Here is a 56841-nt window from a genome sequence, read left to right on the forward strand (position 1 = left end):
ACTACTCGATGAGCGTGAGCCCCGAAAGCGTTTCGGGGCGGGCCTGACCCGTCAGCCGGCCGCCTCGAGTTGCGATCGCAGGGTGGTGGCCTGCAGCAACAGCCCCCGCAGGACCACCATCAGCAGCCAGAGCACGGTGATGACGGCGGTGATGAGGATCAGCAGCATCGGCATCCCGGGATCGTCGGCGTTCACTCCGACGACGACCAGCATGCCGACCACCACCAACCAGGCGGCGGCGATGGCAACGACGATCGCATCGACCCACTTCACCGAGGAATGGGTGAAGATCCGGTCCCGGCTGATCAGCGCCAGCAGTTGCCAGGTCGCGACCAGTGCCACCTGGGCGCACAGCACCAGGAAGACCGCGATGGCGGTCAGCGGCCAGCGCAGCTTCGCATCGTTCGGGTTCTGCGAGGTCTGGTATGCGATCCCGCCGGGCAGGGAGAAGAACTGGAAGACGAGCAGGATCGCGAACAGCACGACCAGGCACACCCGGAGCGCGGCGATGGCATACCTCGGCGACAACATGCCTCGACTATCGACCATCCGCCGGCCCGGGACAATCGGCCGCTGGTCTCTGACCGTGGCTACCGCAGTTCGAGGATCCGCCCGTCGAGATCGGCGGTACCGGTGAGGCGTGGCCCGTCGTCGCTGCCGGCGTAGATCTCCAGCACCGGGGTGCCGTTGCGGGATACGGCGTCGACACTGGTGGAAACCTCTCGACCGCTGCGGCGGAGAAGTTCGTCGGAGACTCGGAGCAGGCCCCGGCTGTTCACCACGGCTGGATCGAAACTCTCGGGGAAGGGTTCACCGCCCAGACGTGAACCCACCAGCGGACGATACTGATCCCGGCCCCAGATCCGGTCCTGGTCGGCCATCCGGCCCCTCAGGCCCATCGATGCCTCTTGCCGGGACAGTCGAAACAACCCGATCGAATAGGTGGCCTGTGGTCGCAAGGCCGATAGTTCGGCGAGTCCGTCGGCGACGCCCTGCTCGGTCCAGAAGTCGTATGCGGGTATCTCTCGCCCCGGTGCGACCGCGCACCGAATCCTTCTCTGGTTGGGAAAATCGCCCTGCATGATGTCAAGGATGAGCTGACCGTAGGGTTGGCCGATGGTGCCCAGGCTGCCCCCGGTGCTTTGCAACAACTCGCGCGCTCGACCGACGAGGAATGCGTCCGCCGGAAACGGCGCTGCTCGGATCGATCGAAACATGTCGGGAACGGGCGCGTCGGGTGCGATCGCGAACGGCCCACCACTGCTCACCAGGTTGCGACGATCGACGGTGGTCACATAGACCCGATCGGGATAGACCGTCAGCTGCAGGACGTCGTTGCCGATCTCGGTGAGGATGCGGTTGGTATCGGGGTCCTCGGAGGTACGCCGTTGCAGCGGGGTGGCCGAGACCGGGGCCGGATCCACCCGGAGCCGACTCGTCGGCGTACACCCCGCAGCCGCCAGACCGAGCCCCAGCCCGATCCCGCACACCGCGCGTCGCCCCACCATGACCGAACCTACTGCGTCCTGGTGATCCGCCCGCTGAGGTCGGCATCGCCGACCAGGCTGAGGCCGTCCTCGTCGGTCGCGGTGAACTCGATCCTCGGTTTCCCGTTGCGGGACAGCACGAGCAGCTCCATCCCGTTGAGTTCGCCAGTTCCGCTGCGATCGACGAGGGAACCGGCGAGGCGCATCAGGCTCTGGGTCGTCACCATGGCCGGATCGAGTGGCTCGGTGCTGCGGGGGGTGAAGAGTTCCCCGCGGGTCAACGGGCGGAACTGGTCACGCAACCACTCCTGATCCTGTTGCTCGGATCGCCCGTGCAGCACGACCGCCGTGCCCTCCTTGGCGTCGTGGCGCAGGCCGAGCGCATAGGTCTCCGTGCGCTGCACCGCACGCAGTTCGGCGAGCCCATCGGTCAGCCCCTGTTCCTCCTGGTAGCCGTAGGCGGGGACCTCCTTGTCCGGCGGGAGTGCGCAACGCACGGTCTCGTCCATGGGAAACATGCCCTGCTTCACCTCCAGCAGCACCTGGTCCTCGGAGCGGAAGACTGCACCGAAATCGCCCCCGTTGGCATCCACGATCCGGCGTACGGCCGCGACCAGGAAGGCATCGGCCGAGAGGGGATCCTGGGACAGCGGCGGAATCTGCGGATCCTTGACGGGGGCGAAGGCTCCACCGCTGCTCAGCAGCTCACGCCCATCCTCTGTGGTCACATAGATCCGGTCCGAATAGATGGTGAGCTGGGCGATCGTCCCGCCGATCTCGGTCAGGATGCGATTGGTGTCGGGATCCGACGAGGTGCGCCGCGCGGGCGTCGGGGCGGCGGCGCGGAGCTGCTCCCTGGCGGCCGGTGCCTTCGGAGTGCAGCCCGCGGCCGCCAGCCCGGCACCCAATCCGATCGCGCATACGGTGCGCCTGCCCACCATGAACCCAACCTAGGACCGGTCGGGTGAAAACTGCACCGGGACACGTCCGTCGTTGCCGGAATGTGTCCAGCGCCTGCGGCACACTGAGGTCATGAGAGGGCTGCTCGAAGTGCTCGCCCTGCACCCGGCCGACGCCCAACGGGCGGAGGAGGGCGGGGCCGACCGGGTCGTCGTGGTGGGGTCGCTGGACGACGACGGGTACGCCCCGGAGCCTGCGCTGATCGAGAAGGTGCGCGACGCCACCAGCATCCAGCTGCGGGTGCTGCTCCGGCTGCGCGCCGGCTTCGGCACCGACGGCGGGGAGTTCACCCGGTTGCGTGGTCTGGCCGCCGCCTATGTCGATGCCGGTGCCGACGGGCTGGTACTCGGATTTCTCAACGGACACAGCGAAGTGGACACCGAGGTGCTCGGCGCGCTGCTCGAGGAGGGGGACTGGCCCTGGACCTTCGACCGCGCCATCGACCAGGCCCTGGACACCGACCGCGCCTGGCGCGCACTGCGCGGACTGCCGCGGCTCGACCAGGTGCTCACCGCCGGCTCCGCCCGCGACATCGAGCACGGCCTGGACGAGGTGATCACCCGCGCCGGGGCCGACCCGCAGGTGGCCCGGCTGATCCTCGCCGGCGGCGGACTGCAACCCGAACACGTGCCATGGCTGGCGCGCGCCGGCGTACGCGCCTTCCACATCGACACCGCGGTCCGCCCGCAGTCCTCGCTCAAGGCCTACGTCGACGCCGACCTGGTGCACGGCTGGCGCAGCCTGATCGACTCCGTGATCACCCGCCAGGAGCACCGTGCCTGAACTGTGGCAGCGCGGCGCGGCCGACCTGGCTGGGGCGTACAGCGCGGGGGAGACCGACCCGAGCGAGGTCGCCGAGGCCGTGCTGGCCCGGATCGCCGAACGCGAACCGGTGCTGAACGCGTTCTGGATCCACGACACCGACCGGGTACGCGCCGAGGCCGCCGCGGCCACCGCACGCCGCCGCGCGGGCCGGCCGCTGTCCCGCTGGGACGGGGTACCGGTCACGATCAAGGAGAACATCGCCCGCGCCGGTTGGCTGATCCCCTCGGGCACCGCGTTGCCCGACCCGCCGACCGCCGCCGCGAACGCGCCGATCACCGACCGGCTCGAGGAGGCCGGCTGTGTCATCCTCGGTGCCACCGTGATGCCGGACTGGGGGATGCTCAGCTCCGGGGTTTCCAGCCGGCACGGGATTTCCCGCAATGCCTGGGATCCGGCGCTGACCACCGGTGGTTCCAGTGCCGGGGCCGGCACCGCGGCCGCGGCCGGGTTCGGGCCCTGGCACGTCGGCACCGACATCGGAGGTTCGGTACGCCTGCCCGCGACCTGGCACGGGCTCGCCTCGCTGAAACCGAGCGAAGGCCTGATCCCGCTGGACGTGCCGTATCTGGGGCGGGCCGCCGGTCCGCTCGGTCGTCGGGTCGATGACATCGCGACCCTGATGTCGGTGCTCGCCGTGCCCGATGCCCGTGACTACAGCACCCGCGGCTATCCGGGGATGGACTGGCGACTCGTCGTGGATCCGGCCGGGCTGCGCGTCGGGGTGCAGCTCGATCCGGGTTACGGGCTGCCGGTGGATCCCGTGATCACCGCTGCGGTGGAGAATGCGGCGGATGTGTTGCGCGCGGCCGGAGCCAGGGTGGAGCGGGTGGAGCCGTTCGTCACCGAGGAGATGGTGGCGGGGATCGACGGGTTCTGGCGGGCCCGCTCGCTGGCCGACCTGCGGGACCGCAGCGAGGCCGAGCAGGAGCTGGTGCTGCCCTACATTCGGGCCTGGTGTGCCGGCGGGGATCGCTTCGACGGACCGGTGACGGTGCGCAACTATCAGCAGTTCGCGGCCCTGGCCCGGGCCACCCGCGCGACCTCCGGGGCGTACGACGTGGTGCTGTCACCGGTCGCCCCGGTGCTCGCCTTCGGTGCCGAGCAGCCGATGCCGCAGGCCGACCCCGAGCTGCCGATGCAGCACGTCTCCTTCACCGTTCCCTACAACATGTCCGGCCAGCCCGCCGGCACGATCAACGCGGGCCGGGCCGACGACGGCCGGTGGATCGGCCTCCAGGTCGCCGCCGGGATCGCCCGCGACGATCTGGTCGTCGGCCTGCTGCGCTGGCTGGAGGAGCGGCTGCCACAGCCCGACTGGACCGCCGATCAGGAATGATCATGGAATATCCGCACTTATATTCGGATACTTCAGATGAGGGGTCGAATATTCCATGATCATTCCTGCGGGTCGCTGTCCACAGCCCCAGCACCGACGGCGGGTTGTCCACAGGTCGCCGGGTGCGAGCGCACGATTCCGGGCCAGCCGCCCCATGGTGCCGGCATGGACATCCATCGCCTGCTGGCCGCCAACCACGGCATCGTCTCGGTCCACCAGCTCCGCCAGCTCGGTATCGGCTTCCCCGACAGCCAGGACCTGGTCCGCCGGGGCGTGCTCAGCCCGGTCCGCCGCGGCTGGTACCGCACACCCCACTGGGTGGACCAACGGATGCTCCGGGCGGTCACGGCCGGCGGTGCCCTGACCTGCGTCAGCGCCCTCGACCTGCACGGCCTGTGGACCCCGCCGACCGCCGAGGTGCACTGCCGCCGGACGACTGCGATCACCGAGCCGCTGCCCACGGGCCTCGTCGACTGCTGGCCGACCGGTCCGCGGCCCTTGGTGCAGCGGTCGGTCGACAACCTGGGCATGGCCCTGCGCTGCGCCGCCCGCTGCCGGAGCGAGGAAGAGCTGATCGTGCTGCTCGACTCGGCGCTCAACCTGCGGCGCGCCACCCGGGCCGAGCTCGAGCAGCTGCTCGCCAACGAACCGCGGCGGGTCCGCCGCGCCCTGAGTCGGCTCGCCCCCGCCGAATCCGGCACCGAGACCATGGTCCGGCTCCGCCTGCGCGCGCGACGGATCGAGGTGCGCCCCCAGGTCCGGATCGGGTTGATCGGCCGAGTGGACTTCCTGATCGGGGAGCGGTTGATCATCGAGGTGGACAGCTACGAGCACCACTCCCGGGGCGCCGGATACGAGCGCGACCGGGAACGCGACCAGCAGCTGATCGCGCTCGGCTATCTGGTGATCCGGATCAGCTACCAGCAGGTGCTGCACCGCTGGCACGAGCCGGAGGCCGCCATCCTCGCCGCGATCCGCCGGGGTGACCACTATTGGCGCAGCTGTCGCCAGCAGGGGTGAGCGGGGTCTACTCTCCCGGCATGAGCGAACTCCTCGACTCCCTGCCCGCGGGATTGCCGATCGGTGACGAGTGGGTCGCCACCGCTGAGACGGCGACGGTGGTCTTCCCCTACGACGGCAGCACCGTGACCGAGGCACCGGTGGGCGCGGTGGCCCAGGCCGAGCAGGCACTCACCGCCGCCGAGGGCGTACGCCGGGCGATGGAGTCGGCGACCGTCGGCCAGCGCCGCGCCGTGCTGCTCGGCGTCGCGAATGCGATCCGGGAGCACGCCGAGGAGCTGGAATCCCTGCTGGTGCTGGAGACCGGCAAGCCGCTGATCGACTGCAGGGTCGAGGTCGCTCGCACCCTGTCCACCTGGGAGGCCGCCGCCGAGGAGGTCGGCCATCTGGTCGGCGAGACCGTGCCGCTGGATCTGCAACCCCCCGGTGCGGGGATGATCGGCTACTTCCAACGCAGACCGGCCGGGGTCGTCGTCGGGATCGCGGGCTTCAACTACCCGCTGCTGCTGGCCTCGCACAAGGTCGCGCCCGCGGTCGGCGCCGGCTGCCCGGTGATCTGCAAGCCGGCGCCGCAGACCCCGCTGGCGACCCTCTGGCTGGTCCAGCAGACCCGGGAACAGCTGGCCGCCAACGGATTGCCGGAGGCCGCCTGCCAGCTGGTCACCGGCGGCGTCGAGGTGGGTGACGCGCTGGTCACCGATCCCCGGGCCGCCGTCGTCTCCTTCACCGGCTCCGCCGCCGTCGGGCACCTGATCGCCAGGAACGCCGCCCCGCGCAAGGCGCTGCTCGAACTGGGCTCGAACACCGCACTGATCGTGGCCGCCGATGCCGACCTGGATCGCGCCGTCGATGCGGTGATCCGGGGTGGCTTCTATGCCAATGGGCAGGCCTGCATCTCGGTGCAGCGGCTGCTCGTGCACCGCGAGGTGGCCGAGGATTTCCTGTCCCGATTGCAGAAACGGCTTCCCGAGGTGGTCGTCGGCGACCCCCGGGACGCCGCCACCCGGGTCGCGCCGGTGATCGATCAGCGCAGCCGGGACCGGATCGCCGGCTGGTTGCGCGACGCGGTCGACCGGGGTGCCCGGGTGCTCGCCGGCGAGGACGGTACGCCCGGTGACGGTGCCTTCCGCCCCACCCTGGTCGCCGACGTACCGCGCGATGCCGACCTGTGGCGGGAGGAGGTGTTCGGCCCGGTGGTCTGCGTCACCGAGGTCGCCGACATCGACGAGGCCATCGAGATCGCCAACGACTCCCGCTACGGCCTGCAGGGATCGGTCTACACCGCCTCGTTGGCGACCGCCTTCGACGTGCTGGACCGGTTGCAGGTCGGCGGGGTGGTGGTCAACGAGATCCCCGGCTTCCGCTCCGACGTGATGCCCTACGGCGGGGTCAAGGATTCCGGCATCGGCCGGGAGGGGCCGCGCTGGGCGATGGAGGAGTTCACCGTCACGAAGATGGCGATGATCCGGCCATGACCGGTGCCGTGCCGAGTTCGGTGGGCAGATCCTCGGCGTGCAGCACGATCAGCGAGGTGACCGCGCGGGTCAGGCAGACGTAGAGCCGTCGCAACCCGGTGCGGCGATCGGCCTCCCCGGCGACGATGCCGGCCGGCTCCAGCAGCACCACGTGGTCGAACTCCAGACCCTTCGCCAGGCTCGCCGGGGCAAGCTGCACATGGGAGACGAAGCCGTCGTCGGCGCCGAGCAGCTGGTAGGTGATGCCGGCGTCCTCCAGCACCCGACGAGCATCCCGAACCAGCACATCGGGCAGGATCACCCCGATCGTGCCCTCGCGCTCGTCCAGCTCGCCGACCGCGCCCGGCAGTCCGCCCAGCGGATCCACTGCCCGCAGCTCCAGCTCGCCGCGGCCGCGGCGAACCGAGTGCGGGGGAGTGAGCCCCGGTGCGATCGTCGGCAGCAACCGCGCGGCATAGTCGATCACCGCACCGGGCACCCGGAAGCCGGCGACCAGCTCGGTCAGCTCGGCATCGGCCTTGCCCAGATGGCGCAGGGATTCCGGCCAGGAGCGGCTCGCCCACGGCGTGGTCGCCTGGGCCAGGTCACCGAGCACGGTCACCGACCCGGTGCTCACCCGTCGGCCGACCGCGCGGAGCTGCATCGGCGACAGGTCCTGGGCCTCGTCGACGATCACATGGCCGAGGCTGCCGGTGCGCTCCAGCAGGTCCCGGGCCTCGTCGATGAGCACCAGATCCGCCAGCGAGAACTTCGCCGATTTCGGGGTCCGGGCCGGTTTCCCCAACCGCAGCAGGGATTGCTCGTCCTCGGTGAGGATCCCGGTGCAGGCCTCGGCCCGGAACTCCGCATCGGTGAGCAGCCGCAGCACCAGCTGATCGGCCTTCACCTCCGGCCAGATCTCCGCGCAGTACGCCTTCACCGGCCGGCTCTTCGCCACCGCGTTCTGCACCCGGTCGTCGGGGGAGTCGCCGGCCGCCTCCATCCGCAGCAGCACCTGATGCGCCAACCGGATCGGCAGCAGTTCCCGACCCGCCTGGTACCGGACCCCGCGGGCCCGCAGTGCGGCCATGGCCTCCTCCGCCCGGTACGCCGGCACCCGCCACTGGTGCGCCCCACGCGGCACCACCAGGGTGCTGGTCGGCTCCCGGAGCTGGCCCCAGATCGCCCGGTGCAGCACCTCGGCCAGCCGCGGATCACCCTTGAGGATCGCGACCTCGGCCGGGTCCTCGGCCCGCACCGGATGCCCGGTCTCCTTCTCCAGCAGCGATTCCAGGGTTTCGGAGCGGGCATCGATCTCACCGAGCGCGGGCAGCACGTCACCGATGTAACCCAGGAAGGAGTCGTTCGGCCCGACCACCAGCACCCCGGAGCGGGACAGCTGGTTGCGGAACGAATAGAGCAGGTACGCCGCCCGGTGCAGGCCGACCGCGGTCTTCCCGGTCCCCGGGGCGCCCTGGATGCACAACGAGCGGCCGAGCTCGGTCCGCACCAGCACATCCTGCTCCGGTTGGATGGTGGCGACGATGTCGCGCATCGGCCCGGTACGGGGCCGCTCGATCTCCGACTCCAGGATCCCGCTGTGCTCATCCCCGTGCGGTGTCGTCAGCTCCTCGTCCTCGAGTGCGGTCAGCTCACCGTGGTCGAAACCGAAGCGGCGCCGCAGGCGTACCCCCATCGGTTCACCGGGCCGCGCCCGATAGAAGGGCAGGGCCATCACCGCGCGCCAGTCGATCACCAACGGCTCCCCACCGGCCTCGCCGACGACATGCCGGCGGCCCACGTAGAGCCGCTCGTCCAGCTCCGCGCCGAGCGTCCGGTCGTAGTCGAGCCGGCCGAAGAACAGCGGCACCTCCGGGTCGTCCTCCAGGGACCGCATCCGACGCCACAGGGACTCCGCAAGGATCTGGCTGGACACCTCATTGCCGCCCTGGATCCTCTTGTTGTGCAGGGATTCGGCGGCTTCCCGCATCCGGTGCAGGGTGGCCCGGGAGTGCGCCAGGTGGTCCCGCTCGGCGGTCAGCTCGGGGTCGGGAGAGTGGGGATCGGGCATCGCTGCTGCTTCCATCCGTTCGGCACGTGGCAGCGTGCCGACATCGCGGTGGGCGATGGGAGCGGGATCGGGATCCGGGGAAGACGCAGCACTCTAGACCTGCCCGGCTGCCGGTGTCGAATCCTTCGCCGTCGTAGTCTGAGGCGGGTGAGCGACCCGCAGCCCGCCGAGCAGGCCACCCGCTATCAGCCACTCCCGCCCGAACAGCGCCCGCACAAGCAACGCAGCGCCGTCCGGGTGGTGGTGCAGGCCGGGGACGAGGTGCTGCTCTTCGAGGACTCCGATCCGGGTTATCCCGGCATCACCTGGTGGGTGGTGCCCGGTGGCGGCATCGATCCCGGTGAGACCGCCGCCCGGGCCGCGGTCCGCGAGGTCGCCGAGGAGACCGGGTTGCAGATCACCGAGCACCAGCTGATCGGGCCGATCAGCCGCCGATTGGCGGTGCACGGCTATTCGGATCAGGTGCTGGAGCAGACCGAGGACTTCTATCTGGTCCGGGTGCCGCGGTTCGTGGTGGACACCGCCGGCTTCACCGAGGACGAGAAGATCACCCTGCAGTCGCACCGCTGGTGGCCGCTCGCCGAGCTGCGTACCACCACCGCCTGGATCTGGCCGCGCTACCTGCTGGAGCTGATCGGCTGGGCCGACGAACCCGAGGGCTGGGTGCACGAACTCGGCCGGGAGACCGACGAGTCGACGCTGGCGGTGTGAACCGGAGACAGACCGCGGGTGAGGCGCTAGCGTTACCGCCAAACCGTTACGCGACAGGAAGTGAGCCACACGATGTCCACCGCACGCGAACTGATGACCAGCCCCGCCCAGACCCTCGCCCCGACCGATTCGGTGGTGACCGCCGCCCAGGCGCTGGCGAAGAACGATGTCGGCTCGATGCCGGTGGTGGACGACAACGGCATCCTCGCCGGTGTCCTCACCGACCGCGATCTGGTGGTACGCGGGCTCGCCGAGGGCGTTGACCCCGAGCGCGGCACCGTCGCCGACGTGCTCACCGAGACCGTCGTGGTGGTCGAGGCCGACGACGACGAGGCCGCGGTGATCAACGCGCTCGCGCAGAACCAGGTCCGCCGCCTGCCGGTGATGGAGAACAACAAGGTGGTCGGCGTGATCAGCCAGGCCGATCTGGCCCGCGAGCTGAGCAACTCCCAGACCGGTGACGTGGTCGCGGAGATCTCCCGCAAGGAGTGACCTCAACCCCTGACGGAGCCGCCCCCTCACGAGATCGCTGTCACGAAAATCGGGGCGGCTCCGTCACAGGGGCATGACCAATCGGATCAACATCCACAAGACCAACAAGCTCGGCATCGCCGCCGTGCTCGGCATGGAGGCATACAACCGCCGCGGCATGGACGCCGGCCTCAAGGAGCTGGTGGTGCTGCGCGCCTCGCTGCTGAACGACTGCCGCTACTGCATCGCGATGCACCGCCGCGACGCGACGAAGCGCGGCGAGACCGCCGAACGCCTCGATGCGGTCGCCGACTGGCCGCAGCACCGCGAGCTGTTCACCCCGGCCGAGCAGCTGGCGCTGGAGTTCACCGACGCGGTGACCCGCATCCACGGTGAGGAATCGGTGCCCGATGAGCTCTACGACCGGGTGCAGGCGACCTTCGGTGAGGCCGGCACTGGACACCTGCTGCTGACGATCGCCACCATCAACGTGTGGAATCGGCTCGCGATCAGCACCCGGATGGACCCGGCGACGCTCAAGCCGTGAGCGACGATCTTGAACACCTTGGCGAACGCCGCCGGCTGACCGGCCTGGCCTACCGGCTCACCGGCGTCTGGGCCGACGCCGAGGAAGCCGTCGCCGAGGCGTACGCCCGCCTGCTGGCCGCCGACCCGCCGCGCGAACCCGCCGCCTGGTTGACCACCGTGACCACCCGGCTGGCCATCGACCGGTTGCGGGCCCGGCAGCGCGAGGCCTATGTCGGGCCATGGCTGCCCGAGCCCATCGACACCGCCCTGCTGCCCGAGGAATCCGTTGTGCAGCAGCAGACCCTGCGTCTCGGGCTGCTGGCCCTCTGCGAACAGCTGAAGGGCGCCGAGCGCGCGGCCTTCGTGCTGCGCGAGGCGTACGCGATGTCCTATGCCGAGATCGGGCTGGTCCTCGGTGTCGCCGAGGCGACCGCCCGCCAGCACGTCAGCCGCGCCCGGCGGCGGCTCCAGGTGCCCGACCTGGAATCGAGCGTCGCTGCGGAGACCGAGGCGCTAACCCGGCTCGCCGAGGCGCTCGCATCCGGTGAGGTGGCACAGGTGGCCGCCCTGCTCACCGACGACGCCCAGGTGTGGACCGACGGCGGTGGCGTGGTGTCGGCGGCCCGCAACGTGATCCTCGGCCCCGAGAAGTGCGCCCGGTTCCTGGTCGGCACGTCGCTGGCCAGCATCGTCGCACCGCTGACGGTGAACGGCCGTCCGGGTGTGACCGCGAACAGCAAGGGGGTACGCCGGGTCGGCTGGCTGGTGCTGCGCGGCGACCGGATCGCCCGCGTCTGCATCATGTCCAACCCGGCGAAACTGGCCCGGATCTGAGTCAGTTCGGCAGTCCCAGCGTGGTCAGCGTCTGCGCATGCCGCTTCAACCCGGCCTCGATCATCTCCGGATGGTCGGCGTACCAGGCCCGCTGGGTCTCGGCGAGCTCCTCCTCGCTGACCTGGCGGCCGTCGATCGTCCACCCGGTCCGCGCCTCGCCGTTCAGCGACAGTTCGTCGACCACCCAGTCGGGGATCGGGGCCAGCAGGCCGCCCAGCAGTTCCCGGCCGGGGTCGGCGACCGAGCCCGACAGTCCCAGCTCCTCGGCGATCCGGCCGGCGAGTCCGATCAGCACCGGATTGCCCGGATGGTTGATCACATTGGTCGCCGCGGTATCGGCCTCGGTGAGCAGATCGTCGGCCAGCAGGGTCTCGTCCTTGTCCTGGCGGCGCTTCAGCTCCTCGCGCGACTCGTCGGCGATGGTACGCACCGCGCCCGCCGGCGGTCGGTGGTCCAGCGGCGCGCCGGTCAGCACCCGCAGATCGTGGTAGGGCACCCCGGGCGGGTCACCCGCCTCACCGCGGACCAGCACCTGGAACGGGTGCAGCGGCGCCCAGAACAGCGCCGGGATCCGGACCACCCGCGCATCGTTGGTGCGTTCGGCCACCTGCGCGCTGCCCAGCGGCAGGTCGCGGTAGTCATCGCGGACCGGCTGGGCGATCAGCGCGGTGGTCTTCGCCAGGGTGCGCTCCAGATGCGGCAGGTCGTCCTCGGTCAGCTCGTGCACCGCCGGGATCCGTACCGTGGACCACTGATCCCCGACGAGCGGATCCAGCAGTACGCGCAGGGCCTCGGCCTGGCAATTGCCCCAGACCATCAGGCAGGGGCCCGAGGTCTCCCGGTGCCCGTAGAACTCTCCGTAATGCCATTCCCGCGGATCGACTCCGTCCGGCACATCAGTCATGAAGGAAATATATATGTCGACATAAGACGTGAATAGGGGCCTGACGCGGTCCTGGGATGGCGTACGCCTCAGGGCTTGGGGATCTCGGTGACGATCAGCCCGTTGATCCCCTCATCGCTGATCACCAGCAGCGCCGGACCGGGCGGCATCTCCACCGAGACCCAGCCCTCCTTGGACTGGCCGGCCTTCAACTCGTTGTCACCGAGCGGGTCCTTGCCGGCACCGATCCCCGGCAGATACTCGTTCTTGCTGGTGTCGTAGACCGCGTAGTAGTTCGGCGAGGTGAGCATCGTGCCCTCGGTGCAGTCGTAGCGCAGCTTCAGATTCAGATACTGCTTGCCCTCACCCGGGGGCAGGTCGCCCTTGTCGGACCATTCGGCCGCGGCCACCATGATCGTGCCCTTGCCGTAGAGCCCCTCGACGGTCACCCGCTGCCCGACCGAGCCGTGCTGCAGCGGTGCCGGCGTCCCGGTACGCGGGGTGAGTGTCGGGGTCGGGGAGGCATCCACGTCACCCGTCGGCTGGGTCACCTGCATCCGGATGAAGAAGAACAGCACCACCAGCGCGGCGAGCAACACCCCCGCGCCGAGCACCAGGACCGGGGTCGGGAACTTCTTCACCCGCCCGGCGGGGGCCGGCGGCGGACCAGGGGTGTGCTCGGGCTCGGCGACGTAGTCATCGTCACCGGGCATCGGTCGGTGTCCCGGTTCGGGGAGCTCGGACTCGGGGTCGGGTTGCTGCCTGCTCACTCGGAGAAGGATATGTGGGTCGGCGCCAGCGTGCCTCCCGGTCAGTCCGAGCCCGGTTCCTAATCGACGGTGTCCAGTTCCTCGGCGTCGATGATCCGGTAGGCGTACCCCTGCTCGGCCAGGAAACGCTGCCGGTGCTGGGCGAAATCGGCGTCCACGGTGTCGCGGGCCACCACCGCGTAGAAGCGGGCGGTCACCCCGTCGGACTTCGGTCGCAGCAACCGGCCGAGCCGCTGCGCCTCCTCCTGCCGGGAGCCGAACGAACCGGAGACCTGGATCGCGACCTGTGCCGAGGGCAGGTCGACCGAGAAGTTCGCCACCTTGGAGACCACCAGCAGGTCGATCTCGCCGCTGCGGAACTGGTCGTAGAGCTGCTGGCGCTGCCGGGTGGTGGTCTCACCCTTGATCAGCGGGGCGCCCAGGCGTTCGGCCAGCTCGTCCAGCTGGTCCACGTACTGCCCGATCACCAGCCGCGGGACGCCCTGGTGGTGGCGTACCAGCTCCTCGACGATCTCGGTCTTCGCCTCCGCGGTCGCGGCCAGTCGATAGCGCGCCTCCGGATCGGCCATCGCGTACGCCAACCGGTCCGCCTCGGGCAGCGTGACCCGCACCTCGACGCAGTCGGCGGGCGCGATCCAGCCCTGCGCCTCGATGTCCTTCCACGGGGCGTCGAACCGCTTCGGCCCGATCAGGGAGAACACATCGCCCTCCCGGCCGTCCTCGCGGACCAGCGTCGCGGTCAGCCCGAGCCGGCGGCGGGCCTGCAGATCGGCGGTGCGCCGGAAGACCGGCGCCGGCAGCAGGTGCACCTCGTCATAGATCACCAGCCCCCAGTCGCGGGCATCGAACAGCTCCAGGTGCTGGTGCACGCCGCCGCGCTTGGTGGTGATCACCTGGTAGGTCGCGATGGTGACCGGCCGGATCTCCTTGCGGGCACCGGAATATTCGCCGATCTCGTCCTCGGTGAGATGGGTACGCCGCAGCAGCTCGTCCTTCCACTGCCGGGCGGACACGGTGTTGGTGACCAGGATCAGCGTGGTGCTGCCGGCCATCGCCATCGCGGCGGCACCGACGATCGTCTTGCCGGCCCCGCAGGGCAGCACCACGACCCCGGAACCGCCGTGCCAGAAGGATTCCGCGGCGAGCTGCTGATAGGGGCGCAGCTCCCAGTCGGCGTCCTCACCGGCGGAGAGTTCGATGGTGTGCCGCTCGCCGTCCACGTAACCGGCGAGATCCTCCGCGGGCCAGCCCAACTTGAGCAGCACCTGCTTGAGATGGCCGCGTTCGGAGGGGTGCACCACCACGGTGTCCTCGTCGATGCGGGCGCCGACCAGCCCCTTCACCTTGGCCGAGCGCAGCACCTCGGTGAGCACCGGGCGGTCGGTGGTGACCAGCACCAGGCCGTGGGTCGGATGCTTCTCGATCCGCAACCGGCCGTAGCGGCCCATCGTGTCGGCGACATCGACCAGCAGCGAGCTCGGCACCGGATACCGCGACCAGGTGATCAGGGTGTCCACGACCTGCTCGGCGTCATGGCCGGCCGCGCGCGCGTTCCACAGCCCGAGCGGGGTGAGCCGGTAGGTGTGGATGTGTTCGGGGGCGCGCTCCAACTCGGCGAAGGGCGCGATCGCGATCCGGCACGCCTCCGCGTCGGGGTGGTCCACCTCGAGCAGCAGGGTCCGATCGGACTGGACGACCAGTGGGCCCGGCATCAGTTGGTCGGGCTCGCCGACGGTGCGGGTGCCCGGTTCACCAGGTCCCGGGTGGGGCTGCTGGTCGGCGGGGCCGTCTCGTACCAACCGGGGGACGGTGTCGGGTCATCCAGCGGCTCGGGCTCGTGGTAGGTGACGGTCGGCGCGTTGGTGCCCTGCATCCGGTCGTTGTAGGCGATCACCGTGACCGTGAACGAACCGGCCCGGGTCGGGCAGGCCAGCGTGGTCGAGGTGCCGCCGACGATCACCGAGCCCTGGTTGCTGGCGTACACGGTGTAGCGGGTCGCGCCCTCGGAGCGGCTCCATGCGACGGTGAACAGATTGCCGCCGTTGCACTCGGAAAGGCTGGTGCTGCTGATGATCTCGAAATCTCCTGGTGGTCCGTCGGGTCCTGGTGCGGTGGTCTGGGTGCCCGGTCGCGGCCGGGCCGGCGGGGCGTCGCCACCCCGGGGCGGGGCCGCCACCGGGGAGGCGGCCGCGGTGGGCGGCGCGGCGACGGTGCGGTTCGGGTCCGGTGCCGGCGTCCGGTCGGTCCGATGGGTCCGGCTCGGCGCCGGGGTGGCCTCGCGGGCGGGGGCCGTGGTGACCGGGTCCGGTGCCGGGGTCTGGGCCGGTGTCGCCGCGGCGGTCGGGCTGGGCGTCGGGGACGGGGACTGGGTCTCCACCGGGCGGCTCGCACCGCTGACCGCCTCCGGTCCCTGGTGTCTGGGCACCAGGATCAGCGCCAGCACCCCGAGGGCAATGGCGTAGCCGGCAACGATCCGGCGGACGACTTCCGGACGCACGCGCCAAGCCTACCCGAGGGGGGTGGGCGTCCCGTGGGGATTTCACCCGTTTTCCGGGCCCCGATTCCCACCGTCACCGGGCACCCGGGCCGCGGTCACCCGGGCCAGCGGCAGGCTCACCCCGGTCCCGGCGCGATCGGCTCCGGGACCGACCAGCCGGACCATCCCCGAACCGAGGTCCAGCGGCAGCAGGGTACGGCTGGTCCGGGTGCCGTCGGCCGCCACGTAGTCGACCTCGACCGGGGTCCGGGTGGTCAGCGCGTGCCGCAGCACCTCGAGGGTCTGCTCGGTGCGCATCCCGCGCTCCCGGGCCGCGGCGGCACCGGAGAGCAGGTGCTCGGCGAGCGCGCGGGGATCACCACCGGTGGGTGGGGCGGGCCGGCGGGAGCCGGCGGCCCGGGCCCTGGGCGGCGAGGTCAGCACCGCGCCCTGGGCATCCTCCGCGGCCGGTGCCATCCCGACCGCGCGGAGCAGCTGCACCACCTCGTCGGGATCGGCGTCGGCGACCAGTGTCTGCGGTCCGACCTGGCGTACGCCGAGGGCGGCGGCCTCCGGATGGGCCAGCACCGCACCGATCCGGACCGGGTCGTCGATCCGGACGTACGCCCGGGCGGTGCCGACCCGGACCGTGCCGTGCCGACGGGCGACGTCACCGACCAGGTACGCCAGCGGTTGCGGTACCGCGGTGCTGCCGTGCCGGGCCAGCCAGTCCAGCACCTGTTCGCTGTCCCACCCGGCGTCGAAGGCGCGGCGCAACGACTCGGCGGTGAAGCGGTAGACCCCGCCGCCACCGCGGGACTCCTGCTCGGCCAGCAGCCGCAGCTCGGCCGCCACCTGGTGCTCCAGCGGGCCGGGTGCGACGGCGGTCAGATCGGCCTGCAGCAGCAGCTCGGTGACCGGTTCGGGGAACAGGGTGAGCAGCTCGGTCGGCAGGTCGGCGCCGCCGGCGACCGGCAGCAGGCCGCTGACCTGATCCAGCGCGGTCAACCCGAGCCAGGCGGCCTCGGTGAGCACGGCGGCGGCCAGCTCCGCTGCGCCGATCACCCGGGCCAGGCCCGGCCGGTCCCAGTCCAGCAACCCGGCCAGCGCCACCGGGTCCGGGGCGCAGCCGACCGGCAACCGGGCCAGCACCGCGGCGCGGGCACCGGGCGCCCAGCGGGCCTCGGCCTCCTCGCCGAGCGCATGGCCGCCCTCGGCGCGGGCTGCCGCGTACCAGCGGGGGGTCTGCAACCAGCGGCGCAGCAGCACGGTGACCCGCTCCGCGACCGGCAGCGTCAGCCAGCGATCGAACTCGGTGGTCACCCGGGCCGCGGGTGGGGCGGTGGAGATCAGGTCGGCGGCGTACGCCACCTCGAGTGCGAAACCGGCGCGGGCCGGGTCGAGGCCGAGCTCGCGGGCGATCTGGGTGAGCTCGCGGACGCCGATCCCGCCGGCCCGCAGCAGCGCCGGGGAGCGGCGCTCCACCGCGTCCACCACCGCCTCCACGTCGTGGCAGAACTCGTAGGCCGCGCCGACGGCGGCGTGCGCGACCACCCGCGCCGGCCGGGTCCCCGCCGGCAGCGGATCCGGTGCGGTGTGGCCGGGGGTGCGTTGGAATCCGCCCCGCCAGGTCAGCGCCACCTCGCGCGGCAGCAGCACGGTGTCCGGTCCGGCCGGGCGCAGCAGCCCGCGGGCCAGCAGGTGCTCGACCGGGGTTGCGGGGTGGGTGATCGGGCGGTCGGCGTTGCGCACCGCGCCGGTCGGTGGACCCCAGGCGAGCCGGTCCAGGACGGCGGCCGCCCCCGGTGGCAGATCGGCGGTGGCGGCGGCGATCGTCGCCTCCGTCAGCGGTCGCGGGCTGGGTGCCGCGAGCCCGCCGGGGTGGGGTTCGAACGCCTGCCGGGCGGCCCGCACCAGGTGCAGTTCGGCGCCCTGACCCCAGACCAGCGCGAGCTCACGCAGCCGGTCCAGTGCGGCGACCACCGGTTCGTCGGGCGACCCCAGCAGGGCCGCGAGGTCGGCGGTGGTGGTCGGGTCCGGCAGGGCGGCGAGGGCCTCGCAGCAGTCCAGCTGGAAGCGGTTCAACCCGTCCAGGGCCCGGTGCACCGAGGAGGTCGTGGTCGCCCGGGCGACCAGTTCGGTGAGGTCGGCCGGCGGGGGCAGCCGCAGGTCGTCCCGGGCGGCGAGCAGACCGCTCAGCTGCTCGGCGTCCAACGAGCGCAGGGCGTCGCTGAAGCTGCGCATCAGCCCCAGCCGGGGTCGGGGTCGCGGTCCGGCTGCTCGGGCTGTTCGCCGCGGGACTGTGCCTTGGCGACCAGGGCGATCAGCGCGATCAGCACCGCCCAGCAGACGATCGCGCTCAGCTGGCTGAGCAGGTCATAGGCGAGCAGCAGATTGTCCAGACTGGACAGCACGCCGACGACCAGTGTGACCACCAGGGCCGCGGTACCGGCCAGGAAGAGATAGCGCACCCAGGCGCGGCGGTATCCGATCCGGCCCGAGGTGAGGAAGGCGGTCAGGAAGGCGAGCGGGGAGAGCCAGCCGAACAGGTCGACCAGCACGCACAACCCGCCGATCAGCAGCGCCACCGCGGTCGGGAAGGTGACCCCCTCCAGCACGCCGCTCACGCTCACCCGTTGTTGCCGGGGTGCCGGTTGTGGGCCGGGGCCGAACCACTGGGGGCTGCCCGGTGCGGGATAGTCGCTGAGCTGTTCGGGGCCGGGTTGACCGGCCGGCGCACCCTCGGGCGGTGGGAAGTCCAGGCCCTGGCGCTGGCCACCGGTGAGATGGAACGCCTGGTGCGGATCGTGGACCGGTGGGCCCGCCACGTCGGCGGGGTGGGGTACGCCGGGTACCACGCTCGGCGTGGCCGGCAGCGGGTGCCCCCCGGCGGGCGTACCGGCCGGGGGGCCGCTCGGCGGGGCCCATCCGGGGTCGGGCTGGCTGGAGCCGGTGAACCCGCTGTGCGCCGCTCCCCAGGCCGAGGCGCTGGAATCGGTCATCACACTCGAGGTCACCTCGAAGGCCTGCTGCGGATCGCGCTGCGGACCGACCTCGGGGCGGTGCTCGGTGAGCGGGGAGACCTGGTGCCGCTGCTCGAAGACCGGCCGCTGCGCCGGTGCCCCGGCCGACAACTCCTGCCGGGGCGGGGCGATGTCCAGTGCGGCGACCTCGGGTGCGGCAAAACCGGCCGGGCGCTCGCGCGGCGCGTACTCCGGTCCATCCTCCCAGGTCGCCATACCGGTGATTCTAGTCGGCGATCGGATCGGGACCCGCGCCCGGAAAATCGGTTGCGGGTCGGACCCGGGCGGAGCAGGCTCGGACCGCACCGTCGAGATTCGTGTCGTGGGCCTGCCCGCGGCAGCGGGGGAGGAGGAGTGATGGCTGTCATTCGGCTGACGCCTGCCCGACCTCAACTCCGACTCCAGGAGCCCCCGCATGTCAGAACCGTTTCCCGGGACCGGTCCACGGTCCGAAGCTGACCAGCCCTTCCACTACATCGACCACGGCGACGAACTGCCCGCTGGTCAACGGTGGTCGAGCTGGACCACGACCCCGCCACTGAATCACGGTCCGCAACCGCGCCCGGACTGGGTGATCACCACCGAGGCGATCGACACCGACCTCGGCGGCCTCAAGAGCGGCAAGGAGGCGGATTGCTTCGTCTTCGAACGCGCGACCGCCACCGCTGATCCGACCGCAGACCGCTCGGTGATCCTGGTCGCGAAGCGCTACCGCGGATCCGAGCATCGACTCTTCCATCGCAACAGCGCCTACACCGAGGGCCGACGCGGTCGCAACAGCCGTGATGCCCGGGCGCTCGCCAGGCGCAGCGAGTACGGCAGGAAGGTGGACGCCCACCAGTGGGCGTACGCCGAATGGGACGCCTTGAAACGGCTGTGGCAGCTGGGCGTCCCGGTGCCCTATCCGGTGCAGATCGACGGCCTGGAGATCGTGATGGAGTTCATTTGTGACGACGACGGTGAGGCGGCCGATCGGCTGGCCGGTTACCGCGGAACCGCCGACGAGCTCGCCGGTCTCTGGCAGCAGCTCACCGAGGCCATGCGGATGATGACCCGCGCGGGCCTGGTGCACGGCGACCTGTCGGCCTACAACATCCTCATCGCCCGCGGTGAGCGGCCGCGGTTGGTGCTCATCGACGTGCCCCAGCTGGTCGACCTGATCGCCAATCCGAACGGCTTCGATCTGCTGCACCGCGACTGCATCAACGTGGCCGACTGGTTCGTCCGGCGCGGCCTCACCGTGTCCGCCGAGGACCTGTTCGCCGGCCTGCTCGGTGAGCTGTGAGCACACCGACCAGGCGGGCGGTCACCAGCGGGACGCGGGGACGATCTGGACCCGGGGCACCCGCGCCCGGCGGACCCGAAGCGTCAGGTGCGCCTCATAGGCCATCCGGATCGCGAAACCCGCGGCGAGCAGGACGATCATCGAACCGTTCAGCAGCAGCGCACCACGCGGGCCCCAGGCGTCGACCAGGGCGCCGGAGAGCAGACCGCCGAGGGCCTGGCCGCCGATCAGCACCAGCACGTAGACGCTGATCACCCGGCCGCGTACCCACTCCGGCGCGGTCAGCTGGACCAGGGCGTTCGCCGACTGCAGGAACTGCAGCTGGACGATGCCGAACGCGACCAGGGTGACCGCGAAGATGCCAAGGCTCGGGGTGGCCGAGGAGAGGGCGAGCAGGCCACCGAGCCCGGCGGTCAGTGCGGTGAGCTCACGCAGCCGCAGGATCCGGCGGCGGCGGGCGGCCAGCTGGGCGCCCAGCACGGCACCGATGGCGACCATGCCGGTGCACAGGCCGTAACCGGAGACGCCGGCATCGAAGGCCCGGCTGGCCATCGAGCTGAGCAGCACCGGCATGCTGGCGCCGAACACCCCGACCAGCCCGACCAGGGCGATGGTCCAACCGATCTCGGGGGTCTTCAGCACCGTCCGGATGCCGTCGGAGAGCCGGCCCCGGCGGGCACCGTCGGCGCCGCGGGGTCTGGTCCGGTCGGGCGTGCGGATCAGCAGCAGGCTGGTCACCACGATCAGGCAGGTCACCGCGTTCACCGCGAAGCACCAGCCCAGGCCGACCCCGTGGATCAGCCCGCCGGCGATCAGCGGACCGGCGATGCCGGCGGACTGGAAGGCGGTGGCGTTCAGCCCGAGCGCGCTGCGCAGCCCGTCCCGGCCGACGAGCCGGTTGACCAGCTCCAGGCGGCCGGGCTGTTCGACGACCGCGGCCAGGCCGAGGCCGAGGGAGAGGCCGTAACTGGCCCAGACGGTGGCTCGGTCGGTGAGCACCAGGACGGCGAGCACGGCGGCCATCGCGGCCACCATGGACTGGCTGAGCAGCAGCAGTCTGCGGGGGTCGAAGCGGTCGACGAGGGCACCGCCGAAGAGGCCGAGGACCAGCACCGGCGCGAACTGGAGCGACACCGACAGGCCGACGGCCGAGACGCTTCCGGTGAGTTGCAGGACCAGCCAGTCGACGGCGATCCGCTGCACCCACATACCGAGGCTGCCGATCAGGAAGGCGGCGACATAGATGCGGAACTGGCTGTTGTTGAGGGCGACCAGGCCCTGCGGGAGCCGGTCGGCGATCCCGGGTGCGGTGGGTCCGGCGGCGGTGCTGGACTCGGGTGCCGGTCGGCCGGCTATCTCGGGTTCGGGATCCGGCGTGGGGGCGACGGCGGTGGCGGAGGAGGTGCCGGTCGGGGAGGTTGTGCTGGCGCTGGTGCTACGGACTGCAGGGGGAGCTGCAGGTTCTGCGGGCATGACGAACAATCACCGTTTCTGGTGTCGAGGGTTTGAAGGGTTGGCGGGCCGCGCTGCCGGGTACGAGACTATGCCCGCCCCAGTCATTGATCCAAACAATGGAGCGTATATATTCCATAAGCAACGCTTCTGACTCCGAACGGGGGAGATCGACCCGTGCCCGAGACCACGCCCGCCACCCACTTCGATCCGGCACTGCTGCGCGGCTTCCTGGCGGTCGCCGACACCGGCAGCTTCACCCGCGCGGCCGAGCAGCTCGGCATCTCCCAGCCTGCGGTCTCCCAGCAGGTACGCCGCCTCGAGCAGGCCGCTGGTCGGCAGCTGGTGGTCCGCGACACCCGCTCGGTCGCGCTCACCGACAACGGTGAGGCGATGCGCGGTTTCGCCCGGCAGATCCTGGCCGCCCACGATCAGGCGAGCAGCTACTTCTCCGGGTCGGCGATGCGCGGCCGGTTGCGCTTCGGCGCCGCCGATGAGTTCGCGCTCTCGGACCTGCCACGGATCCTGCGCGAGTTCCGCCAGCACCACCCCGGGATCCAGCTGGAGCTGACCGTCGCCCAGTCCGGCGTACTGCAACGCCGACTCGACTCCAACCATCTGGACCTGATCCTGATCAACCAGCGCCCCGACTCCGACACCGGGCGGATGGTGCACCGCGACCAGATGGTCTGGGTGGGGCTGCCGAACACCGTGCTGGAACCGGGGGAGACCGTGCCGCTGGTCACCTATCACGCGCCGAGCTGGTCCCGGCAGGCCGGGATCGACGCGTTGAACGCGCACCAGATCCCCTGGCGGATCGTCTGCAACACCCGGCAGGTGCTCGGCATCATGGCCGCGGTCCGGGCCGGGCTCGGGCTGTGCATGCTGGCCCGCACCCGGGTGCCCGGTGATCTGCGGGTGCTCAGCGGCCGATTCGGGCTGCCCGAGCTGCCGATGCTGGAGCAGGCGCTGCAGGCCAATCCGCGTTCCCCGCGGGAACCGGTCGAGGCGCTGACCAACTCGATAATGAACCTGCCGCTGGCGGCGATCCAGCGATAGACTTGGGTACGCCCTCGGCCCAGCTGTCGGGGGTTCGTCCTGTTCTCTGCATGCCCGATGCGATCTAGTGAGGTTTCTCGTGCCGACTGGCAAGGTCCGCTTCTTCGACGCCGACAAGGGTTTCGGCTTCCTGACCAAGGATGGCGGGGGTGACGTCTACGTGCGCTCCAACGCCCTGCCGGCCGGGGTGACCACCTTGAAGCCCGGTCAGAAGGTCGAGTTCGGGGTGGTCGAGGGCCGCAAGGGTGAGCAGGCGCTGTCGCTCACCCTGGTCGAGGCCCCCACCTCGCTGTCCCGGGCGAGCCGCAAGAAGCCGGAGCAGATGGCGCTGCTCACCGAGGACCTGATCAAGCTGCTCGACGGCATCGGCACCGGATACCGGCACGGCCGGCATCCGGACGCCAAGCACGCCGCCAAGACCGCGGCGCTGCTGCGCGCGGTGGCGGACGAGTTGGAGCTGTGAGCCCCCTGCCGCGAGAATGGTCGAGATGAGCAGCACCCAGATCCCGCCCCGCAGCCGGGCGCCCAAGCTTGACCAGGCCTGTGCCGATGCCGTCGACCTGGCCCGGGAGGCCGCCGAGGCGGCCACCACGGTCGTGATGAGCGTCGGTGAGCACACCGAGGTACGCGCCGAGGCCGACCGGGTGGCGACCCACTACTTCGCCTGCACCCATCCCGGTTATCGGGGCTGGCAGTGGGCGGTCACGGTGGCCCGGGCGTCCCGCGCCCGCAAGGTGACCGTCGACGAGGTCGTGCTGCTGCCCGGTCCGGACGCGCTGCTGTCCCCGGCCTGGGTGCCGTGGGCCGATCGGATCTCCGACGGCGATGTGGGGCCCGGCATCCTGATGCCGACCCCGGACAACGACCCGCGCCTGGAGCCCGGTTACACCGGTGGCGAGCGGGCCGCCGACACCGACCCGGCCGAGGCCAGCCAGCTGCGCGCCGTGGTGGCCGAGCTCGGCCTGGGACGCGAACGGGTGCTCTCGGCGTACGGTCGCGAGGAGGCCGCCGAGCGCTGGCTGGACGGCGACGGCGGGCCGCGCAACGAGATGACCCGGCAGGCGCCGGGCAGCTGCGTCAGCTGTGCCTACTTCGTCCGCCTGCAGGGCGGCCTGGGGACCGTGTTCGGGGTGTGCGCGAACCAGTACGCCCCTTCCGACGCCCATGTGGTGAGCATCGACCACGGCTGCGGCGCGCACTCCGACGTCGTCGCTCCCGAGCGCGAGGGCGAACTGCCCAACCCGGTCTGGGACACCATCTCCCTGGACGACTCGCTCTTCGACTGAGCCCCGGGCGCTCGCGAACTCGCCCCGATCGCGATCCATCGAATCTTGCGTGCATCCCGCTGTCCCTGCAGGGGTAGCGGGATGCACTGAGGATTCGATGGATGGTCGTTGCGGGCGTACGCCTCAGCGGCGGTTCTGCTGCAACTGGCCGGTGCGGAAGTTGTAGCTCAGCCAGCCGCCCTGGAACTGCTGGGTGACCACATCACCGGAGCGCACCTCGGGGCCGGTGGGGTAGCGCAACCAGCCGTTCTCCCAGCCGCTGTCCCGCCACACCTGGAAGAACAGGCCGCCGACATCCCAGGCATCGGTGCCGGGGGTCCAGTAGATGGAGCCGTTCTGGAAGTGGGTGCCGCACCCGCCGTCGCGCAGGCCGCAGAACTCGTCGCTGATGGGATAGCCGAGTCGGCCGTTCTCCCAACCGGTGGCATTCCAGCGGTCCTTGATCCGGCCGCGGACCCAGTGGGTGCCGGTGTTCGGCGACCAGTAGACCGAGCCGCCGGTGGTGTGCACACCGCAACCGCCCTGGGCGAGACCGCAGAAGCTGTCGGTGACCGCGTGGCCGACCGGCATGGTGTTGTTCTGGAACCAGCCGAGATAGCGCTGGGCGAGCGGGTAGCGGATCGCGTGCCCCCAGCCGGTCGTATCCGCTGATGGCACCGAACTGCTGCTGACGACCACGATGCCGTTCTCGTGCCGACCCCAGCAGTAGGAGCCGCAGAGGGTGCCCCAACCGCCCGGGTCCTCATAGAGCTTGCCCTCCAGATATGCACCCAGCCACGGGTTGCGGTTCCGGGCTTCCGCGTAGTTCTGGGCGAGTGCCTTGTCGTAGTAGCGCGGATCGGTCCGCGGTTCCGCGGTCCGGGGGGCAACGGTTGCCGCGCCCTTGGGTGTCGGCGTCGGGGCGGCGTGCGCCGGCGCCTGGCTGGTGATCAGGATGGTGAGTGCGGCGATGACCGCCGCTGCCAGTCGATGGGGTGACATTGGAATCCTCCGATGAGAGAGATCTCTGGCTTCTGCGGTGAACGAGTCCGGTTGGCGCCGCAGAGTTCCAATAGCCTGACGCCATGTCCAGCAGCGCGACTCAATCGGCCATCCCCACCTCCCGCCTCGACCGCTGGTTCGAGATCTCCGCCCGTGGCTCCACGATCGGTCGCGAGGTCCGCGGCGGGCTGGTCACCTTCTTCACGATGGCGTACATCATCGCCCTCAATCCGCTGATCATCGGGACCGCGGCCGATGTCAACGGCAATCTGATCACCGGTCTGCCGAAGACCGCGGAGAACATCGGCGGTTCGATCGCCGCGGTGGCCGCCGCGACCGCGCTGATCGCCGGCATCATGACGATCGCGATGGGTGTCGTCGGCCGGTTCCCGCTCGGTCTGGCGACCGGCCTCGGCCTGAATGCCCTGCTGGCGTTCGGAATCGTGCGGACGATGACCTGGCCGCAGGCGATGGGGCTGGTCGTCTGGGAGGGCATTCTCATCGCGATTCTGGTGCTGACCGGTTTCCGGCAGGCGGTCTTCCGCGCGGTGCCGCGGCCGTTGCGGATCGGCATCGCCGTCGGGCTCGGCCTGTTCATCGCCTTCGTCGGGTTGTTCGACGCCGGCATCGTCCGCAAACCGCAGGGTACGCCGCCGGTCGAGTTCGGCATCAATGGATCGCTGCTCGGCTGGCCGATGCTGGTCTTCGTGATCGGGCTGGTACTGGTCGCGGTGCTGTATGCCAGGAAGGTCCGCGGTGCGCTGCTGATCTCGATCCTGGTCAGCACGGTGCTGGCGATCATCCTGGAGGCGGTCGTCGGCATCGGCTCGATGACCGATGCCTCGGGCAAGGTGGTGAACCCGACCGGTTGGATGCTCAACGTGCCCGCGATCACCGACCTGTTCACCCTGCCGGATCTGTCGCTGCTGGGTCGGGTGGACCTGTTCGGGATGTTCACCGCGGCCAACGGTTTCGGCGGCGTACTGCTGGTGCTGCTGACCATCTTCTCGCTGCTGCTCGCCGACTTCTTCGACACCATGGGCACCGTCGTCGCGGTCGGTGCCGAGGGGGGCCTGCTGGACGCCGAGGGCAACCCGCCGCACATCACCGGGATCCTGCTGGTCGACTCGCTCGGTGCGGTCGCCGGTGGTCTGGGCTCGGTCTCCTCGAACACCACCTACATCGAATCCGCCGCCGGTGTCGGTGAGGGCGCACGGACCGGGCTCGCGTCCGTGGTCACCGGAATCGCCTTCCTGGCCTCGGTTTTCCTGGCGCCGATCGTCGATGTGGTGCCCTCCGAGGCGGCGACGCCGGTGCTGGTGTTCGTCGGCTTCCTGATGATGGCCCAGGTCGGCGGGGTCGAGTGGGACGACGTCGAACAAGGGTTGCCGGCCTTCCTCACCCTGGCGCTGATGCCGTTCACCTATTCGATCAGCATCGGCATCGGTGCGGGCTTCATTACCTTCGTGCTGCTCAAGGTGGCCCGCGGCAAGGCCCGCCAGGTGCACCCGCTGATGTATCTGGTCGCGGCCCTGTTCGTCATCTATTTCGCCCAGGGGCTGATCGGCAAGCTGGTCGGCTGAGGCCCTACTATTAGTTGAGACTGTCAAGTTAACCCGTGGGAGCGCCGATGCACCGCAACGTGATCCTGATCTGCACCGACCAGTGGCGCGGTGATGCGCTGTCGATCGAGGGGCACCCGCGGGTGAAGACCCCCTATCTCGACGAACTCGCCGACCGCGGTGCGCGCGCCGAGCGGGCGTACTCGGCATCACCCACCTGCATCCCGGCCCGGATGAGCCTGCTCACCGGGTTGGCGGCCGAGAATCACGGACGGGTCGGTTACCAGGACGGCATCGCCTTCGACATCGCGACCACGATGGCGGGTGCGTTCTCGCAGGCGGGCTACCACACCCAGGCGATCGGCAAGATGCATCTGTGGCCGGAACGGGTGCGGGCCGGTTTCGACGACGTGCTGCTGCACGACGGTTATCTGCACCACTCGCGGCGCCGGGAGCGCGATCCGCGGACCTATGACGACTATCTGACCTGGCTGCGCCGCGAGGCCGGCGAGGATGCGGTCAGCGACTACCTGGACGACGGTCTGCACTGCAACTCGATGGTGGCCCGGCCCTGGCAGCGGGCCGAGCGGCTGCATCCGACCAACTGGATCGTCAGCAGCGCCATCGACTGGCTCTATCGCCGCGACCCCACGGTGCCGTTCTTCCTCTATCTGTCCTTCCACCGCCCGCACCCGCCCTACGACCCGCCGCAGTGGGCCTTCGACATGTACCTGAACCGGCCCCCGCACCAGCCGCCGGTGGGGGACTGGGTGGAGGTGTTCGAACCCTGGCGCAACGACCATCGGGCCGACTCGCACGTGGCCGACTATCCGATGGAGGACCAGCACCGCGCCCAGGCCGGTTACTACGGCAACATGTCCCACATCGACGCCCAGATCGAGCGTTTCCTGCAGGTATTGGGAGAATTCGGTCTGGCCCAGGACTCGTTCGTCGCCTTCACCTCCGACCACGGCGAGATGATGGGCGATCACCACCTGTGGCGGAAGGGCTATCCCTATGAGGGGTCGGCCCGGATTCCCTTCCTGCTCAGCGGTCCCGGCATTCCCGAGCAGAGCGTGATCCGCGAGGTGATCGAGCTGCGCGATGTGATGCCGACGCTGCTGGACTGCGCCGAGGTCGAGATCCCCGAGGGATTGGACGGTGCCTCGGTGCTGCCGCTGATCGCCGCGGCGACCGACGCGGACTGGCGGGACCACCTGCACGGTGAGCACGCGATGATGGGTGGCAGCTTCCAGTGGATCCGCAGTGGTGACTGGAAATACATCTGGATCTCGATGACCGGTGACGAGCAACTTTTCAATCTGGCTGAGGATCCCGACGAGGTGCACGACCTGTCGGGAGAGGAGGCGTACGCCGACCGGCTCGCCGCGCTGCGGGAGATCCTGGTACGCCGCCTCGCTGGCCGGGAGGAGGGTTTCGTCCGCGACGGCCGGCTGGTCGCCGGTGTCGAGGCCCCGACCGCCCGTCCGTTCGCCGGTCAGCAACCGGTCCGGGTCGAGCACCCGACCCCGCAGTCCGGCATCCCCGCCCCCTGACCGGCTCCCGTTCCTCGAGTAGGTCGCGCAGCGACCGTGTCGAGAGGAATCGGCTCCAGACCCAAGCGCCCGGTGATCTCTTGGGGCCGAGTGGCCGGTCCGGGCGCCCAGCACCGGCCATTGTTGCGGATGCGTTCGGGGGGTGGGGTTCATCTCGACACGCACCGACGGCTCCGCTCCGCTGCGCCGGCGGTGCTACTCGATGAACGTCCCTGAAACAGGTTGCGCTGTGCCGGCGGTGCTGCTCGATGAACGTGGGCGGTCCGTCAGCTGCGTACCCGGGCCAGGTTGCCCAGCGGGTCGGCGAGCAGGTCGTCGATGACGCAGGCGGCGGCGGCCCGGCCGACCGAGGCGGGACCGAAGGCGCCGGAGATGACCGTGGGCAGCGTGTCCGGATCGCCGAACCCGCCGGCGAGCCCGGCGGCGACATCGGCCAGCTGATCCTCGATGGCCACCACACCGGAGGAGGCGACGACCATCGGGGAACCGGTCACCGCCGCGAGCGGGGCGACCAGCTCACCGACCCGGCGGGCGCGGTCGGCCAGCAGGCCACGCGCCTCGCCGTCCGCCTCCTCGGCGCGGGCGAGCTGCACCAGATCATCGAAAGTTCCTGTGCTGGCCAGGATTCCGCGGTCCTGGGCGCTCGCGACCACGCACCCATCGGTGAGCGTGCTGCCGGCCGTCGCGCCGGGCCGGTCGGGCACCGGCCAGTCCCACAGGTCGGAGCCGAAACCGTCGGGGCGGGCCAGGATGGCGCCGTGGGCGACCACCGACGCCTCGACGATGTTGCCGACGAAGACGTGCAGGAAACTGTCCACGCTGCCGGTCAGCCCGAACATCAGATCCGCCAGGGCGTGCGCCTGGCTGGCGGCCTCGACGACCACCGGGATGCCCTGCGGCACAAGCAGTTCCTGGAACTCGGCGCGCAACGGCACATCGTGCCAGTCCAGCAACCGGTGCTCGCGTACCACGCCACTGCGCGAATCCACCCAGCCACCGGTGATCACCCCGACCCCGCGCAGCGGGGCCAGCCCGGTCGCCAACCGGCCGACCTCACCGACCCCCGCCTCGACGGCACGCCGCGGCGTACCGTCGAAACCCACCCGGCCGGTGGTCAGCGTGTCCCCGCCGAGGGTGCACAGCGCGACCGAGACGTGTTCGGCGCCGAGGTGCACTCCGGCGACGCAACCCTGCTCGGGATCGATGGTGATCGGCACCTGCCGCCGACCGCGTCGGCCGTCGGTGACCACCGCCTCGGTCTCGGTGAGCAGTCCGGCCTCGGTCAGCGGGGCGACGACTCGCGTCATCCCGGACTGGGAGAGCCCCAGGGCCCGCGCCAGATCCCGCCGCGACATCGGACCATGGGCGATCAGCCGACGCAGCACCGACTCGACGTTCGTCTCCCGGGCCTGACCGGGGCGTACGCCGTGACGATGCCGAACCGCGGTCATCATCCTCCTCATCTGGGGGGATGAATCAGTGTACGGATTCACCGGGTGATGGCGGTCTCTTCGTCGGTCGCCTCTTCCAAGGACTTGCCAGTGGTCGACAACCAGGGATTGGCGATGCAGATGACCATGCAGATCAGGTACGCCACCGAGTAGAGGGCGACGGTCCAGAAGCCGATCCCGGTGAGCAGCATCGGCACCAGGAAGACGTTCAGGGCGATCATCAATCGGGTGACACTCTGCGCGATGCCGCTGCCGAAACCACGCAGCTGGGTCGGCATCGCCTCGGAGGACCAGACCCAGGAGAGCACCCCGGGGCCGAACCAGGTGGTGAAGGAGAAGAGCACGTAGCAGATCACCAGGATCGCCGCCGAGGTGCCGCCGAAGGCGCCGATCAGCAGCCCCAGCAGGAAAAGGGTGCCGGTGGTGATGATGCCCAACCGGCGCCGGTCGACCTTGTCGATCAGCTGCGCACCGATGAGCACCGCGACCAGCCCGAGCACGAAACCGATCAGCGACCACTGCAGTGCCCATTCCTTCGGGAAACCGGTGGCCTGCAGCACCATCGGGCCGGACACCGTCGCGATGGCGCCCGCGAATGCCTGCAGGGCGAAGAATGCGGTGACCGCGATCAGCCGGCGCAGCACCGGTCCGCGCAGCTTCACCGGCTCCCGGCGCTGCTCACGTTCACGCTGCACCGCACGGCGGGCCGGTTCGGGATCCAGTTCCAGCATCGCGAAGACCTTCTCGGCCTCGGCCTCGCGGCCGTGCTCCATCAACCAGCGTGGCGATTCCGGCAGATAGCGACGGGCCAGCAGGACACCGAATGCGGGGATCGCCGCGACGCCGAACAACCACCGCCAGGTGGAATCCCCGGCCAGCGGGGCGATCGCGATGGCCAGGATCACCGAGATGATCGCACCCGAGAGCCACATGATGTTGGGCAGCGACCCGGCCGTCCGGCCGCGGCGGGCGTCGGGGGAGATCTCGGCGAGGAAGGCCTGGGACACCGGGATGTCCATGCCGACGGCGACACCGAGCACGAAGCGGGCCAGATAGAGCTGCCAGACCTCGGTGACGAAGGCCGAGGCGATCGAGGCGACCACGAAGAAGACCAGGTTGATCATGAAGACCGGCCGTCGCCCGAACCTGTCGGTGACCTTGCCGAAGATCAGCAACCCGACCGCGGTGCCCACGAAGGCGATCGCGGTCAGCGCGCCCTTGTGGGCGTTGTCGAGTTGGAAATAGCTCTGCAGGAAGAGGATCGCCGCCCCCATCACCAAGAGGTCGTAGCCGTCGATCAGCTCGCCGAAGGCGACGAGCCGCGGCGTCCACTTCTTGACCATCCGGACCCGCTGCGGGGTGTAGGAGTCGTAGTCGGGAGCGCGCAACAAGGACATCAGGGTCCCTTCCGATGAAGTTCCGCTCAAATACTTGAGAGCTTCATTTAAATACCTCGAGGAGGGGAGCGCAAGAGGCCCGATGGGTTTTCAGGAACGCGGGTCGCGCAGCCGGACGACCGTCAGCGGCAGGAAGAGCTGGATCAGCGGGCCGATCGCCAGGGCGTACAGCACCGTCCCGATGCCGACCTGGCCACCGAGGAGCCAGCCGAGGGCGAGCACCACGACCTCGATCCCGGTGCGCACCAGGCGCAGGCTGCGGCCGGTCACCCGATGCAGTCCGGTCATCAGGCCGTCGCGCGGCCCGGGGCCGAGCTGGGCGCCGACGTAGATCGCCCCGGCCAACCCGTTCAGCACCACCCCGGCGACCAGTAGGCCGGCCCGGGGGGCCAGCCCGTCCGGCTGGGGCAGCAGCCACAGCCCCAGATCGGCAGCGACCCCGACGATCAGCGCGTTCAGCACCGTGCCGAGGCCGGGCGCCTGGCGCAACGGGATCCACAGCAGCAGCACCACGAAGGAGATCGCGATCGTGATCATGCCGAAACTGAGCGGCAGGTGCCGGCTGATGCCCTGGGTGAGCACGTCCCACGGTGCCAGCCCGAGCGCGCCGCGGACCTGCATCGCCATCGAGAAGCCATAGAGCAGCAGTCCACCGATCAGCTGCGGCAACCGGCGGCCCATCCGCCCGGCGCGCAATTGCTCGACGGGATTCAGGGGCAGCAGCAGGCTGGGCTTGGTCACCAGAGCAAACTACTCCGGCATTGGACTGGTCGAACAGGTCCAATTCTGGAACGGTGGACGGGTGGACGAACGATGGCTCCCGGGGCCCGAGCTGGCGGCCCTGCTCGGCGAGGCCCCGCTGCGCCCGCCGCGGTACGCCGATCTGGCCGATCGGATCACCCGGTTGATCATCGATGGCCGGGTACCGGCGGGCGCGCGGCTGACCAGCGAACGCGAACTGGCGGGCGAGCTCGGCGTCAGCCGGACCACCGTCACCGAGGCCTACCGCAAGCTGGTCGGCACCGGGGTGGTGCGCCCGCGGCGCGGGTCGGGCCACTGGGTGCGCGGGCGCCCGCGGCCGGCCACCAGCGACCTGCTGCCGGTCGCCGGACCCGATGAGCAGGGCCGGATCGGGCTCACGGTCGCCGCCAATCCCGCACCCGCCGCCCTCGGTCCGGCGGTGCAGCGGGCCGCCGAGCGACTGCCCCGGTTGGCCGCCGGGATCGGCTACTTCCCCGACGGGCTGCCGGAACTGCGGGCGGCGATCGCGGACCGGTACGCCACCCGCGGGCTCGCGACCCGGCCCGAGCAGATCCTGATCACCCCCGGCAGCCTGGCCGGGCTGCACGTGGTCGCCCGCACGCTGCGCCGGGGCCGCCGGCCGTTCGCGGTCGAGGCGATCAGCCACTCCGCGAGCCTGCGGATGCTGGACCAGCTCGCCTCCCTGGCCCCGTTCGACATGGCCCCCGAGGGGTGGGGTGTCGAATCGCTGCGTCAGGTGCTGGGCCGCCGGCGCCCGGTGGCGATCTCGCTGGTACCGGAGTTCCACAACCCCACCGGCCGGCTGATGCCGGAGCAGACGCGGGTGGCGATCGCCCGGGTCGCCGCGGAGGCGGGCGTACGCCTGATCGCCGACGAGACCCTGGTCGACCTCGGCTTCACCGGGCAGGCGGAGCGACCGCTGGCGGCGTACGCCCCGGACGCGGTGCTGGTCGGTTCCGCCTCCAAGTCCTTCTGGGGCGGGCTGCGGCTCGGTTGGATCCGCAGCCCCGACGATCTGATCGACCCGCTGCTGCGGGTGCGGACCCTCGACGATCACGGTGCGGCCGCGCTGGAACAACTGATCCTGCTGGAACTGCTCGCCGTCGAGGACGAGGTGACAGCGGAGCACCGGCCGCGCAATCTGGCCCGAGCCGAGCACCTGATGGGCCTGCTCGCCGCCCGGTTGCCCGAATGGCACTGGGTGGCCCCCGAGGGCGGTCACACGCTGTGGCTGGAACTGCCGGCGCCACGATCCACCGCGCTCGTCGCGGCGGCCCGCCGGCAGGGGGTGCTGCTGGCGGCCGGTCCGCAGTTCCATGCCACCGGAGCGGGGGAGCGCTGGCTGCGGGTGCCGTGGACCGCGGAGCCGCACGTCCTGGACACCGCGATCGAGCGGCTGGCCCGGGCCTGGTCCGAGGTCGCCGATACCCCCGGCACCCCGGCCGCGGCTGCCGAACCGCTCTCCTGGTGAACCCGGCGGAAGTCGCCGCCTCCGGCTCCGGGGCCTGTCGCCGACCCGCACGGAGATCTAGGCTGAAACCAGCCGCTCCGGCACCCCGCGGGAGCGGTTCTTGGGGGAAGCAATGTCAGATCAGTGGCAGCCACAGCAGCAGTGGAATCCGTACGACTCCGGGCAGGGCCCCGGTCGACAGGACTCGGGACGGGGTGCGGGTGGCAATCTCCCCGCCGTCCCGGATTCCTTTCCCACACAGGGAAACCAGCCCGCCGTCGGTGGCCCGTACCAGCAGGGATATCCGGGCCAGCAGCCCTATCCGGGCCAGCAGTCCTATCCCGGCGGGCAGTCCTATCCGGGTCAGGGCCGACCCGGCCAGCCGCAGGGTCGTCCGGGACAGCAGGGTCAGCCCTACCCCGGATACACCCAGCAGCAACCGCCGCCCTACTACCAGCAACCGCCCCAGCAGATGATGGCCTCGACCGTGGTGGTGCAGAACAACGGCGCCCCGCCGAAGTCGGTCGGGGTGGCGATCCTGCTGGCGTTCTTCTTCGGGCCGATCGGGATGCTCTATCCGACGGTGCTCGGGGCGGTCGTGATGTTCGTGATCAACCTGATCCTGCTCTTCCTGACCGCCGGGCTCGGGCTGTTCCTCTCCATTCCCGCGGGTGTCGTCTGGGCGGCCGTCGCTGCACAGCAGCACAACCGCTCGAGCACCGTGGTCGCCACCACGAACCTGCGCTGACCGGCCGGACCGACGGCTCCGCTGTCCGCCGTCAGTGAAATATTCGAATATCCGTTGACATTTCAAATATCTGGGCGCACGATGGTCTTGTCGGCGACCGGAGTGCCGCTGACCCACCGGGCCGTTCCGGCCGGTGCGAGGATCAGCAAAGGAGCTATTCCGATGGCCGACAATCCCTATCAGGGCAAGCATTTCGTGGTGATCGGCGGAACACAGGGGTTGGGCCTGGCCATCGCCGAGGCGGCCACCCGGCGCGGCGCCACGGTCACCGTCTCCGGCCGCAATGAGGAACGGAACGCGGCCGCCGCCGAGCGGCTGGGGGAGGGTGCCTCGGGTCTGCACTGCGACCTCAACGACTTCGGCAGCCTCGACCGGCTCTTCGCCCAGATCGACCGGGTGGATCACCTGATCCTGGCCGCCCTGGACCGCGACCACAACAAGTTGTCCGACTTCCGCCGCCAGGATGCGGCCCGCACCCTGATGATGAAGAACCTCGGTTACGCCGTCGCGGTCGAGGCCGCCCAGCCGAAGTTCACCGACGACGCCTCGGTGGTGCTCTTCTCCGGCCTGTCGATGTGGGTGCCGATGCCCGGCTCGACGACCATCTCGATGGCGAACGCGGGGGTGATCGGGTTGATGAACACCCTGGCCACCCAGATCGCCCCGGTGCGGGTGAACGCGATCACCCCCGGGGTCGTCGTCGGCACCGACGCGGTCGACAACGCCGCCGATGACCGCAGCGACCGCTACGAGGCGCTGCGGCAGCGTACCCCCGGGAAACGACTGCCGACCCCCGAGGACATCGTCCAGGCGACCTTCGCCCTCACCGACAACCGCGGCATCAACGCCGCGAACCTCGTTGTCGACTCCGCCATGCGACTGGCCTGAAACCCAGCTCGGAAAGGAAAAGCGAGATGAGCGAGAACGACTACACCGAAACCGATGTGCTGGTCGTCGGAGCCGGCCCGGCCGGCCTGACCGCGGCCGCACTGCTCGCCCGGGCGGGTGTGGACCACCTGGCGATCACCAAGTACCCCTCGACCGCGCACACCCCGCGGGCACACATCACCAACCAGCGCGCGATGGAGGTCTTCCGGGACCTGGGCATCGAGGCCGACGTGCTCGCCGGCGGGTACGCCAACGAGCTGATGGGTGACAACGTCTGGGCCACCTCCTTCGCCGGCAAGGAACTGGCCCGCCGCAAGGCCTGGGGGACCGGGGCCGCCCAGCGCACCGAGTACCAGGCGGCCAGCCCCACCCCGATGTGCAACATCGGCCAGCACAAGCTCGAACCGATCCTGCGCGCCGGCGCCGAACGCTACGGTGCCAACCTGCGTTTCGGGACCGAGCTGGTCTCCCTCGACCAGGACGAGCAGGGCGTGACCGCCCAGGTCCGTGAGGTCGCCACCGACACCATCAGCACGATCCGGGCGAAGTACGTGATCGGCGCCGACGGCGGGCGCAGCCTGGTCGCCAGCGAGGCCGGGATCGAGATGGAGGGGGAGACCGGGCTCGGGCACGCGGTGAACGTCTGGTTCGAGGCCGACCTCGAGAAATACCGCGCGCACCGGCCGGGCACCTTGTTCTTCACCCTGCAGCCGGGCCGCGACTTCTGGCTCGGCTCCGGCACCTTCATCACCGTCGCGCCGTGGAACGAGTGGGTGCTGATCGTGATGTACGACCCGAAGACCGAGCAGATCGACCTCAGCCCCGAGGCGATGCTGACCCGGGTGCACGCGGCGATCGGCGACGACCAGATCGACGTGCGGATCAAGGACATCAGCCAGTGGCAGATCAACCACGTGCTCGCATCCAAGTACCGGGCCGGTCGGGTGTTCCTGGTCGGCGACGCCGCGCACCGGCACCCACCGGCCAACGGGCTCGGCTCGAACACCTCGGTCCAGGACCCGTTCAACCTGGTCTGGAAACTCGCGCTGGTGCTGCAGGACAAGGCCGGGGATTCCTTGCTGGACAGCTATGCCGACGAACGCCGACCGGTCGGACGGCAGGTCATCGACCGGGCCATGGACAGTGTCGGCCAGCTCGGTCAGCTGCCCAGCGCCTTCGGCATCGTGGCCGGCCAGGACGATGCCACCGGCCAGGCCGCCCTGGATGACTATTTCGCCCCCACCCCGACAGGTGCGGAGAAGCGGCGGCTGGTCAACGAGGTCCTCGACGAGGCCGACATCCAGTTCAACGCCCACGGGGTGGAGATGAACCAGCGCTACACCTCCAGCGCGGTGATCCCCGACGGGGCCCGGCAGGGCTTCACCCGGGACGCGGAGATGCACTACCAGCCGACCACCCTGCCCGGGGCGGTGCTGCCGCACGCCTGGCTGGACCACGAGGGCGAGCAGGTCTCCACGCTCGACCTGGTCGGGCGCGGTGAGTTCACCCTGGTCGCCGGCATCGACGCCGACGAATGGGTCGCCGCGGCCGAAGCGGTCGCCGCCGAGGTGGGGATTCCGTTGCGGGTACGCCGGATCGGGATCGGGCAGGAATACCAGGACGTGCTCGGTGATTGGCAGCGGATCCGCGAGATCGACGACTCCGGTGCCCTGCTGGTCCGCCCGGACCGGCACATCGCCTGGCGGGCGGCCACCCGGCCCCAGGATCCGGTGCGTGAGCTGCGCACCGCACTCACGGCGGTCCTCGGCGTGAGTGATCGCGACCAGGCACTGGAAGGGGTCTGAGATGGAGATCGGACTGTTGCTGCTGCGCTGCTTCCTGGGCCTCCTGCTGATCGGCCATGGCAGCCAGAAACTCTTCGGCGTGCTCTCCGGCCACGGGGTCGCCGGGACCGCGCCGATCTTCGAGGCCTGGGGCCTCAAGCCCGGTCCGCTGATGGTGCGGCTGGCCGCGGTCAGCGAACTGGTCGGCGGGGTCCTGCTGATCCTCGGACTGTTCAGCCCGCTGGCCGCAGCGATGGCGATCGGCACGATGGCGGTGGCGGCCTTCGTCACCAGCGCCAAGGGATTCTGGGCGGTCACCGGCGGCGCTGAACTGGCGATCGCCTACGGAGTGCTCGGCGTGGTGCTGGCCTTCACCGGACCGGGGGCCTGGTCCGCCGACGCGGCACTCGGCTGGGGCTACCTCGGCCCGGCCGGCAACAGCATCGTGGCGCTGCTGCTCGGCCTGGTACCGGCGATCGCGCTGATGGCGTACGCCCGCACCCGCCGCGCCACCGCCGCCGCAGCGTGACCGGATCGCGGTGCATGTCACACAACCCGCTGTTGTGTGACATGGCTGCGGGTGGCATTGCAGTTTAGTGAAATCTCCGGCGGACCGATGTCATGGAAGTGCCCGATGTCAGACAAGTTCCCCTAAGCTGACATCGTGGAACTCCAGCGGTTCGGGCTGCGAACGAGTGGTGTGCTGGTGCCCATCAGCGGCACGGATCAGTCCTATGGCGAATGGACACATCGGGCATTCGTTCCTGACCCGCTGCCCGACACCACGCCGAACCTCGGGGTGGCGGCGTTCATGCGAATCGCCGACGCGCGCGCGGCCCTGGCGGCCCTGGACGGCACGGCTCGCCAGCTGGACAACCCGCAACTGCTTCGGCAGCCGACCCTGCGACGCGAGGCGCAGAGCACCTCGGCTCTGGAGGGCACCTATGCGCCTCTGGGAGACGTGCTCACCGCAGACGAACACGATGTGCAGGATCTGAATCTGCGTGAGGTCCTGAACTACGTGCGAATGGCGGATGCCGCGTACGCGGGGCTCTCCGAGGAACGGCCGCTGTCGGTCACCCGGTTGTGTGAACTGCAGAAAGTGCTCGTCGGAGGCACCAGGCACGAGGACTCCCAGAGCGGGCAGATCAGGTCGGTGCAGGTGGTGGTGGGGCAACGCCAGGACGTCGACCGTGATCTGGCCCCGATCTTTCGCTCACGTTTCGTGCCACCCCCGCCCGGGAACGATCTCCGGTTCCAGCTCGCTTCCTTGATGGAGTGGAAGGCGGCAGATCACTCGCGCCATATCGACCCGGTTGCGAAGTCGGGGATGGCCCACTACCAGTTCGAGACCCTGCACCCGTTCCACGACGGGAATGGTCGCCTGGGCCGATTTCTGATGACGGTCGATCTGCTGACGACAGGTGTCCTGAGCGAACCGACCTTGACGGTCTCACCCTGGTTCGAAGCGAGAAGGACCGAGTATTACGATCGCCTGCTCGCGGTCAGTACGGACTCGGACTGGGATGGCTGGTTGGCGTTCTACGCCGAAGGGTTGGCCGCCTCGGCGGAAGCGACAAGAACGCAGATGCTCGCCCTGCTCGAGGTGCGCGCAGAGATGACTGATGCGGTCCGGGATTCGAAGCTCCGGGCCGGTACCGCATTCGAACTCGTCGAGTATGCGGTGGCCCATCCTTCGTTCACTGTGCGGCAGGTCCAGCGCAACCTCGGATTGTCTTACGGGCGCGCGAACGGGCTGGTGGACCAACTGGTCGGTCTGGGGTTGCTGCGCGAGTTGCCGGCACGCGGGTCCGGTCGCCGCTTCTATGCCCCGCGCGTCCTGGAGGTGCTGACCTCCTGATGCCACTGCCGCCGCGAGACGTGCGACGTGGATCACTGCGGATCGATAACCTCTGACCCATGTTCGCCAAAGTACTGGTCGCCAACCGCGGCGAGATCGCCGTCCGTGCCTTCCGCGCCGCCGTCGAGCTCGGTGCCCGGACCGTTGCGGTCTTCCCCTACGAGGACCGCAACGCCGAGCATCGGATCAAGGCCGATGAGGCGTACCAGATCGGGGAGGAGGGGCACCCGGTCCGCGCCTACCTGGACATCGACGAGATCATCCGGGCCGCCAAGGAATCCGGCGCGGACGCGGTCTACCCCGGCTACGGCTTCCTGTCGGAGAACCCGGAGCTCGCCGACGCCTGCGCCCGTAACGGGCTGACCTTCATCGGCCCGCCCGCCGAGGTGCTCCGGATGGCCGGCAACAAGGTGTCCGCGGTCGCCGCGGCCCGCGCCGCCGGCGTACCGACCCTGAAGTCGACCCCGCCCGGCAAGGATCTCGACGAGCTCGTCGCCGGGGCCGAGGAGATCGGCTTCCCGGTCTTCGTGAAGGCCGTCGCCGGTGGCGGCGGCCGCGGGATGCGCCGGGTGGACCGCCCCGAGGAGCTCCGCGAGGCGCTCGGTGCGGCGATGCGGGAGGCCGAGGGTGCCTTCGGCGACCCGACGGTGTTCATCGAGCAGGCCGTGCAGCGCCCCCGCCACATCGAGGTGCAGATCCTGGCCGACACCCAGGGCCACGTGATGCACCTGTTCGAGCGGGACTGTTCGATCCAGCGCCGGCACCAGAAGGTGGTCGAGATCGCACCCGCCCCGCACATCTCCGACGAACTGCGGGAGAAGCTGTGCAGCGACGCGGTCAAGTTCGCCGAGTCGATCGACTACTCCTGCGCCGGCACCGTCGAGTTCCTGCTGGAGACCGAGGGGGAGCGGGCCGGGGAGCACGTCTTCATCGAGATGAACCCGCGGATCCAGGTCGAGCACACCGTCACCGAGGAGATCACCGACGTCGACCTGGTGCAGTCCCAGATGCGGATCGCCGCCGGTGAATCGCTCGCCGACCTCGGCCTCGACCAGGCCGACCTGAAGATCCGCGGCGCCGCGCTGCAGTGCCGGATCACCACCGAGGACCCGACCAACGGCTTCCGTCCCGATGTCGGCATGATCACCACCTACCGCTCCGCCTCCGGCGCCGGCATCCGCCTCGACGGCGGCACGGTCGGTACCGGGGTGGAGATCAGCCCCTATTTCGACTCGCTGCTGGTGAAGCTGACCGCCCGCGGCCGCACCTTCGAGCTGGCGACCGCCCGGGCCCGCCGCGCCCTGGCCGAGTTCCGGGTACGCGGGGTGACCACCAATGTGCCGTTCCTGCAGGCCGTGCTCGCCGACCCGGATTTCGTCGCCGGCAACCTGTCCACCGGCTTCATCGACGAACGACCCCAACTGCTCACCATGCGTACCCCCGCCGACCGCGGCACCCGGGTGCTGAACTGGCTCGCCGACGTCACCGTCAACCAGCCCAACGGCGCCCGGCCGATCGAGATCGACCCGGCCAGCAAACTGCCGGCGGTCGAGCTCGACCAGCCGGCCCCCGAGGGATCGCGGCAGCGGCTCGATCGGCTCGGCCCCGAGGGCTTCGCCGCCGACCTGCGCGGGGCCACCCACACCGAGGTCACCGACACCACCTTCCGCGACGCCCACCAGTCGCTGCTGGCCACCCGGATGCGCACCAAGGACCTCCTCGAGGCCGCGCCGGTGCTGGCCCGGATGCTGCCCGGCACCTTCTCGATGGAGTGCTGGGGCGGTGCCACCTACGATGTCGCGCTGCGCTTCCTCGGCGAGGACCCGTGGGAGCGGTTGGCGAAGCTGCGCGAGGCGATGCCCGGTCAGTGTCTGCAGATGCTGCTCCGCGGCCGCAACACCGTCGGTTACACGCCCTATCCGACCAAGGTCACCCAGGCCTTCGTCGCCGAGGCCGACGGGGTCGGCATCGACATCTTCCGGATCTTCGACGCCCTCAACGATGTCGAGCAGATGCGCCCGGCGATCGAGGCGGTCCGCGAGACCAACCGGTCGGTGGCCGAGGTGGCGCTCTGCTACACCTCCGACCTGACCAACCCGGGCGAGACGATCTACACCCTCGACTACTACCTGCGGCTCGCCGAGCAGATCGCCGAGGCCGGCGCGCACGTCTTCGCGATCAAGGACATGGCCGGCCTGCTCCGCCCGCCGGCCGCGCGGACGCTGGTCACCGCGCTGCGCGAGCGTTTCGACCTGCCGGTGCACCTGCACACCCACGACACCGCCGGTGGTCAGCTGGCCACCTTGATGGCGGCCATCGACGCCGGGGTGGATGCGGTCGACGTGGCCTCCGCCTCGATGGGCGGTACCACCTCCCAGGTGCCCGCCTCCGCGCTGGTCGCGGCCCTCGAACACACCGAGCGGGCCACCCGGCTGACCGCGACGGGTCAGGACGATCTGCGCGCGGTGATGGATCTGGAGCCCTACTTCGAGGCCGTGCGCAAGGCGTACGCCCCCTTCGAATCCGGGTTGCCGAGCCCGACCGGCCGGGTCTACGACACCGAGATCCCCGGCGGCCAGCTGTCCAACCTGCGCCAGCAGGCGATCGCGCTCGGGCTGGGGGAGAAGTTCGAGCAGATCGAGCAGATGTACGCCGCCGCGGACAAGATCCTCGGCCGGCCCACGAAGGTCACCCCGTCCTCGAAGGTGGTCGGCGACCTGGCACTGCATCTGGTCGCGGTGGACGCCGACCCTGCCGATTTCGAGCAGAACCCCGACAAGTACGACATCCCGGACTCGGTGATCGGCTTCCTGGGTGGCGAGCTGGGTACGCCCGAGGGCGGCTGGCCGGAGCCCTTCCGCAGCAAGGCGCTCGGTGGTCGCAAGGTGCCGGCCCGCGAGGAGGACGTGCCGGCCGACGACCTGCCGAAGCTGGAGCAGCCCGGCCGGATCCGGCAGGAAACCCTGAATCGGTTGCTGTTCCCCGCGCCCACCAAGGACTTCACCGCGAACCGGGAGACCTACGGCGACCTGTCCGCGATGCCGACGCTGGAGTTCCTCTATGGCCTCACCCCGGACACCGAGCACCACGTCCGGCTGGACAAGGGTGTCACCCTGATCGTCTCGCTGCAGTCGATCGGCGAGGCCGACAGCAAGGGCATCCGCACGGTGATGACCACGCTGAACGGCCAGCTCCGCCCGGTCCGGGTACGAGACCGTTCGATCAGCGTCGATGCGGTGCAGACCGAGCGGGCCGACCCGAACAAACCGGGCCAGGTCGCCGCCCCCTTCGCCGGGACCGTGCACGCGGTCGTCGAGGAGGGCCAGCAGGTCGCCGCCGGTGAGACGGTGGCCACCATCGAGGCGATGAAGATGGAGGCCAGCATCACCACCCCGGTGGCCGGCGTCGTCGAGCGGGTCGCGCTCTCCGGTGTGCACCAGGTCGAGGGCGGTGACCTGGTCGTGGTCGTCAAACCCGAGTGACGCTCATCGCTTGTCGAGATGAAGCGGTCGGGTCCTCTCGGCACGCGATCCATCGCTCCGCTCCGCTGCGCATGGCTCGCTACTCGAGGGCCGTGCGTCCTAGCTGAGCGGGAGGCGTACCTGGTCGCCGGCGCGCAGCGGACGCAGCTCCCGATGCCGGGTGAGGAAGGCGGCCGGATCGGCCGGGGTGAGGATCAGCGCATCGGCCTCGCGGCGGATGCCGGCCAGCTCGTCGGCGGCGATCCGGGTGCGTACCCGGGTGTGCCGGGTCAGCTCGATGCCGTCGGGGCCCAGCATCACCTGACGCAGCCGATGCGGCGGCCCGGCGAGCCACCAGACCGCGAGCGCGAACAGCGGCAGCACGATGAAGGCGCCGACCCCGTTCCACTTGCCCTGGGTGAGCAGCACCCACAGCGCCGCGAGCGACGCGACCGCCAGCAGCACGAGCAGATAGCGCAGCCGCGAGAAACCGCCGACCTGGATCGTCTCCGGCGTACCGGGCAGGCCCGTCGCGGGCACCGGGGCACCGCCGGCGGGCTCCGGGATCGGCTCGGCAGGGGTCACCCGGACAGGGTAGTGGACCCGGCACCTCGACGGCGGCCACTACGCTGTCGGGGTGAATCCGCGTGTCCGAAGGCTCATCGTGACCGGTGTGCTGGTCGTGCTGGTGCTGCTGGTCGTGGTCGGCGCGGTGCTGCAGTGGTGGCAGCGCTGACCGCGGACCGGGGCCCGGGGATTGTGACGCGGCTCATAGTATTGCCGCCCCTCATGCGCGCGACGATTCGCCAGCCGATGGCCCGGGTCGCGTAGTCTTCGCTGTTGGTGTCGCCGAGAGAGAGCGGGAGATGACGAGCACACGGATGCGGTGGTGTACCGCCATCGCCGCTTCGGTGGCGAGCCTTTCCCTCTCCCTGGCACCCGCGGCGTACGCCGATCCCTCACCCGAACCGGCGGCCCCCGCGCCCACCCCGAAGCCCGCGTTCACCATCACCGACCCGCGGATCAAGGAGTCCTCCGGGCTGACCCGCGATGTCGGCAACAACCTCTACTGGACGGTCAACGACTCCGGTGACACCGGGGTCATCTATGCGATCGGCCCGGACGGGAAGACGAAGGGCACCCTGGAGTACGCCGCCAAACCGGTCGATGTGGAAGCGGTGCTGATGGTCGGCAACCGGCTCTATGTCGGCGACATCGGTGACAACCAGCGCAAGCGCGACAAGATCACCGTCTACTACTTCGACAGCCCCGCGCCCAACGACAATCGCTCCGGCAGCTACCGTGCCTACGACTTCGTCTATCCCGATGGGCCGCACGACGCGGAGGCGATGCTGGTCGACAAGCAGGGCCGGTTGCTGTTCGTCACCAAGGAGGCCGAGGGCGATGTGTACGCCGCCCCGCGGCAGCTGCGTACCGACGCCCCGAACACCCTGACCCGGGTCGCCCAGGGCCCGTCCTTCGTCACCGACGGTGCGGTTCTGCCCGACGGTCGGCTGGTGCTGCGCAGCTACGTCGCGGTCGAGGTGCTCAGCCCCGAGATCTACAGCACCGTGACCCGGGCGCCGCTGCCGTTCCAGCCGCAGGGCGAATCGGTCGCGGTGAGCCTGGACGGCAAGTCGCTGCTGGTCGGCTCCGAGGGCGAGAACTCGGTGGTCATGTCGGTGCCGATCCCCAAGCAGTTGGAGGTCGCGCCCACCCCCGGAGCGACCCCGCCGCCGTCACCGCCGCCGAGCGAGGCACCGGTCGATGAGGCCCCGCTCGAACCGCCCAGCGCCCGCGCCAGCCGGACGGGCACCCTGGTCGCGCTGCTGCTGGCCCTGCTGGTCTCCCTCGGTGGCGCGGCGGTGGTGCTGCTGCTGGGCCGCAACCGGCCCGGTCGGGCCGCCGGACCGATGCCGCCGCGGCGCGGCGGCGCCTCGGTCGGCCAGAGCACCCCGCAGCGGTCTGCCGAAGAGGCCGAACCGGACGCCGAGCGGGCCGAGCAGCCCGACCGGGCCGAGCCGTCGGCTGATCGGGGTGCGGACAGCAGTGCCCGGCGGGCCTGGGACGCACCGGATCTCGGCCGGCCGCTCGATGACGACGACCCGACCGTGATCCGGCCCCGGCTCGGGGACGACTGGCCTCGTCGCTGAACCGGCGGCGTACCGGTCGAGTCACCGGCCGGTCGGCGTACTGGTCAGTCGGAGAGGGACTTCAGGAACCCGCGCGGCGGGACGAACAGGGTCACCCCGGTGACCGCCTTCGAGAAATCGAGGATCTTGTCGTACAGCGGCGGCGGATCGCCGACGAACATCCGCTCCAGCATCTTCTCGGTGACCCACAGGTGGCGGGAGTAGCCGATGAAGAAGGTGCCGTAGACGCCCTCACCGGGGGTCGCGAACGGCATGTTGTCGCGCAGGATGTCGTGCTCGCCCTGCTCGTCGGTGATCGTGCACAGCGTCTTGTGCGACTTCTGCTGATCGGCGCCGGCATCGGGCAGTTCGACGTTGTCGGGTTTGGTACGCCCGATGATCTGCTCCTGGGTCTCGGTCGACTGCTTGCGCCAGGCGCCCAGGTCGTGCAGGTACTTCTGGATGACGACATAGCTGCCGCCGGCGTACTGCTCGTCCTCCTCGCCGACCAGGGTCGCGGCCGGCAGCGCGAGGCCGTCGGGGTTCGCGGTGCCGTCGATGAACTCGAGCAGGTCGCGGCCGTCGAAGTAGCGGAAACCGGCGACATCGTCGACGGTGCTGACCGAATCGCCGAGCGCCTCCAGCAGCAGCTTCTCGAACTCGATGACCAGATCGGTCGAGTCGGCGCGGATGTGGAACAGCAGGTCACCCGGGGTGGCGACCGCGGTGTGTTTCGCCCCCTTGATCTCGGTGAACGGCTTGAGCTCCTTCGGCTTCGGCCGGTTGCCGGTGAGCCGGTCCCAGACGTGGTCGGAGATCCCGACGTTGCAGGTGAAGGGCCGGCCGTTGGCGCGGATCCGGACGTCCTTGATCAGGTCGTCGATGCCGGCCACGACCCCGCGTGCGGTGGTCGTGGCGTCGTCACCGTCGCCGACGGTCAGCACCAGGAAGGCGGCCGCCGTGGTCATGGGGGCGTCGATGGCCTGGGGTTCCGGCTGGGTGGGGTCCGTCATTGACCCACCCTAACCAGACCCGGCCCAGATCGACAGGGCTACAGGTCGACCCGGGTGAAACCGACCCAGATCCCGCCGTCCTCATCGCGCTGGCAGGTCATCTCCACCTGCTTGCGGGCCTGCTCCGCCACCGGGGTGTCCGGGTCGAGCACCTGCAGATAGACATCGTGCTCGGCCAGCGACCCGATCGCCCGCTGCACGTCCTCCTCGGTGACGGCCACCCGGTGCGTCGACCCGGGCCCGTTCTCGAACAGCCAGCGCGGCCGCTCCTCGGCGGGCAGGTCGGCGGTCGCGGCCACCGCCGCATTGCCGAACTCGATGTGGTCACGCTGGTTGGGTGCCTCCGGACCCCAGGCCGGCCCGCGGTAGAGGGAGAGCACCACGTCCGGGCGGCGGTCCCGGATCTCCTTGCCCAGTGCGGATCGCAGCGATTCGTCGTTGCGCAGCTCGCTGTCGGGGAAGCCGAGGAAGGTGATGTCGGTGACCCCGACGACCGCGCCCGCGCGGCGCTGCTCCTCCTCCCGCAGCGGGCCGCAGACGGCCGGTTCCATGCCGTCGATACCGGCCTCGCCACTGGTGGCCAGCACGTAGTCCACGCGCTTGCCCTCCCGCGTCCACCGCGAGATCGCGGTGGCCATGCCGTATTCGGGATCATCGGGGTGGGCGACCAGCACCAACGCCCGCTGCCAATCGGCGGGGAACTCCGGCAACCTGCTGTCCATGCGCCCATCATGGCCGACCGGCGGCAGATCCGCAGCGGTTCGTGGGGGTCAGCGGCGTACCCGCGGCAGCACCCAGTCGATGCAATGGGTGAGCGCGGTGACATCCTCCGGGTCGATCGCCGGGAACAGCCCGATCCGCAGCTGGTTGCGGCCCAGCTTGCGATAGGGCTCGGTGTCCACCACACCGTTGGCACGCAGCACCGTCGCCAGTTCGGCGGCATCGACCGACTCGTCGAAGTCGATGGTGCCGACGACCGGGGAGCGGTGCTCCGGTTCGGCGACGAACGGGGTGGTCAGCGGATTCTCCAGCGCCCAGCGATAGAGCCGCATCGACGACGCCCGGGTGCGCTGCTCGGCGTACGCCATCCCGCCGTTCTCCAGCAACCAGCTGAGCTGCTCGGCCATCAGGAAGAGGGTCGCGATCGCCGGGGTGTTCAGCGTCTGGTCCTTCAGCGAATTGTCGTACGCCGCCTTCAGCGACAACATCTCCGGGATCCACCGATCACTGGCCGCGATCCGCTCCATCCGCTCGATCGCGCGCGGCGACAGGAACGCCAGCCACAGTCCACCGTCGGAGGCAAATCCCTTCTGTGGTGCGAAATAGTAGACATCGACTGCGGTGAGATCGACCCCGACACCACCGGCGGCCGAGGTGCCGTCGATCAGCACCAGCGCCTCCTCGCCACCGATCCGGTGGACCGGGGCGAGCGCACCGGTGGAGGTCTCGTTGTGCGCCCAGGCATAGACGTCGACACCCTCGGTCGGCTCCGGCAACCGGACCGTGCCGGCGGGGGATTCGAAGACCGACGGGTCCGCAAGATGCGGTGCGGCCGCGGCCGCCTTGGCGAACTTGGACGAGAACTCGCCGAAGACACCGTGCGCCGACCGCTGCTCGATCAGCGAACAGACCGCGAGATCCCAGAAGGTGCTGGCGCCACCGTTGCCGAGCACGACCTGGTAACCGTCCGGCAACCCGTAGAGGGTGCCCAGCCCGGCGCGTACCCGATGCACCAGTTCCCGCACCGGTTCCTGCCGATGGGAGGTGCCGAGCAGGGTCGCGGCGGAATCGACCAGGGCTTCCACGGCGGCCGGGCGGACCTTCGCCGGACCACACCCGAACCGTCCGTCGCGGGGCAGCAGCAACGGGGGGATCTCGATCGGCATGGCGCAATCCTTTCACGCGCGGCACAGTGGGGGGCCATGAGCCGAGACGAGCCTGCCGACCTGAAGGGACTGCGCACCGACTACGACTCGGTACGCCTGCTGGAGGACGAGGCGGGGATGGACCCGACCCGGTTGTTCGAACGCTGGCTGGGCGACGCGCTCGCCGCGGCCGAGCGCGGCGAGGTGAAGGAACCGACGGCGATGACGGTGGCCACCGTGCGGATGACCGACGGCCGGCCGCGACCCAGCGCGCGGGTGGTGCTGCTCAAGGATTTCGGCGAGGGGTCGTTCACCTTCTACACCAACTACGACTCGAACAAGGGCAACCAGCTCGCCGAGAACCCGGGGGTGGCGGCCACCTTCTGGTGGCCGGCGCTCTATCGCTCGGTCCGCATCGAGGGCATCGTCGAGCGGGTCGGCGCGGCCGAGTCGGACGCCTACTTCGCGGTCCGACCGCGCGGCTCCCAGATCGCCGCCGCGATGTCGCGGCAGTCCCACCCGATCGCCGACGCGGCCGCACTCGCCGAGGCGTACGCCGGAGCGGAGACCGAGTACGCCGAGGGCGAGGTGCCCCGGCCGCAGCACTGGGGTGGCTTCCGGATCGTGCCGGACCGGATCGAGTTCTGGCAGGGCCGGCCGAGCCGGTTGCACGATCGGTTGCTGTTCGACCGCTACGACTACCGCTGGCGGCGTACCCGACTGCAGCCCTGAGGCCGCACGCTAGGTTGGAGCCGATGGTCCACCGCAGCCGAGCCGAGGAGCGTAGATGCCCTTCCTGACCGATGACGAGATCGGCTCCCAGCCGGAGTGCTGGCAGCGGGCCGGGGAACTGCTGCCGGAGGTGGCGCACCTGCTGCCCGCCGACGGTGAGCGGGTCGCCTTCGTCGGGACCGGCACGGCCTGGTACATCGCGCAGTCGATGGCCGCCCTCCGGGAGGCCGCCGGGATGGGGCAGTCGGACGCCTTCACCGCCTCGGAGTGCCCGCGGGACCGCGGCTACCAGCGGCTGGTGGTGCTGAGCCGCTCCGGGCGAACCACCGACATCAACCGCCTGCTCAGCGATGTCGGCGGCCGGATCCCGACCCTGGCCGTCGTCGGCGACGTGGTCCCCGAGACCTCACCGACCGCCCGGTTGGCCGAGGCCAGCATCGACCTGTCCTTCGCCGACGAGGCCTCGGTGGTGCAGACCCGCTTCGCCACCACCGCGCTCGCCCTGGTCCGGGCCTGGGTCGGCGACCCGCTCGCCGAGATGGTCCGCCAGGCCACCGAGGCGCTGCAGTACCGGCTCACCGAGGAGATGGCCGATGTCGAGCAGATCACCTATCTGGGTCATGGCTGGACGATCGGGCTGGCCCAGGAGGCGGCGCTGAAGTTCCGCCAGTGCACGCAGAGCTGGGCCGAGGCGTACCCGGCGATGGAATATCGGCACGGCCCGATCGCGGTCGCCGAACCCGGCCGGGTGGTGTGGAGCTTCGGCCGCCCGCCCTATGGTCTGGCCGCCCAGGTCCGCGACACCGGCGCCACCTTCGTCGACCACGACATCGACCCGATGGCCGATCTGATCATCGCCCAGCGGCTCGCCGTGGCCCGGGCGATGAAGCTCGGTCTGAATCCCGACGCACCGCGCAATCTGACCCGCGCGGTGGTGCTGGCGGACTGAGGTGGAACCGCTGCTGGTCGCGGGGGCCGTCACCCCGTCGGGCATGGTCGCCCCCGCCCGGATCGAGATCGCCGACGACCGGATCGCCGCCGTCGAACCCGCACCGGGTGCCGCCACCGACGACACCTGGGCCCTGCCCGGTTACATCGACACCCACACCCATGGTGGCGTCGGGGTGGACTTCGGCTCCACCGATGCCGCCGGGGTACGCCGGGTGCTCGACTTCGCCCGTTCCCGCGGCACCACCACCCAGTTCGCCAGCCTGGCCACCGACACCGTGGACAACCTGTGCCGCCAGCTGGAGATGCTGTCCGGTCTCGCCGCCGCCGGTGAGCTGGCCGGGTTGCACCTGGAGGGGCCCTTCCTGGCCGAGGCCCGCCGCGGCGCGCACGATCCGCTGCTGCTCCGCGATCCCACTCCCGAGCTGGTGGATGCCCTGCTCACCGCCGCCGACGGGCAGCTGGCGATGGTCACCCTGGCCCCCGAGCTCGATGGCGCGGTCGAGGCGATCGAGCGGTTCCGGGCCGCCGGGGTGTGTGTCGCGTTCGGGCATTCCGATACCGGGGCCGAGCTGACCCGGCGGACCATCGATGCCGGTGCGCGGGTGGCGACCCATCTGTTCAACGCGATGCAGCCGATCCATCACCGCGACCCGGGCCCGGTCCCGGTGCTCTTGGACGATCCGCGGGTCGGGGTCGAGCTGATCTGCGACGGCATCCATCTCTCACCCGAGGTGATCCGGATGTCCGCCGACGCGGCCGGTTGGGACCGGGTGTTGCTGGTCACCGACGCGATGGCCGCCGCCGGGCTCGGCGACGGTGATTACGCGCTCGGTGCGGTGCAGGCCCGGGTCAGCGGCGGGGTGGCCCGGTTGCTGGTCGCCGACGGGTCCGGGGCGCCGACCCTGGGCAGCATCGCCGGCTCCACGCTGACCATGGCGGCCGCGGTGCGGTATGTGCTCGGGCTGGGTGCCGATCTGACGGCGGTGGCCGCCGCCGCGGCCGGCAATCCGGCCCGTTGGCACGGGCTGACCGAGGTCGGTGCACTGGCGCCGGGGTACCGGGCGGATCTGGTGCTCACCGACCCCGGCGGCGGGGTACGCCGGGTGCTGCGCGGCGGTCGCTGGGTCGACTGAACGAGCAGGCCGGTCGAACAGTTCCCGGGCGTACGACCGCCCAGTAAGCTGGGGTGACCCCGCCGGCTCGACCTGCTGGGGTTAGGCCACCCGCAGACAGGCAGGACAGGAGCAGCCGCGTGAGCGACCTGATCGACACCACCGAGATGTATCTGCGCACCATCTACGAGCTCGAGGAAGAGGGTGTGGTTCCGCTGCGTGCCCGGATCGCCGAGCGGCTGCACCAGAGCGGCCCGACGGTGTCCCAGACCGTGGCCCGGATGGAACGCGACGGGTTGCTCTCGGTGCAGGGCGACCGGCATCTGGAGCTCAGCGAGGTGGGCCGCGATCGTGCCATCCGGGTGATGCGCAAGCACCGGCTCGCCGAGCGGCTGCTGGTCGATGTGATCGGCCTGGAGTGGGAGAACGTGCACGACGAGGCCTGCCGGTGGGAGCACGTCATCTCCGATGATGTGGAGCGGCGGCTGGTCTCCATCCTCGGTGACCCGATCACCTCGCCCTACGGGAACCCGATCCCGGGGCTGGCCGATCTCGGGTCCACCGCGGCCGCCGATGCCGGCGAGTCGAGCCAGGCGCTGGCGCGACTGGTCTCCGGCGGCGGGTCCACGCGGGTGCAGCTGCGCCGGATCGGGGAGAACCTGCAGACCGGGCACGAGACGATGGCGGCCTTGTTCCGTGCCGGGATCGTGCCGGGCGTGGAGGTGGACGCCGAACCGGGTGCCGGGGGCGTACGCCTGACGACCGATTCGGGGGAGAGCTACGAGGTGGACGCCGACGCGGCCGAGCAGCTGTTCGCCGTGGTGGTCGTCCGTGCCTGACGGGCCGGTCCGCGCACTGCTGGAGGGACACTGGTACGACGCGGTGGCGGCCCTGGCCCAGGACAAGCTGCCGCAGACCGGGTCGCCGCAGCGGCTGGCGAAGGTCCGCGACCTGGCGACCGCGGCGAAACGGGTGCTGGACCTGGACGCCGAGGACTTCGGCACCATCGCCGAGGGTTTCGACCGGCCGTGGGCCCTGCGGCTGGCGGAGTCCTCCTTCCCGCTGCTGCCGCGCGATCCGCAGCGCGGGGCGCTGGCCTCGCTGGTACCGCTGTACGAGTTGATGCTCGAGGTGATGCAGCTGCGCGCGCTGCGCCACGAACCGCTGCAGGTGGTGGTGACCGCGCACCTGATCGGGGAATACCTCTGCCAGCTCGCCTGGGAATCGACCCTGGGGCACGGCGGGGATCCGCTGCGGATGCGCGACAGTGTGGGGGAGCGCTGGGGCACCGACGACCGCAGCTGCCCGCATAACTCGGCGCTGCGGGCCACCGCCAAGCGGTCGCTGAACGCCTGCAACGGTGACGTGATCGGCTACACCGCCTATCTGGACAAGTTCCACTCCCGGCTCGGGGATGCACTCGCGGTCTGCGCGATGAACCACGAGACCATCGGCGCGGGGGAGCGGCCCGATGTCGGCGAGACCTGTCCGAACCCGTGCTCCTGGGCGGTCCAGGGGTCGCTGGAGCAACGCCGCGATCTGGATGCCCGGGTCCGGTTGGCGCTGCTCTACGTGGATTCGCCGATCGTGGCGCTGCGGCACCACGCACCGGTCGGGCACTTCTTCGGCGTACCGTCGGTGCAGGAGATCTCCGAGGCCTGGCTGCGGACCTGGGAGCGGCTCAGCCAGCCGTGGCCCGACGGCAGCAATCCGCTGCTGCTGCGGACGGTGCCGGGGGCCGGTACGCCGGATGAGGCGCTGCCCGGGATGTCGGCGCTGGTGTCCACCGTGGCTGGGCGGACCATCGGCGCCGGCCGGGTGATCCGTTCCATCGGTGACGACATCATGCTTACCCTTGAGGGGGAATAGCGTTCCCGGCACCGGTGTTGTGCAGGTGAGCGTGGCCCTGTGCGAATGGGCACGACCGAACTAGAGAGAGGTACGCCCGATATGGCAACCGTTGACCTGAACTCCGAGGACTTCGTGTCCACGATCAAGGAGAACGACCTGGTCCTGGTCGACTTCTGGGCCGACTGGTGTGGCCCGTGCAAGCGCTTCTCGCCGATCTACTCGAAGGTGTCGGAGTCCCACGACGATGTCGTCTTCGGCAAGGTCGACACCGAGGCCAACCAGGAGCTGTCCGGTTCGCTGGGCATCATGAGCATCCCCACGGTGATGGCGTTCCACAAGGGCAACATGGTCTTCAACCAGGCCGGCCTGCTGAACGCCTCCCAGCTGGAGAACCTGATCGAGCAGCTCAAGGGCCTCCCGGAGGAGACCCCCGCCAGCTGACCTCCAGGAGGCGAGCGTCTGGCGGCGCGTCCCCGCGATGCAGGCCCACCAAGGAGAAATCCCGCGTCACTGAGGTGACCGGCGCGGAAAGGCCGCGAGGATTTCGACGACTGGGCCGAAGAGCGGGGTCATGGCGCCGCGCGCGAGCCGACGCAGAGCGAAGGGCCCGGAACCGATCTGGTTCCGGGGCCCTTCGTCATGATTGAGGAGAGCGCCGACGAACGGGCTCACGCACCTTGTCTACCCACCCCCAGGAGACATCCATCGGCGCTCTCAATAAAAAAGATACCCACCCACGGGGTCCCAACCAAGGGCACATCCCAAAATCGGCCCAAAAGCAACTCGGACTGAGCGGAATCTCATCAAACAACGGGTGAACGTCGGGCGGCCCCAGTTGGATTCGAACCAACGACACCCGCTTTAGGAGAGCGGTGCTCTATCCCCTGAGCTATGGGGCCTCGCCGCTCGCGCGGCCGTCTCAGCCTAGCGCTCCCGCACAGCCCCACCCCAATCGAGCTCCTCGGCAGCTGTCCATCCAGAAACGATCATGGAATATCCGGCCCTTCAGCCGCAAACATACGTATGCAAGTACGAATATTCCATGATCATTCTTTGCGGACGGCGCGCGAGCCCGGTCAGCCCTCGCCGAGAGCGCGGACGTCGGAGATCGTGTCGGCCTCACCGGCCGGCTTGTCGTCGCGATAACGCACCACCCGGGCGAACCGCAGCGCCACCCCGCCCGGATAACGACGCGATCGCTGCACCCCGTCCAGGGCGATCTCAACGACCTGCTCGGGCCGCACCGTCACCACCCAGTCACCCTCGTCGACCGCCAGGTCGGTGAACCGTTCGGTCTGCCAGCGCAGCATCTCATCGGTCATCCCCTTGAAGGTCTTGCCGACCATCACGAACCCACCCGGCGGGCCGAAGCGGCCCTCGGGATCGCGCGCGCCGAGATGGATGTTCGACAGCCAGCCGCGCCGCCGGCCACTGCCGCGTTCGACCGCGAGCACCACCAGGTCGAGGGTGTGCCGCGGTTTCACCTTGATCCAGGCCGCGCCCCGGCGACCCGCGGCATAGGGCGCGTCCAGATCCTTGAGCACCACCCCCTCATGGCCGTCGGCGACCACCTGCTCGAAGAACCGGGCCGCCTCCTGTGGGTCGGTGGTGTCGGCGCGCCGGATCCGGTACTCCCGCGGCACCAGTCGGTCCAGCACCGCCAACCGGTCCACCAGCGGGCGGTCCAGCAGGGACGCGCCGTCGGCGTGGAGCACGTCGAAGAACGCCGGTACCAGCCCGGCGCCAGCCTCCGGTGCCGGACTCAGCGTGGCACTGCGCGCGGCCGTGTCCTGGAAGGGCCGCGGTTTCCCGGCCGCATCGTGGGCCAGCACCTCCCCGTCCAGCACCAGATCCCCACCGGGCAGCGCGGCCACGATCGCCGCCACCTCGGGCAGCCGGTCGGTGATGTCATCCAGGCTGCGGGTGAACAGGCGCACCCCGTCCGCACCGCGGTGCGCCTGGATCCGGATGCCGTCCAGCTTGGTGTCCAGGCTCCACCGGTCGCCGAGTTTTTCCAACGCAGCAGGAACATCCGGGGCCGAGGAGGCCAGCATCGGGCGTACTCCCTGACCGACCTGTACGCCGAACGCGGCGACCGCCTCGCTGCCGCCGGTGAGCGCGGCCACGGCCACCGGGGCCGTCGCGCCGCGGACCGTCACCGCTCGCCGCAGCTCGGTCATCGGCACCCCGGAGGCGGCGGCGACCGCGTCGAGGATCGCCGCGTCCAGCGCACCCTGACGCACCTCACCCGACAGCAGGCCGCGCAGCAACCGCTGTTCGCCCGCGGTCGCGGCACCGAACAACCGGCTCATCGCCTGCCTGCGGGCCAGCTGCGAACCCGGCCCGGCCAGCCCGGCGACCCGTTCCAGCTCGGCGTCGACCGCGGTCACCTCGAGGCTCGGTTCGGCGGCCGGATCGGGCAGCGTGCTGAGCGAGGCCCAGCCGACCCCGGTACGCCGTTGCCGCAGTTCGCCGGCGAGCCAGACGACCACGATCTCGAGGTCCTCGGCCGGGGTACGGCGCAGCAGCTCGGCCAGCAGGTCCCGCTTGGCGTTGCGGGAACGCGTCGCGGCCACCGCGGCCGAGGTGTCGGCGACCTCCTGGAGCAGCATGCCGGTCAGGCTATCCCGGGGATCAGCGCGCCGTGTGACCACCGAGCCGGCGGACCGCGAGCACGGCCAGGGTCCGCGCCACCTGGATCGTCTCGGCGATCGACACCTGTTCCCGGGGTGCATGCGCCATCGCCACATCGCCGGGGCCGTAGTGCAGCGTCGGGATCCCACCGACGCCGGTGTAGAGCCGCAGATCCGAGCCATAGGGTGCGGCCCCGAGTGCCGCCGCGCGTCCGCTCACCGCTGCGATCGCCTGCTGGGTCTCACCGATGAAGGCGTGGTCGGCCTCGATCCGTCCGGAGCCGAACTGCCCGCCGGACCAGCTGACCCGGATCGGTTGGTCACGCAGGAACGGATGCCGGGTGCAGACCTCGGCGACCGCCTGCTCCAGCTCGGCGCGCGCGGTCGCCGGGTCCTCGTCCAGGCGTACGCCCATCCGCCCCTCGGCGGTCAGCAGGTCCGGCACGCTGCTGGCCCAGTCGCCACCGCGGACCGTGCCCACCGAAATCGCGTAGGGCAACGGATTCCCGGCGAACAGCGGATCGGGATCGGCGTTGCGGCGGGCCTCCAGCTCGGCCAGCACCGGATGCAGGGTGAGGAAGTTCTCGATCGCGGAGATCCCGCTGAGCCGGGCCGATCCGTGTGCCGCCCGGCCGGGCACCTCGAGGGTGAAGGTGAGCGCACCGGCGCAGGCGGTGACCAGCCGGCCGCTGGTCGGCTCGGGGATCACCGCGACCTCACCGGTGTGACCGCGCCGCAGGGTGGCGTACGCTCCCAGCCCACCGTCCTCCTCGCTGACCACGCAGTGCAGCGCGAAGCCGCGCTCGAACCGCAGCCCGCTGTCCCGCAGCGCCTGGGCGACGGCCAGGTTGGCGGCCAGCCCCGCCTTCATGTCGCAGGCCCCGCGACCGTGCAGGATGTCCCCGGAGATCTTTGCCTGGAAGGGATCGGCGTCACCCCACTTGGCGGGATCACCGACCGGTACCACGTCCACATGGCCCTGCAGGACCAGCGCCGGGACCTCCTCGCCGGCGGTCCCGGCGGCGGTGCCGACCACCCCGTGACCCTCACCGCGCTCGGCCTCCACACCGGGGAAGTCCTCGGCGGCGTACAACTCGTCCAGCGCCAACCGCCAGCTGTCCACCTCCAGCCCGAGTGCGGTGAGCCGGCCGGCGAGCATCGCCTGCAGCTCGGACTCGGCATCGCTGCCGGTCACCGACGGCACCCGCACCAGCTCGACCAGGGTCCGGACCAGCCGCTCCTCGTCCAGGGCCGTCAGAACGCGGGACTCGGCATCGCTCCAGGTGCTCATCCGGGCAGCCTAGGGCGCGTGCCGGGTTGCGCCTAGAGTGGGACCATGGATCCCAGGGAGCAGCCGGAGTCGCTGATGGAGAGCATCCGGCCCAATCGCCGCCGCGGCCCGCTGGCCGGGTTCGGTGACCGCCATGCTCCGGTGACGGTTCCGGTCAGCCTGGTGGTGCTGGCGCTGGCGCTGCTGTTCACCTTCTTCTATCTGCCGCACTGGCAATATCTCGGCGCCGCCCTGTTGTTCGGTGTCGGCGCCGGCGCCTCCCATTTCGCGATGCGCAAGGACCACGGCCACGTCCTGCTGACCGGCATCGTCGCGGTGCTGGTGTGCGTGGTGGCGATCGTGCTGTTCGCCACCGCGCCGAACTGAACCGGCCAGCTGCAGCGACCCGGCCCGCTCTCGCTAGGTTTGACCAGACAGATGACCGATACCGCCGAGGAGGCAGGGTGAGCGCCGAGGGACTGCGCAGCGCGATCGACAAGATGACCGAAGCCGGGGTCGACCCGGTCGAGATCGAGGTCTTCCGGCACTACTACGGCGAACTGGAGTCCGGTGCGACCGGTCTGATCGCCGAGGACAGCATCAGCCCGCTGACCGAGGTGGACCGGCTCGCCGATCAGCACCCGGACCCGGAGCAGTCCCGTGAGGCGCTCGCGCAGACGGTGATGATCAAGCTGAACGGTGGCCTGGGCACCTCGATGGGGATGGACCGGGCGAAGTCGCTGCTGCCGGTGCGCGACGGGAAGACCTTCCTCGATCTGATCCTGCAGCAGGTGCGCAGTGCCCGGGAGACCCATGGCGCCCGGTTGCCGCTGCTGCTGATGGACAGCTTCCGCACCCGTGCGGACACGCTCGCCGTGCTGGCCGACCAAGCGGATCTGCCGGTCGGTGACCTGCCGCCGGATTTCCTGCAGAACTTCGAGCCGAAGCTGCGCACCGACGACCTGACCCCGGTGTCCTGGCCGGCCGACGAGTCGCTCGAGTGGTGCCCGCCGGGGCACGGGGACATCTATCCGGCGCTGCTCGGCTCCGGGATCCTGGATCGCCTGCTGGAGCAGGGATTCCGCTATGCGTCGGTATCCAACTCCGACAACCTGGGCGCGGCCCCGGACCCGGTGCTGGCCGGCTGGTTCGCCGCCAGCGGTGCACCGTACGCCGCCGAGCTGTGCCGGCGGACCGTGAACGACCGCAAGGGTGGGCATCTCGCGGTCCGCCGCAGCGATGGTCGGTTGATCCTGCGGGACACGGCCCAGACCGCCGATGACGAGATGCACTTCTTCACCGACGAGCACCGGCATCCGTTCTTCCACACCAACAATCTGTGGTGGGACCTGCAGCGACTGAGGGAGGTGCTCGTCGAGCGCCGCGGGGTGCTCGGCCTGCCGCTGATCCGCAACACCAAGACCGTCGACCCGGCCGATTCCGATTCCCC

At 70.4% G+C, this 56841-nt stretch carries 51 protein-coding genes and 1 tRNA gene (1 of these 52 running past the window's edge); 30 read left to right on the plus strand and 22 right to left on the minus strand.

Features of this window, described 5'->3' with window-relative positions; all coding sequences use genetic code 11:
• Positions 1–51: 51 nt before the first annotated feature.
• From C8D81_RS19225 to C8D81_RS19235, 3 genes are all read right to left on the minus strand, one after another.
• Positions 52–531, minus strand: a complete 480-nt coding sequence (locus C8D81_RS19225) for a DUF2975 domain-containing protein (protein ID WP_094433248.1) — start codon at positions 529–531, stop codon at positions 52–54.
• 59 nt (positions 532–590) lie between these two features.
• Positions 591–1295, minus strand: a complete 705-nt coding sequence (locus C8D81_RS19230; RefSeq protein WP_133626633.1) for a hypothetical protein — start codon at positions 1293–1295, stop codon at positions 591–593.
• 221 nt (positions 1296–1516) lie between these two features.
• The gene (locus C8D81_RS19235; RefSeq protein WP_094433253.1) at positions 1517–2428 is read right to left on the minus strand and encodes a hypothetical protein; all 912 of its coding nucleotides are present in this window, start codon (positions 2426–2428) and stop codon (positions 1517–1519) included.
• A 91-nt stretch (positions 2429–2519) separates the two neighbouring features.
• Between C8D81_RS19235 and C8D81_RS19240 the strand changes: the two genes are divergently transcribed.
• The 4 genes from C8D81_RS19240 (at position 2520) to C8D81_RS19255 (ending at position 7103) form a co-directional block, all read left to right on the plus strand.
• On the plus strand, positions 2520–3230 hold the full coding sequence (locus C8D81_RS19240; RefSeq protein WP_094433256.1) for a copper homeostasis protein CutC: 711 nt from the start codon (positions 2520–2522) through the stop codon (positions 3228–3230).
• Positions 3223–4608, plus strand: a complete 1386-nt coding sequence (locus C8D81_RS19245) for an amidase (protein ID WP_094433258.1) — start codon at positions 3223–3225, stop codon at positions 4606–4608. The genes C8D81_RS19240 and C8D81_RS19245 overlap by 8 nt, the downstream gene beginning before the upstream one ends.
• Before the next feature lie 165 nt (positions 4609–4773).
• On the plus strand, positions 4774–5628 hold the full coding sequence (locus tag C8D81_RS19250) for a DUF559 domain-containing protein (RefSeq protein ID WP_166646905.1): 855 nt from the start codon (positions 4774–4776) through the stop codon (positions 5626–5628).
• A 20-nt stretch (positions 5629–5648) separates the two neighbouring features.
• The gene (locus tag C8D81_RS19255) at positions 5649–7103 is read left to right on the plus strand and encodes an aldehyde dehydrogenase family protein (RefSeq protein ID WP_133626635.1); all 1455 of its coding nucleotides are present in this window, start codon (positions 5649–5651) and stop codon (positions 7101–7103) included.
• Here C8D81_RS19255 and C8D81_RS19260 read toward each other — a convergent pair.
• Positions 7075–9153 (minus strand): HelD family protein, encoded by a 2079-nt coding sequence (locus C8D81_RS19260; RefSeq protein ID WP_094433264.1) that lies wholly within the window; start codon positions 9151–9153, stop codon positions 7075–7077. The two genes, C8D81_RS19255 and C8D81_RS19260, sit on opposite strands and share 29 nt — an antisense overlap.
• 147 nt (positions 9154–9300) lie before the next feature.
• Here C8D81_RS19260 and C8D81_RS19265 point away from each other — a divergent pair, with 147 nt between their 5' ends.
• From C8D81_RS19265 to C8D81_RS19280, 4 genes are all read left to right on the plus strand, one after another.
• Entirely contained in the window at positions 9301–9864 is a 564-nt protein-coding gene (locus C8D81_RS19265) for an NUDIX hydrolase (protein WP_229119711.1), read from the plus strand.
• 72 nt (positions 9865–9936) lie between these two features.
• A complete protein-coding gene (locus C8D81_RS19270) occupies positions 9937–10356 on the plus strand; it encodes a CBS domain-containing protein (protein ID WP_094433266.1) in 420 nt (139 codons plus the stop codon).
• Positions 10357–10429: 73 nt separating this feature from the next.
• Positions 10430–10882, plus strand: a complete 453-nt coding sequence (locus C8D81_RS19275) for a carboxymuconolactone decarboxylase family protein (RefSeq protein ID WP_094433268.1) — start codon at positions 10430–10432, stop codon at positions 10880–10882.
• Positions 10879–11697 carry a sigma-70 family RNA polymerase sigma factor gene (locus C8D81_RS19280; RefSeq protein WP_094433270.1) on the plus strand — a complete coding sequence of 273 codons (819 nt, stop codon included), beginning with the start codon at positions 10879–10881 and terminating at the stop codon, positions 11695–11697. The genes C8D81_RS19275 and C8D81_RS19280 overlap by 4 nt, the downstream gene beginning before the upstream one ends.
• Position 11698: 1 nt before the next feature.
• On the opposite strand, the gene C8D81_RS19285 is transcribed toward C8D81_RS19280, so the two are convergent.
• The 6 genes from C8D81_RS19285 to C8D81_RS19310 form a co-directional block, all read right to left on the minus strand.
• Positions 11699–12601 (minus strand): WcbI family polysaccharide biosynthesis putative acetyltransferase, encoded by a 903-nt coding sequence (locus C8D81_RS19285; protein ID WP_133626636.1) that lies wholly within the window; start codon positions 12599–12601, stop codon positions 11699–11701.
• A 68-nt stretch (positions 12602–12669) separates the two neighbouring features.
• Complete coding sequence (locus C8D81_RS19290) at positions 12670–13350, minus strand: hypothetical protein (RefSeq protein ID WP_133626637.1); 681 nt, start codon at positions 13348–13350, stop codon at positions 12670–12672.
• Between the two features lie 59 nt (positions 13351–13409).
• Positions 13410–15062 (minus strand): DNA repair helicase XPB, encoded by a 1653-nt coding sequence (locus C8D81_RS19295; protein ID WP_208109405.1) that lies wholly within the window; start codon positions 15060–15062, stop codon positions 13410–13412.
• Positions 15062–15847 carry a hypothetical protein gene (locus tag C8D81_RS19300; RefSeq protein WP_133626638.1) on the minus strand — a complete coding sequence of 262 codons (786 nt, stop codon included), beginning with the start codon at positions 15845–15847 and terminating at the stop codon, positions 15062–15064. Before C8D81_RS19300 ends, C8D81_RS19295 begins: the two co-directional genes overlap by 1 nt.
• Positions 15848–15889: 42 nt before the next feature.
• Positions 15890–18070, minus strand: a complete 2181-nt coding sequence (locus C8D81_RS19305; RefSeq protein ID WP_094433276.1) for a helicase-associated domain-containing protein — start codon at positions 18068–18070, stop codon at positions 15890–15892.
• Positions 18070–19065: a hypothetical protein gene (locus C8D81_RS19310; protein ID WP_094433278.1), complete on the minus strand. Its 996-nt coding sequence runs from the start codon at positions 19063–19065 to the stop codon at positions 18070–18072. The genes C8D81_RS19305 and C8D81_RS19310 overlap by 1 nt, the downstream gene beginning before the upstream one ends.
• A 199-nt stretch (positions 19066–19264) precedes the next feature.
• Here C8D81_RS19310 and C8D81_RS19315 point away from each other — a divergent pair, with 199 nt between their 5' ends.
• Entirely contained in the window at positions 19265–20134 is an 870-nt protein-coding gene (locus C8D81_RS19315) for a serine protein kinase RIO (RefSeq protein WP_094403548.1), read from the plus strand.
• A 21-nt stretch (positions 20135–20155) separates the two neighbouring features.
• On the opposite strand, the gene C8D81_RS19320 is transcribed toward C8D81_RS19315, so the two are convergent.
• On the minus strand, positions 20156–21607 hold the full coding sequence (locus C8D81_RS19320; RefSeq protein WP_094355670.1) for an MFS transporter: 1452 nt from the start codon (positions 21605–21607) through the stop codon (positions 20156–20158).
• 156 nt (positions 21608–21763) lie between these two features.
• On the opposite strand from C8D81_RS19320, the gene C8D81_RS19325 reads away from it, so the two are divergent.
• The 3 genes from C8D81_RS19325 to C8D81_RS19335 all read left to right on the plus strand — a co-directional run bounded on the left by C8D81_RS19325 (position 21764) and on the right by C8D81_RS19335 (position 23931).
• The gene (locus C8D81_RS19325) at positions 21764–22645 is read left to right on the plus strand and encodes a LysR substrate-binding domain-containing protein (protein WP_094355669.1); all 882 of its coding nucleotides are present in this window, start codon (positions 21764–21766) and stop codon (positions 22643–22645) included.
• 79 nt (positions 22646–22724) lie between these two features.
• Entirely contained in the window at positions 22725–23108 is a 384-nt protein-coding gene (locus C8D81_RS19330) for a cold-shock protein (protein ID WP_094355668.1), read from the plus strand.
• Positions 23109–23133: 25 nt separating this feature from the next.
• Entirely contained in the window at positions 23134–23931 is a 798-nt protein-coding gene (locus C8D81_RS19335) for a DUF3027 domain-containing protein (protein WP_229118008.1), read from the plus strand.
• A 123-nt stretch (positions 23932–24054) separates the two neighbouring features.
• On the opposite strand, the gene C8D81_RS19340 is transcribed toward C8D81_RS19335, so the two are convergent.
• Positions 24055–24912: an LGFP repeat-containing protein gene (locus C8D81_RS19340; protein ID WP_094433280.1), complete on the minus strand. Its 858-nt coding sequence runs from the start codon at positions 24910–24912 to the stop codon at positions 24055–24057.
• An 83-nt stretch (positions 24913–24995) separates the two neighbouring features.
• Here C8D81_RS19340 and C8D81_RS19345 point away from each other — a divergent pair, with 83 nt between their 5' ends.
• Positions 24996–26495, plus strand: a complete 1500-nt coding sequence (locus C8D81_RS19345; RefSeq protein ID WP_094355665.1) for an NCS2 family permease — start codon at positions 24996–24998, stop codon at positions 26493–26495.
• Between the two features lie 47 nt (positions 26496–26542).
• Positions 26543–28030, plus strand: coding sequence for an arylsulfatase (locus C8D81_RS19350; protein ID WP_094406095.1), 1488 nt, complete (start codon positions 26543–26545; stop codon positions 28028–28030).
• A gap of 266 nt (positions 28031–28296) precedes the next feature.
• Here the strand turns inward: C8D81_RS19350 and C8D81_RS19355 are convergent, their stop codons facing one another.
• From C8D81_RS19355 to yczE, 3 genes are all read right to left on the minus strand, one after another.
• Positions 28297–29481 (minus strand): ROK family transcriptional regulator, encoded by a 1185-nt coding sequence (locus C8D81_RS19355; RefSeq protein WP_166646906.1) that lies wholly within the window; start codon positions 29479–29481, stop codon positions 28297–28299.
• 38 nt (positions 29482–29519) lie between these two features.
• Entirely contained in the window at positions 29520–30878 is a 1359-nt protein-coding gene (locus C8D81_RS19360; RefSeq protein ID WP_094403553.1) for an MFS transporter, read from the minus strand.
• A 90-nt stretch (positions 30879–30968) separates the two neighbouring features.
• Positions 30969–31619, minus strand: a complete 651-nt coding sequence (gene yczE / locus C8D81_RS19365) for a membrane protein YczE (RefSeq protein WP_166646907.1) — start codon at positions 31617–31619, stop codon at positions 30969–30971.
• A gap of 61 nt (positions 31620–31680) precedes the next feature.
• Between yczE and C8D81_RS19370 the strand changes: the two genes are divergently transcribed.
• The 7 genes from C8D81_RS19370 to C8D81_RS19405 all read left to right on the plus strand — a co-directional run bounded on the left by C8D81_RS19370 (position 31681) and on the right by C8D81_RS19405 (position 41853).
• Positions 31681–33111, plus strand: a complete 1431-nt coding sequence (locus tag C8D81_RS19370) for an aminotransferase-like domain-containing protein (protein WP_133626639.1) — start codon at positions 31681–31683, stop codon at positions 33109–33111.
• A gap of 112 nt (positions 33112–33223) precedes the next feature.
• Positions 33224–33838, plus strand: a complete 615-nt coding sequence (locus C8D81_RS21380) for a TM2 domain-containing protein (protein ID WP_208109406.1) — start codon at positions 33224–33226, stop codon at positions 33836–33838.
• Between the two features lie 162 nt (positions 33839–34000).
• The gene (locus C8D81_RS19385; RefSeq protein ID WP_166646908.1) at positions 34001–34726 is read left to right on the plus strand and encodes an SDR family NAD(P)-dependent oxidoreductase; all 726 of its coding nucleotides are present in this window, start codon (positions 34001–34003) and stop codon (positions 34724–34726) included.
• Between the two features lie 26 nt (positions 34727–34752).
• Positions 34753–36531: an FAD-dependent monooxygenase gene (locus C8D81_RS19390; protein WP_133626640.1), complete on the plus strand. Its 1779-nt coding sequence runs from the start codon at positions 34753–34755 to the stop codon at positions 36529–36531.
• 1 nt (position 36532) lies between these two features.
• A complete protein-coding gene (locus C8D81_RS19395; RefSeq protein ID WP_094355657.1) occupies positions 36533–37039 on the plus strand; it encodes a DoxX family protein in 507 nt (168 codons plus the stop codon).
• Positions 37040–37174: 135 nt separating this feature from the next.
• The gene (locus tag C8D81_RS19400; protein ID WP_208109407.1) at positions 37175–38371 is read left to right on the plus strand and encodes a Fic family protein; all 1197 of its coding nucleotides are present in this window, start codon (positions 37175–37177) and stop codon (positions 38369–38371) included.
• Positions 38372–38430: 59 nt separating this feature from the next.
• Positions 38431–41853 (plus strand): pyruvate carboxylase, encoded by a 3423-nt coding sequence (locus C8D81_RS19405; protein WP_133626641.1) that lies wholly within the window; start codon positions 38431–38433, stop codon positions 41851–41853.
• Positions 41854–41952: 99 nt separating this feature from the next.
• On the opposite strand, the gene C8D81_RS19410 is transcribed toward C8D81_RS19405, so the two are convergent.
• Positions 41953–42417 carry a hypothetical protein gene (locus C8D81_RS19410; protein ID WP_094355655.1) on the minus strand — a complete coding sequence of 155 codons (465 nt, stop codon included), beginning with the start codon at positions 42415–42417 and terminating at the stop codon, positions 41953–41955.
• Positions 42418–42698: 281 nt separating this feature from the next.
• Between C8D81_RS19410 and C8D81_RS19415 the strand changes: the two genes are divergently transcribed.
• Entirely contained in the window at positions 42699–43985 is a 1287-nt protein-coding gene (locus C8D81_RS19415) for a hypothetical protein (RefSeq protein ID WP_133626642.1), read from the plus strand.
• 44 nt (positions 43986–44029) lie between these two features.
• Here C8D81_RS19415 and C8D81_RS19420 read toward each other — a convergent pair whose 3' ends face one another.
• Genes C8D81_RS19420 through serC form a run of 3 tightly spaced genes read right to left on the minus strand, consistent with a single transcriptional unit; the run spans position 44030 to position 46863 of the window.
• A complete protein-coding gene (locus C8D81_RS19420; RefSeq protein WP_094433296.1) occupies positions 44030–44977 on the minus strand; it encodes a Dyp-type peroxidase in 948 nt (315 codons plus the stop codon).
• A 38-nt stretch (positions 44978–45015) separates the two neighbouring features.
• A complete protein-coding gene (locus tag C8D81_RS19425; protein WP_094433298.1) occupies positions 45016–45699 on the minus strand; it encodes a PIG-L deacetylase family protein in 684 nt (227 codons plus the stop codon).
• Between the two features lie 48 nt (positions 45700–45747).
• A complete protein-coding gene (gene serC, locus C8D81_RS19430) occupies positions 45748–46863 on the minus strand; it encodes a phosphoserine transaminase (RefSeq protein WP_094433300.1) in 1116 nt (371 codons plus the stop codon).
• 36 nt (positions 46864–46899) lie between these two features.
• Here serC and pdxH point away from each other — a divergent pair, with 36 nt between their 5' ends.
• The 6 genes from pdxH (at position 46900) to trxA (ending at position 51929) form a co-directional block, all read left to right on the plus strand.
• Positions 46900–47574 (plus strand): pyridoxamine 5'-phosphate oxidase, encoded by a 675-nt coding sequence (gene pdxH, locus C8D81_RS19435; RefSeq protein ID WP_094433302.1) that lies wholly within the window; start codon positions 46900–46902, stop codon positions 47572–47574.
• Positions 47575–47629: 55 nt separating this feature from the next.
• Positions 47630–48523 carry an SIS domain-containing protein gene (locus tag C8D81_RS19440; protein ID WP_094433304.1) on the plus strand — a complete coding sequence of 298 codons (894 nt, stop codon included), beginning with the start codon at positions 47630–47632 and terminating at the stop codon, positions 48521–48523.
• 43 nt (positions 48524–48566) lie between these two features.
• Positions 48567–49658: an N-acetylglucosamine-6-phosphate deacetylase gene (locus C8D81_RS19445; protein WP_094433391.1), complete on the plus strand. Its 1092-nt coding sequence runs from the start codon at positions 48567–48569 to the stop codon at positions 49656–49658.
• 119 nt (positions 49659–49777) lie between these two features.
• On the plus strand, positions 49778–50476 hold the full coding sequence (locus C8D81_RS19450) for a metal-dependent transcriptional regulator (RefSeq protein ID WP_094355648.1): 699 nt from the start codon (positions 49778–49780) through the stop codon (positions 50474–50476).
• Positions 50469–51506 carry a hypothetical protein gene (locus tag C8D81_RS19455; protein ID WP_229118005.1) on the plus strand — a complete coding sequence of 346 codons (1038 nt, stop codon included), beginning with the start codon at positions 50469–50471 and terminating at the stop codon, positions 51504–51506. Before C8D81_RS19450 ends, C8D81_RS19455 begins: the two co-directional genes overlap by 8 nt.
• 81 nt (positions 51507–51587) lie before the next feature.
• Positions 51588–51929, plus strand: coding sequence for a thioredoxin (gene trxA / locus C8D81_RS19460; RefSeq protein ID WP_094355646.1), 342 nt, complete (start codon positions 51588–51590; stop codon positions 51927–51929).
• A 385-nt stretch (positions 51930–52314) separates the two neighbouring features.
• Here the strand turns inward: trxA and C8D81_RS19465 are convergent.
• The 3 genes from C8D81_RS19465 to C8D81_RS19475 all read right to left on the minus strand — a co-directional run bounded on the left by C8D81_RS19465 (position 52315) and on the right by C8D81_RS19475 (position 55412).
• Positions 52315–52387, minus strand: a tRNA-Arg gene (locus C8D81_RS19465).
• Between the two features lie 177 nt (positions 52388–52564).
• Entirely contained in the window at positions 52565–54100 is a 1536-nt protein-coding gene (locus tag C8D81_RS19470) for an ATP-dependent DNA ligase (RefSeq protein ID WP_133626643.1), read from the minus strand.
• A gap of 22 nt (positions 54101–54122) precedes the next feature.
• Positions 54123–55412, minus strand: a complete 1290-nt coding sequence (locus C8D81_RS19475; protein WP_133626644.1) for an ArgE/DapE family deacylase — start codon at positions 55410–55412, stop codon at positions 54123–54125.
• A 45-nt stretch (positions 55413–55457) separates the two neighbouring features.
• Between C8D81_RS19475 and C8D81_RS19480 the strand changes: the two genes are divergently transcribed.
• Positions 55458–55778 (plus strand): hypothetical protein, encoded by a 321-nt coding sequence (locus tag C8D81_RS19480; RefSeq protein WP_133626645.1) that lies wholly within the window; start codon positions 55458–55460, stop codon positions 55776–55778.
• A 77-nt stretch (positions 55779–55855) separates the two neighbouring features.
• On the plus strand, positions 55856–56841 hold the 5' portion of the coding sequence (locus C8D81_RS19485) for a UTP--glucose-1-phosphate uridylyltransferase (protein ID WP_094403567.1). 397 nt of this gene lie beyond the right edge of the window; the window shows 986 of its 1383 coding nt (coding positions 1–986); the start codon lies at positions 55856–55858; the stop codon falls past the right edge of the window.

The sequence above is a fragment of the Enemella evansiae genome, assembly GCF_004362375.1.
Taxonomy (GTDB): Bacteria; Actinomycetota; Actinomycetes; order Propionibacteriales; family Propionibacteriaceae; genus Enemella; species Enemella evansiae.

What these genes read in the sequence shown, in the direction of transcription:
- C8D81_RS19445 (WP_094433391.1), top strand. Translation starts at nt 48,567, where the DNA reads ATGGTCGCCCCCGCCCGGATCGAGATCGCCGACGACCGGATCGCCGCC.
- C8D81_RS19315 (WP_094403548.1), top strand. Translation starts at nt 19,265, where the DNA reads ATGTCAGAACCGTTTCCCGGGACCGGTCCACGGTCCGAAGCTGACCAG.
- C8D81_RS19385 (WP_166646908.1), top strand. Translation starts at nt 34,001, where the DNA reads ATGGCCGACAATCCCTATCAGGGCAAGCATTTCGTGGTGATCGGCGGA.
- C8D81_RS19240 (WP_094433256.1), top strand. Translation starts at nt 2,520, where the DNA reads ATGAGAGGGCTGCTCGAAGTGCTCGCCCTGCACCCGGCCGACGCCCAA.
- C8D81_RS19345 (WP_094355665.1), top strand. Translation starts at nt 24,996, where the DNA reads ATGTCCAGCAGCGCGACTCAATCGGCCATCCCCACCTCCCGCCTCGAC.
- C8D81_RS19305 (WP_094433276.1), bottom strand. Translation starts at nt 18,070, where the DNA reads ATGCGCAGCTTCAGCGACGCCCTGCGCTCGTTGGACGCCGAGCAGCTG.
- C8D81_RS19270 (WP_094433266.1), top strand. Translation starts at nt 9,937, where the DNA reads ATGTCCACCGCACGCGAACTGATGACCAGCCCCGCCCAGACCCTCGCC.
- C8D81_RS19470 (WP_133626643.1), bottom strand. Translation starts at nt 54,100, where the DNA reads ATGCTGCTCCAGGAGGTCGCCGACACCTCGGCCGCGGTGGCCGCGACG.
- C8D81_RS19235 (WP_094433253.1), bottom strand. Translation starts at nt 2,428, where the DNA reads ATGGTGGGCAGGCGCACCGTATGCGCGATCGGATTGGGTGCCGGGCTG.
- C8D81_RS19395 (WP_094355657.1), top strand. Translation starts at nt 36,533, where the DNA reads ATGGAGATCGGACTGTTGCTGCTGCGCTGCTTCCTGGGCCTCCTGCTG.
- C8D81_RS19260 (WP_094433264.1), bottom strand. Translation starts at nt 9,153, where the DNA reads ATGCCCGATCCCCACTCTCCCGACCCCGAGCTGACCGCCGAGCGGGAC.
- C8D81_RS19285 (WP_133626636.1), bottom strand. Translation starts at nt 12,601, where the DNA reads ATGACTGATGTGCCGGACGGAGTCGATCCGCGGGAATGGCATTACGGA.
- C8D81_RS19350 (WP_094406095.1), top strand. Translation starts at nt 26,543, where the DNA reads ATGCACCGCAACGTGATCCTGATCTGCACCGACCAGTGGCGCGGTGAT.
- serC (WP_094433300.1), bottom strand. Translation starts at nt 46,863, where the DNA reads ATGCCGATCGAGATCCCCCCGTTGCTGCTGCCCCGCGACGGACGGTTC.
- C8D81_RS19340 (WP_094433280.1), bottom strand. Translation starts at nt 24,912, where the DNA reads ATGTCACCCCATCGACTGGCAGCGGCGGTCATCGCCGCACTCACCATC.
- C8D81_RS19390 (WP_133626640.1), top strand. Translation starts at nt 34,753, where the DNA reads ATGAGCGAGAACGACTACACCGAAACCGATGTGCTGGTCGTCGGAGCC.
- C8D81_RS19440 (WP_094433304.1), top strand. Translation starts at nt 47,630, where the DNA reads ATGCCCTTCCTGACCGATGACGAGATCGGCTCCCAGCCGGAGTGCTGG.
- C8D81_RS19255 (WP_133626635.1), top strand. Translation starts at nt 5,649, where the DNA reads ATGAGCGAACTCCTCGACTCCCTGCCCGCGGGATTGCCGATCGGTGAC.
- C8D81_RS19355 (WP_166646906.1), bottom strand. Translation starts at nt 29,481, where the DNA reads ATGACCGCGGTTCGGCATCGTCACGGCGTACGCCCCGGTCAGGCCCGG.
- C8D81_RS19405 (WP_133626641.1), top strand. Translation starts at nt 38,431, where the DNA reads ATGTTCGCCAAAGTACTGGTCGCCAACCGCGGCGAGATCGCCGTCCGT.
- C8D81_RS19250 (WP_166646905.1), top strand. Translation starts at nt 4,774, where the DNA reads ATGGACATCCATCGCCTGCTGGCCGCCAACCACGGCATCGTCTCGGTC.
- C8D81_RS19475 (WP_133626644.1), bottom strand. Translation starts at nt 55,412, where the DNA reads ATGAGCACCTGGAGCGATGCCGAGTCCCGCGTTCTGACGGCCCTGGAC.
- C8D81_RS19225 (WP_094433248.1), bottom strand. Translation starts at nt 531, where the DNA reads ATGTTGTCGCCGAGGTATGCCATCGCCGCGCTCCGGGTGTGCCTGGTC.
- pdxH (WP_094433302.1), top strand. Translation starts at nt 46,900, where the DNA reads ATGAGCCGAGACGAGCCTGCCGACCTGAAGGGACTGCGCACCGACTAC.
- C8D81_RS19275 (WP_094433268.1), top strand. Translation starts at nt 10,430, where the DNA reads ATGACCAATCGGATCAACATCCACAAGACCAACAAGCTCGGCATCGCC.
- C8D81_RS19295 (WP_208109405.1), bottom strand. Translation starts at nt 15,062, where the DNA reads ATGCCGGGCCCACTGGTCGTCCAGTCCGATCGGACCCTGCTGCTCGAG.
- C8D81_RS19320 (WP_094355670.1), bottom strand. Translation starts at nt 21,607, where the DNA reads ATGCCCGCAGAACCTGCAGCTCCCCCTGCAGTCCGTAGCACCAGCGCC.
- C8D81_RS19480 (WP_133626645.1), top strand. Translation starts at nt 55,458, where the DNA reads ATGGATCCCAGGGAGCAGCCGGAGTCGCTGATGGAGAGCATCCGGCCC.
- trxA (WP_094355646.1), top strand. Translation starts at nt 51,588, where the DNA reads ATGGCAACCGTTGACCTGAACTCCGAGGACTTCGTGTCCACGATCAAG.
- C8D81_RS19425 (WP_094433298.1), bottom strand. Translation starts at nt 45,699, where the DNA reads ATGGACAGCAGGTTGCCGGAGTTCCCCGCCGATTGGCAGCGGGCGTTG.
- C8D81_RS19310 (WP_094433278.1), bottom strand. Translation starts at nt 19,065, where the DNA reads ATGGCGACCTGGGAGGATGGACCGGAGTACGCGCCGCGCGAGCGCCCG.
- C8D81_RS19415 (WP_133626642.1), top strand. Translation starts at nt 42,699, where the DNA reads ATGACGAGCACACGGATGCGGTGGTGTACCGCCATCGCCGCTTCGGTG.
- C8D81_RS19335 (WP_229118008.1), top strand. Translation starts at nt 23,134, where the DNA reads ATGAGCAGCACCCAGATCCCGCCCCGCAGCCGGGCGCCCAAGCTTGAC.
- C8D81_RS19420 (WP_094433296.1), bottom strand. Translation starts at nt 44,977, where the DNA reads ATGACGGACCCCACCCAGCCGGAACCCCAGGCCATCGACGCCCCCATG.
- C8D81_RS19360 (WP_094403553.1), bottom strand. Translation starts at nt 30,878, where the DNA reads ATGTCCTTGTTGCGCGCTCCCGACTACGACTCCTACACCCCGCAGCGG.
- C8D81_RS21380 (WP_208109406.1), top strand. Translation starts at nt 33,224, where the DNA reads ATGTCAGATCAGTGGCAGCCACAGCAGCAGTGGAATCCGTACGACTCC.